The organism is Bradyrhizobium sp. USDA 4472 (assembly GCF_054058595.1).
Map to the genome: position 1 here is coordinate 7341986 of NZ_JBSSAM010000001.1, position 56431 is coordinate 7398416.

Annotated in this window: 53 protein-coding genes and 1 pseudogene (2 of these 54 cut by a window edge); 19 read left to right on the plus strand and 35 right to left on the minus strand. The window is 63.1% G+C overall.

Annotated elements, in window-relative coordinates:
• From ACVWZ4_RS34675 to ACVWZ4_RS34735, 13 genes are all read right to left on the minus strand, one after another.
• Window positions 1–733, minus strand: partial view of an SMP-30/gluconolactonase/LRE family protein gene (locus tag ACVWZ4_RS34675; protein WP_456705229.1) — the 5' portion only. 146 nt of this gene lie to the left of the window's left edge; only the first 733 of its 879 coding nucleotides appear in the window; its start codon is at window positions 731–733; the stop codon falls past the left edge of the window.
• Window positions 733–1809 (minus strand): aldose epimerase family protein, encoded by a 1077-nt coding sequence (locus tag ACVWZ4_RS34680; RefSeq protein WP_456742134.1) that lies wholly within the window; start codon window positions 1807–1809, stop codon window positions 733–735. Before ACVWZ4_RS34680 ends, ACVWZ4_RS34675 begins: the two co-directional genes overlap by 1 nt.
• A gap of 2 nt (window positions 1810–1811) precedes the next feature.
• Window positions 1812–2738 (minus strand): Gfo/Idh/MocA family protein, encoded by a 927-nt coding sequence (locus ACVWZ4_RS34685; RefSeq protein WP_456742135.1) that lies wholly within the window; start codon window positions 2736–2738, stop codon window positions 1812–1814.
• Complete coding sequence (locus ACVWZ4_RS34690; RefSeq protein ID WP_456702710.1) at window positions 2735–3502, minus strand: FadR/GntR family transcriptional regulator; 768 nt, start codon at window positions 3500–3502, stop codon at window positions 2735–2737. Before ACVWZ4_RS34690 ends, ACVWZ4_RS34685 begins: the two co-directional genes overlap by 4 nt.
• Window positions 3499–4479 (minus strand): galactofuranose ABC transporter, permease protein YjfF, encoded by a 981-nt coding sequence (yjfF, locus tag ACVWZ4_RS34695; protein ID WP_456702709.1) that lies wholly within the window; start codon window positions 4477–4479, stop codon window positions 3499–3501. Before yjfF ends, ACVWZ4_RS34690 begins: the two co-directional genes overlap by 4 nt.
• Window positions 4476–5468, minus strand: coding sequence for an ABC transporter permease (locus tag ACVWZ4_RS34700; RefSeq protein ID WP_456742136.1), 993 nt, complete (start codon window positions 5466–5468; stop codon window positions 4476–4478). The genes yjfF and ACVWZ4_RS34700 overlap by 4 nt, the downstream gene beginning before the upstream one ends.
• The gene (locus ACVWZ4_RS34705; RefSeq protein WP_456742137.1) at window positions 5465–7006 is read right to left on the minus strand and encodes a sugar ABC transporter ATP-binding protein; all 1542 of its coding nucleotides are present in this window, start codon (window positions 7004–7006) and stop codon (window positions 5465–5467) included. Before ACVWZ4_RS34705 ends, ACVWZ4_RS34700 begins: the two co-directional genes overlap by 4 nt.
• A gap of 116 nt (window positions 7007–7122) precedes the next feature.
• Window positions 7123–8088 carry a galactofuranose ABC transporter, galactofuranose-binding protein YtfQ gene (gene ytfQ / locus ACVWZ4_RS34710; protein ID WP_456742138.1) on the minus strand — a complete coding sequence of 322 codons (966 nt, stop codon included), beginning with the start codon at window positions 8086–8088 and terminating at the stop codon, window positions 7123–7125.
• A gap of 338 nt (window positions 8089–8426) precedes the next feature.
• Complete coding sequence (locus tag ACVWZ4_RS34715; protein ID WP_456702706.1) at window positions 8427–9599, minus strand: fumarylacetoacetate hydrolase family protein; 1173 nt, start codon at window positions 9597–9599, stop codon at window positions 8427–8429.
• 114 nt (window positions 9600–9713) lie between these two features.
• Complete coding sequence (locus ACVWZ4_RS34720; RefSeq protein WP_456702705.1) at window positions 9714–10691, minus strand: HEAT repeat domain-containing protein; 978 nt, start codon at window positions 10689–10691, stop codon at window positions 9714–9716.
• Between the two features lie 2 nt (window positions 10692–10693).
• Window positions 10694–10927 carry a 4Fe-4S dicluster domain-containing protein gene (locus tag ACVWZ4_RS34725; RefSeq protein ID WP_092226673.1) on the minus strand — a complete coding sequence of 78 codons (234 nt, stop codon included), beginning with the start codon at window positions 10925–10927 and terminating at the stop codon, window positions 10694–10696.
• Window positions 10928–10956: 29 nt separating this feature from the next.
• Window positions 10957–12699, minus strand: a complete 1743-nt coding sequence (locus ACVWZ4_RS34730; RefSeq protein WP_456742139.1) for a fumarate reductase/succinate dehydrogenase flavoprotein subunit — start codon at window positions 12697–12699, stop codon at window positions 10957–10959.
• Between the two features lie 101 nt (window positions 12700–12800).
• Window positions 12801–13574, minus strand: coding sequence for a ferredoxin--NADP reductase (locus ACVWZ4_RS34735; RefSeq protein WP_456702703.1), 774 nt, complete (start codon window positions 13572–13574; stop codon window positions 12801–12803).
• Window positions 13575–13785: 211 nt separating this feature from the next.
• On the opposite strand from ACVWZ4_RS34735, the gene ACVWZ4_RS34740 reads away from it, so the two are divergent.
• The 5 genes from ACVWZ4_RS34740 to ACVWZ4_RS34760 all read left to right on the plus strand — a co-directional run bounded on the left by ACVWZ4_RS34740 (window position 13786) and on the right by ACVWZ4_RS34760 (window position 18309).
• Window positions 13786–14082 (plus strand): DUF971 domain-containing protein, encoded by a 297-nt coding sequence (locus ACVWZ4_RS34740; RefSeq protein ID WP_456742314.1) that lies wholly within the window; start codon window positions 13786–13788, stop codon window positions 14080–14082.
• Window positions 14083–14155: 73 nt separating this feature from the next.
• Window positions 14156–14929, plus strand: coding sequence for a Crp/Fnr family transcriptional regulator (locus ACVWZ4_RS34745; RefSeq protein ID WP_456702702.1), 774 nt, complete (start codon window positions 14156–14158; stop codon window positions 14927–14929).
• 181 nt (window positions 14930–15110) lie between these two features.
• Window positions 15111–16532, plus strand: coding sequence for an ABC transporter substrate-binding protein (locus tag ACVWZ4_RS34750; RefSeq protein ID WP_456702701.1), 1422 nt, complete (start codon window positions 15111–15113; stop codon window positions 16530–16532).
• Entirely contained in the window at window positions 16529–17440 is a 912-nt protein-coding gene (locus ACVWZ4_RS34755) for an ABC transporter permease (protein WP_456742140.1), read from the plus strand. The genes ACVWZ4_RS34750 and ACVWZ4_RS34755 overlap by 4 nt, the downstream gene beginning before the upstream one ends.
• Window positions 17437–18309 (plus strand): ABC transporter ATP-binding protein, encoded by an 873-nt coding sequence (locus tag ACVWZ4_RS34760; RefSeq protein ID WP_456734603.1) that lies wholly within the window; start codon window positions 17437–17439, stop codon window positions 18307–18309. Before ACVWZ4_RS34755 ends, ACVWZ4_RS34760 begins: the two co-directional genes overlap by 4 nt.
• A gap of 50 nt (window positions 18310–18359) precedes the next feature.
• Here the strand turns inward: ACVWZ4_RS34760 and ACVWZ4_RS34765 are convergent, their stop codons facing one another.
• From ACVWZ4_RS34765 to ald, 3 genes are all read right to left on the minus strand, one after another.
• Window positions 18360–19418, minus strand: a complete 1059-nt coding sequence (locus ACVWZ4_RS34765) for a YeiH family protein (RefSeq protein WP_456702699.1) — start codon at window positions 19416–19418, stop codon at window positions 18360–18362.
• Window positions 19419–19529: 111 nt separating this feature from the next.
• Entirely contained in the window at window positions 19530–19748 is a 219-nt protein-coding gene (locus tag ACVWZ4_RS34770; protein ID WP_456702698.1) for a hypothetical protein, read from the minus strand.
• A 354-nt stretch (window positions 19749–20102) separates the two neighbouring features.
• The gene (gene ald / locus ACVWZ4_RS34775; RefSeq protein ID WP_456742141.1) at window positions 20103–21218 is read right to left on the minus strand and encodes an alanine dehydrogenase; all 1116 of its coding nucleotides are present in this window, start codon (window positions 21216–21218) and stop codon (window positions 20103–20105) included.
• Window positions 21219–21351: 133 nt separating this feature from the next.
• On the opposite strand from ald, the gene ACVWZ4_RS34780 reads away from it, so the two are divergent.
• The 3 genes from ACVWZ4_RS34780 (at window position 21352) to ACVWZ4_RS34790 (ending at window position 24863) form a co-directional block, all read left to right on the plus strand.
• Window positions 21352–21831 (plus strand): Lrp/AsnC family transcriptional regulator, encoded by a 480-nt coding sequence (locus ACVWZ4_RS34780; protein WP_456702696.1) that lies wholly within the window; start codon window positions 21352–21354, stop codon window positions 21829–21831.
• A gap of 89 nt (window positions 21832–21920) precedes the next feature.
• The gene (locus tag ACVWZ4_RS34785; RefSeq protein ID WP_456742142.1) at window positions 21921–24278 is read left to right on the plus strand and encodes an Orn/Lys/Arg family decarboxylase; all 2358 of its coding nucleotides are present in this window, start codon (window positions 21921–21923) and stop codon (window positions 24276–24278) included.
• Between the two features lie 6 nt (window positions 24279–24284).
• Window positions 24285–24863: an N-acetyltransferase family protein gene (locus ACVWZ4_RS34790; RefSeq protein WP_456742143.1), complete on the plus strand. Its 579-nt coding sequence runs from the start codon at window positions 24285–24287 to the stop codon at window positions 24861–24863.
• A 3-nt stretch (window positions 24864–24866) separates the two neighbouring features.
• On the opposite strand, the gene ACVWZ4_RS34795 is transcribed toward ACVWZ4_RS34790, so the two are convergent.
• Both ACVWZ4_RS34795 and ACVWZ4_RS34800 read right to left on the minus strand, forming a co-directional pair.
• Window positions 24867–25079, minus strand: coding sequence for a hypothetical protein (locus tag ACVWZ4_RS34795; RefSeq protein ID WP_177242959.1), 213 nt, complete (start codon window positions 25077–25079; stop codon window positions 24867–24869).
• A gap of 172 nt (window positions 25080–25251) precedes the next feature.
• Window positions 25252–26301, minus strand: coding sequence for a hydroxyacid dehydrogenase (locus tag ACVWZ4_RS34800; RefSeq protein ID WP_456702693.1), 1050 nt, complete (start codon window positions 26299–26301; stop codon window positions 25252–25254).
• Between the two features lie 241 nt (window positions 26302–26542).
• Here ACVWZ4_RS34800 and ACVWZ4_RS34805 point away from each other — a divergent pair, with 241 nt between their 5' ends.
• Window positions 26543–27109, plus strand: coding sequence for a thiamine pyrophosphate-binding protein (locus tag ACVWZ4_RS34805; RefSeq protein ID WP_456702692.1), 567 nt, complete (start codon window positions 26543–26545; stop codon window positions 27107–27109).
• Window positions 27110–27117: 8 nt separating this feature from the next.
• A complete protein-coding gene (locus tag ACVWZ4_RS34810; RefSeq protein ID WP_456702691.1) occupies window positions 27118–27714 on the plus strand; it encodes a thiamine pyrophosphate-dependent enzyme in 597 nt (198 codons plus the stop codon).
• Window positions 27715–27784: 70 nt separating this feature from the next.
• Here the strand turns inward: ACVWZ4_RS34810 and ACVWZ4_RS34815 are convergent, their stop codons facing one another.
• The 7 genes from ACVWZ4_RS34815 to ACVWZ4_RS34845 all read right to left on the minus strand — a co-directional run bounded on the left by ACVWZ4_RS34815 (window position 27785) and on the right by ACVWZ4_RS34845 (window position 37003).
• A complete protein-coding gene (locus ACVWZ4_RS34815) occupies window positions 27785–28168 on the minus strand; it encodes a DUF1236 domain-containing protein (protein ID WP_092226691.1) in 384 nt (127 codons plus the stop codon).
• Window positions 28169–28274: 106 nt separating this feature from the next.
• Window positions 28275–29162 carry a 2-hydroxy-3-oxopropionate reductase gene (locus ACVWZ4_RS34820; protein WP_456734599.1) on the minus strand — a complete coding sequence of 296 codons (888 nt, stop codon included), beginning with the start codon at window positions 29160–29162 and terminating at the stop codon, window positions 28275–28277.
• Window positions 29163–29173: 11 nt separating this feature from the next.
• A complete protein-coding gene (gene hyi, locus ACVWZ4_RS34825) occupies window positions 29174–29959 on the minus strand; it encodes a hydroxypyruvate isomerase (RefSeq protein ID WP_456742144.1) in 786 nt (261 codons plus the stop codon).
• A gap of 11 nt (window positions 29960–29970) precedes the next feature.
• Window positions 29971–31755 (minus strand): glyoxylate carboligase, encoded by a 1785-nt coding sequence (gene gcl / locus ACVWZ4_RS34830; RefSeq protein WP_456734597.1) that lies wholly within the window; start codon window positions 31753–31755, stop codon window positions 29971–29973.
• Window positions 31756–31921: 166 nt separating this feature from the next.
• Window positions 31922–33724, minus strand: coding sequence for an adenine deaminase C-terminal domain-containing protein (locus tag ACVWZ4_RS34835; RefSeq protein WP_456742145.1), 1803 nt, complete (start codon window positions 33722–33724; stop codon window positions 31922–31924).
• A gap of 195 nt (window positions 33725–33919) precedes the next feature.
• Window positions 33920–34759 carry an IclR family transcriptional regulator gene (locus ACVWZ4_RS34840; protein WP_456742146.1) on the minus strand — a complete coding sequence of 280 codons (840 nt, stop codon included), beginning with the start codon at window positions 34757–34759 and terminating at the stop codon, window positions 33920–33922.
• A gap of 114 nt (window positions 34760–34873) precedes the next feature.
• The gene (locus ACVWZ4_RS34845; protein WP_456742147.1) at window positions 34874–37003 is read right to left on the minus strand and encodes an acetate--CoA ligase family protein; all 2130 of its coding nucleotides are present in this window, start codon (window positions 37001–37003) and stop codon (window positions 34874–34876) included.
• Between the two features lie 310 nt (window positions 37004–37313).
• Here ACVWZ4_RS34845 and ACVWZ4_RS34850 point away from each other — a divergent pair, with 310 nt between their 5' ends.
• The 3 genes from ACVWZ4_RS34850 (at window position 37314) to frc (ending at window position 41193) form a co-directional block, all read left to right on the plus strand.
• Complete coding sequence (locus ACVWZ4_RS34850; protein WP_456702684.1) at window positions 37314–38045, plus strand: GntR family transcriptional regulator; 732 nt, start codon at window positions 37314–37316, stop codon at window positions 38043–38045.
• A 73-nt stretch (window positions 38046–38118) separates the two neighbouring features.
• The gene (gene oxc, locus ACVWZ4_RS34855) at window positions 38119–39852 is read left to right on the plus strand and encodes an oxalyl-CoA decarboxylase (protein ID WP_092226699.1); all 1734 of its coding nucleotides are present in this window, start codon (window positions 38119–38121) and stop codon (window positions 39850–39852) included.
• A 63-nt stretch (window positions 39853–39915) separates the two neighbouring features.
• The gene (gene frc / locus ACVWZ4_RS34860) at window positions 39916–41193 is read left to right on the plus strand and encodes a formyl-CoA transferase (protein ID WP_456702683.1); all 1278 of its coding nucleotides are present in this window, start codon (window positions 39916–39918) and stop codon (window positions 41191–41193) included.
• Window positions 41194–41422: 229 nt separating this feature from the next.
• On the opposite strand, the pseudogene ACVWZ4_RS34865 reads toward frc, so the two are convergent.
• The 4 genes and pseudogenes from ACVWZ4_RS34865 to ACVWZ4_RS34880 form a co-directional block, all read right to left on the minus strand.
• Window positions 41423–41542, minus strand: a pseudogene (locus ACVWZ4_RS34865) (efflux RND transporter periplasmic adaptor subunit); the annotation flags it as partial.
• 29 nt (window positions 41543–41571) lie between these two features.
• The gene (locus tag ACVWZ4_RS34870) at window positions 41572–42444 is read right to left on the minus strand and encodes a class I SAM-dependent methyltransferase (protein ID WP_456734594.1); all 873 of its coding nucleotides are present in this window, start codon (window positions 42442–42444) and stop codon (window positions 41572–41574) included.
• 190 nt (window positions 42445–42634) lie between these two features.
• Window positions 42635–43420 (minus strand): SDR family NAD(P)-dependent oxidoreductase, encoded by a 786-nt coding sequence (locus ACVWZ4_RS34875; protein ID WP_456702681.1) that lies wholly within the window; start codon window positions 43418–43420, stop codon window positions 42635–42637.
• Between the two features lie 8 nt (window positions 43421–43428).
• Window positions 43429–44322 carry an NAD(P)/FAD-dependent oxidoreductase gene (locus ACVWZ4_RS34880; protein WP_456734593.1) on the minus strand — a complete coding sequence of 298 codons (894 nt, stop codon included), beginning with the start codon at window positions 44320–44322 and terminating at the stop codon, window positions 43429–43431.
• 208 nt (window positions 44323–44530) lie between these two features.
• Here ACVWZ4_RS34880 and ACVWZ4_RS34885 point away from each other — a divergent pair, with 208 nt between their 5' ends.
• A complete protein-coding gene (locus tag ACVWZ4_RS34885; protein WP_456742148.1) occupies window positions 44531–45214 on the plus strand; it encodes a TetR/AcrR family transcriptional regulator in 684 nt (227 codons plus the stop codon).
• A gap of 162 nt (window positions 45215–45376) precedes the next feature.
• Here ACVWZ4_RS34885 and rarD read toward each other — a convergent pair whose 3' ends face one another.
• The 5 genes from rarD to ACVWZ4_RS34910 form a co-directional block, all read right to left on the minus strand.
• A complete protein-coding gene (rarD, locus tag ACVWZ4_RS34890) occupies window positions 45377–46264 on the minus strand; it encodes an EamA family transporter RarD (protein ID WP_456742149.1) in 888 nt (295 codons plus the stop codon).
• Window positions 46265–46321: 57 nt separating this feature from the next.
• Window positions 46322–47155 (minus strand): aldo/keto reductase, encoded by an 834-nt coding sequence (locus ACVWZ4_RS34895; protein ID WP_456742150.1) that lies wholly within the window; start codon window positions 47153–47155, stop codon window positions 46322–46324.
• 28 nt (window positions 47156–47183) lie between these two features.
• A complete protein-coding gene (locus tag ACVWZ4_RS34900; protein ID WP_456742151.1) occupies window positions 47184–48938 on the minus strand; it encodes an FAD-dependent oxidoreductase in 1755 nt (584 codons plus the stop codon).
• A 160-nt stretch (window positions 48939–49098) separates the two neighbouring features.
• Window positions 49099–49938: a sugar phosphate isomerase/epimerase family protein gene (locus ACVWZ4_RS34905; RefSeq protein WP_456742152.1), complete on the minus strand. Its 840-nt coding sequence runs from the start codon at window positions 49936–49938 to the stop codon at window positions 49099–49101.
• Window positions 49935–50225 (minus strand): hypothetical protein, encoded by a 291-nt coding sequence (locus ACVWZ4_RS34910; protein WP_456702674.1) that lies wholly within the window; start codon window positions 50223–50225, stop codon window positions 49935–49937. Before ACVWZ4_RS34910 ends, ACVWZ4_RS34905 begins: the two co-directional genes overlap by 4 nt.
• A gap of 1019 nt (window positions 50226–51244) precedes the next feature.
• Between ACVWZ4_RS34910 and ACVWZ4_RS34915 the strand changes: the two genes are divergently transcribed.
• Window positions 51245–51688 (plus strand): SRPBCC family protein, encoded by a 444-nt coding sequence (locus ACVWZ4_RS34915; RefSeq protein ID WP_456702673.1) that lies wholly within the window; start codon window positions 51245–51247, stop codon window positions 51686–51688.
• 267 nt (window positions 51689–51955) lie between these two features.
• Here ACVWZ4_RS34915 and ACVWZ4_RS34920 read toward each other — a convergent pair whose 3' ends face one another.
• Window positions 51956–53287 carry an Hsp70 family protein gene (locus tag ACVWZ4_RS34920; RefSeq protein ID WP_456702672.1) on the minus strand — a complete coding sequence of 444 codons (1332 nt, stop codon included), beginning with the start codon at window positions 53285–53287 and terminating at the stop codon, window positions 51956–51958.
• Between the two features lie 298 nt (window positions 53288–53585).
• Between ACVWZ4_RS34920 and ACVWZ4_RS34925 the strand changes: the two genes are divergently transcribed.
• The 4 genes from ACVWZ4_RS34925 to ACVWZ4_RS34940 form a co-directional block, all read left to right on the plus strand.
• Window positions 53586–53723 (plus strand): hypothetical protein, encoded by a 138-nt coding sequence (locus tag ACVWZ4_RS34925; protein ID WP_237859263.1) that lies wholly within the window; start codon window positions 53586–53588, stop codon window positions 53721–53723.
• Window positions 53724–54140: 417 nt separating this feature from the next.
• The gene (oxlT, locus tag ACVWZ4_RS34930) at window positions 54141–55487 is read left to right on the plus strand and encodes an oxalate/formate MFS antiporter (RefSeq protein ID WP_456702671.1); all 1347 of its coding nucleotides are present in this window, start codon (window positions 54141–54143) and stop codon (window positions 55485–55487) included.
• Between the two features lie 183 nt (window positions 55488–55670).
• A complete protein-coding gene (locus ACVWZ4_RS34935; protein ID WP_092226710.1) occupies window positions 55671–56096 on the plus strand; it encodes a CBS domain-containing protein in 426 nt (141 codons plus the stop codon).
• A gap of 101 nt (window positions 56097–56197) precedes the next feature.
• On the plus strand, window positions 56198–56431 hold the 5' portion of the coding sequence (locus ACVWZ4_RS34940; RefSeq protein ID WP_456742154.1) for a 2-dehydropantoate 2-reductase. It continues 786 nt past the right edge of the window; only the first 234 of its 1020 coding nucleotides appear in the window; it begins with the start codon at window positions 56198–56200; its stop codon lies off the right edge, out of view.

The window sequence follows — 56431 nt, forward strand, 5'->3', positions numbered from 1 at the left end:
CGACGAAAGCGGGACAGCTCGCCTGCCTGGCCGGCACGCGCAGCGAGCGCAGGCGCTCGCCTTGCGGAGAATAGACATCGACCCGGCCTGCGCCCCAGCAGGCGTTCCAGATCTGCCCGTCGGCATCACACACCGACCCGTCGAGCCCTCCGACGCCGGTGTGGCGCAGCAATACCTCCGGCTCGCCGCGCGGCAGCCCCGTATCGGGATTGAGCGGCACGGCATAGAGCACGGCGCGGGCGGTGTCGGCGAAATAGCCGGTCGCGCCATCCGGCGAGAAGCAAATCGAGTTCGGAATGCTGATGCCCGGAAACAGCGTCGAGATCTTGCCGCGGTGGAGCGCGTAGATCGCCCCCGCCCCGCGCTCGGCCTTGCGCCCCATGGTGCCGATCCAGAACGTGCCGGATTGGTGCACGCGGCCATCATTGGAGCGCGTGGTGGGATCATCCGCTTCGAGCGGACAGAACAGTGTCATCGCGCCATCGGCCACGGTACGGACGTAACAACCATCCTCCGCGACGACCAACTGCCGTGCGGCGTCGATCCGCCCCAGCGCGCTCGCCATCCGGCCGAGCGCGTGGATTCGGATGTCACCGCGGCCAAGATGCGCCTCGAACAGCTTCCCCTCACGAATGTCGAACCACCAGGCGGTGTCGGTCGTCACGTCATAGGTTGGCCCCTCGCCAAGATGGCAGGGATGATCCGAAAGAACGGATGTCGGCACCTCCTCCATCATGGCGACCTCACCGCAAAGCGATAGACGGTGTGATGGTGATAGACCTCGCCGGGATCGAGGCGAGGGCTCGGAAAGTCCGGCCGGTTCGGCGAGTTGGGCCACATTTGCGGCTCCAGACACAACGCGTCCGATTGGCGGATCAGCTTGCCGCCCTTGCCCGAGATCGTGCCGTCGAGATAGTTGCCGGAATAGACTTGCAAGCCGGGCTGGTCGGTGAACAGCTCCATGACCCGCCCCGAGCGCGGGGCCTCCAGCCGGGCCGCGAGCGCGAGCTTGCCATCGCGCGCGAGGCAATAAGTGTGGTCGTAGCCCCTGCCGTTGTGCAATTGCTGATCGCTCTCGCGGATGCGCGCGCCGACGGCGTGAGCGTGTCGGAAGTCAAACGGTGTGTCAGCCACCGCACGGGGCGGTTCCGGCAAGGGAATGGCAGTGGGGTCAATGGCCAGGAAACGCTCGGCCGCGACCGTCAGTTTGTGGTCGAGTGCAGACGTGCCTGACGTGGCGCCTTCCAGATTGAAGAAGCTGTGGTTGGTCAGGTTCACGATGGTCGGCCGATCGGTCCTTGCCTCCATCGTCAGCGACAGCTCTGTCGGGCCGGTGACGCGATAGGTCAGGCGGACGTCGAGCTTGCCGGGGTAGTTCTCCTCGCCATGCGGGCTCGTGTAGGTTAGCGTGACCGCAGGGTTGGCCCCGTCGTCGATCTCGGCAACGTCCCAGAGCTTGCGGTCGAAGCCGTCGAGGCCGCCATGGAGCGCATTCGGACCATTATTGATTGCAAGCTGGAAGGTCTCGCCATCGAGCGAGAACTGCCCGTCGGCGATGCGGTTGGCATAGCGGCCGACGGTCGCGCCAAAGAACTTGCGTTCGGCGAGATAGCCGGCCAAGGCGTCATGACCGAGCACAACATCGTCGTAGCCGCCTTTGGCATCCGGCGCGACGAGCGCCTGGATCACCGCGCCATGGGTGATGATGCGGACCTCAAACCCGCCCTCCCCACGCAGCACGATACGCTCGACATGGCGCCCGTCCGGCAGCGTTCCGAACACGTCCTTTGCAATTTTCGCACCAAACATGCCTAGTCCACGAACGGTTCGACGATGTTGCGCTTGCCGAGCAGGAACGAGTCGGCGACGAGACGAAGCGGTGCCAGATCGACATCGCTCGCGCCTGATGCGGCGAGCTTGACGAAGTGCCGGTAGAGTTCTCGATATTCCTCATCGGGCGCGTCGGCAACAACATTGCCGTCGACCGCCATAATCCTGCCACCACGGGACAACGTCATCCGGCCCTGGTCGGTTTCCGCGACGATATCCCAGCTCTGCGGCCCGGTCTGGCGGAAATCGAATTCGGCCGTGATCGGCAGGCCGCTGATGTCGGTCAGCGTCAGATTGGCGGCAATCGGGGACTGGCAATTGGCCGGAAAGGCCAGCTCCGCCGCGGTGACGAACACCGGCTTTGGCAGGATGCGGGTCAGGATCGAGAGCGCGTTGATGCCGGGGTCGAACACGCCGAGGCCGCCGGGCTCCCAAATCCAGGTCTGGCCGGGATGCCAGACGCGGACGTCTTCCTTCCAATTGATGTGCACCGAGTTGATCCGGCGCGTAGCCAGCCATTCGCGGGCCGGCTCGACCGCCGGCGCATGGCGCGAATGCCAGGTCGCAAACAAAGTGCGCTTTGCATCCGCCGCCATTTCGGTCAGCGGATCGAGTTCGGCCACGCCGATGCCGGGCGGCTTCTCCAGCATGACATGTTTGCCGGCCGCGAGCGCTGCAGCAGCCTGGGCGCGGCGCACCTGAGGTGGTGTGCAGAGCGACACCGCATCGATCTCCGGACCCTTTTCCAGCAGTTCCTCGATGCTCGCAAAATGCGGCAGGCCCGGCAGCGAGGCGTTGCGGCTGGCAACGGCGGCAAGCGTCGCGCCAGCTGTCGCAGCAATAGCGCCGACATGCTGGTCGCGGGCGATTTTACCGAAACCGACGATGGCGATACGAAGGGCTGTCACGAATTGTCTCCAGGTTCTGCAGGTGCCGCCGGAGCTGTTTCGGCCGCCATCCCCTTATGCCGGCGCATGCCGTTGTGAATGACGAAGGCCATGGCCTCGGCCGCCGCGTCGGCATCCCCGGCTGCGATCGAATCGACGATCTTCTGGTGCCAGATCAAGGCGATCTCGCGGTCTTCCGAACCGGCCGGTGCACTGAGCATGAAAGCCGTACGTAACGCAGCCTCGATCACGTGACCGATGGAACGCATGAACGGATTGCCCGACGCTCGCGCGACCGCAAGATGCAGGGCGAGATCGGCTTCGGCAAAGCCCACTGATTCCGACGTCTCCTGCCGCATGCAATCCATGCTGCGCTGAAGCTCGGCAATGTCGTCTTCGGAACGACGCTTGGCCGCGAGCGCCGCCGCGCGCGGCTCGACCGCAAGACGTATTTCGGCGAGATCGTTGAGAAAGTGTCTGTCGATGCCGGCGTCGAGATGCCAGGCCAGCACGTCGGCGTCGAACATGTTCCAGGCCGCGCGCCCGCGCACGACTGTGCCGACCCGCGCCTTGGTCGTCAAAAGCCCCTTGGCGACCAGCGTCTTCACGCTCTCGCGCAACACCGGCCGCGATACGCCGAACATTGCCGTCAGCTCGGCATCGCCCGGAAGCCGCACCCCTTCCGCATAGCGTCCAGCGATGATGTCGACGCCGATCGAGCGGGCCACCTCCGCATGGTTCGAATGGGCCCGCCGTGTCGGGATGACGACGATACGCGAGGTCATGGGACGGCTCCCGCGCGGTTCGACACCGGCCGGCGCGCCAGCGCGACCAGCCCCTGCTGAAGTGCGATGAAGGCGAACAGCAGGATGCCGGTCGCGATCTTCGTCCACCAACTCGACAGCGTACCGTCAAAATTGATGTAGGTCTGGATCATGCCCTGGATCAGCACGCCGAGGAAGGTGCCGATCACCGAGCCCTGCCCGCCCGTGAGCAGCGTGCCGCCGATGACCACGGCCGCGATGCTATCGAGCTCGACACCGACGGCGGAGAGCGAATAGCCGGCGCTGGTATAGAAGGAAAACACGATGCCGGCGATGCCCGCGAGCAGGCTCGACAGCATGTAGATCTTCACCGTCATTTTGCCTACCGCAACACCCATCAGGCTTGCGGTGGCCCGGCCGCCGCCAAGCGCATAGACATTGGCGCCGAACCGGGTGAGACGCAGCAGCAGAATGCCGCCGATCACGATCACCAGCATGATGATCGCTATCGCCGTCAGCCGCCCGCCACCGGGCATGTGCAGCGCAAAATCCGACACGGTCGAATAGACCGGCGCGGTGATCGGCACCGATTCTGTCGAAAGCAGAAAACTCGCGCCGCGCGCCAGAAACATCCCGGCCAGCGTCACAATGAACGGCGGCAGATCAAATACGTGGATGATGGCGCCCATCGCAGCGCCAAAGGCCGCCGAGAGCACGAGGATGGCGACAAACGCGACCAGCGGCGGCATGCCCCAGCGCTCGATCGCAAGCGCGACGAACACGGTGGTGAAGCCAATCACCGAGCCGACCGACAGATCGATACCACCGGAGATGATGACGAAGGTCATACCGGTCGCGACGATGCCGAGAAAGGCGTTGTCGGTGAGAAGATTGCCGACGACGCGGGTCGAGGCGATGTTGGGAAACTGCAGTGCGCAGGCTGCGAAGCCGGCGACCAGCACGATGGCCGTGATCAGGACGGGCGGCAGGCCTTTCATGGTTTCGTCCCCCGCAGCCGCGCCATGATACCGGAAAAGCCCGACAGCTTCGGTGATTGCAGCAGCAGCACCGCGAGCACCACCACGGCCTTGACCAGCAGGTTGAACTCCGGCGGATAGCCCGATAGCAGAATACCGGTATTCATGGTTTGGATGATCAGCGCGCCTAACACTGCCAGGATCAGGCTGAAGCGCCCGCCGAACAGCGAGGTGCCGCCGATCACGACGGCCAGAATGGCGTCGAGCTCGAGCCAGAGGCCGGCATTGTTGGCATCCGCGCCCATGATGTCGGCCGCGGCGATCACGCCGGCGAGCGCCGCACAGACCCCGCACCAGACATAGACCGCCAGAATCATCGCGCGCGTGCCCACACCGGCAAGCTCGCTCGCGCGGGCGTTGCCACCAGTCGCCTCGATCAGGAGACCGAGCGCGGAGCCGCGTACCATGGCGCCGGTGAGGATCAACATGCCGACCGCAATCGTGATCGGTACCGGCACCCCGAGAATGGCACCGTTGCCGAGCCAGACCAGGTCCGGCGACGTGAAGGTCACAATCCGCCCTTCTGTGATGAGCTGGGCGATGCCACGCCCAGCCACCATCAGGATCAGCGTCGCCACGATCGGCTGCATGCCAAGGACCGCGACAAGAAAACCGTTCCAGAGGCCGCAGAGGATGCCGATACCGAGCGCCGCGGCCAGCACCACCGGCAAGCCGTGGCTGTCGGCAAGGCTCGCAGCGATTGCACCGGAGATCGCCATCACCGCGCCGACGGAAAGATCGATGCCGCGCGTCGCGATCACCAGCACCATACCGAGCGAGAGCAACGCCACCGGCGTGCCTCGGTTGAGCACGTCGATCAGGCTACCGAACAGACGGCCGTCCTGGAGGCGCAGGTCGAAGAATTGCGGCGAAACCACGCGGTCGACCGCGAGGATGACGATCAAGGCCAGGATCTGGGCAAGGCCGCGGCGCGGCAACAGCGCTGTCATGCCCGCACCTCTTGCATCGCGGCGCCATCGGCGGCGATCGCCGCAAGAATGTTGGTGACGTCGATTGCCTCGCCCGAGAGCTCCTCGACATGGGCGCGGTCGCGCAGCACGACCACGCGGTCGGAATAAGTCACGATTTCATCCAGTTCGGAGGAGATCACAAGCAGCGCCAGCCCGTCGTCGCAGAGTTCGCGGATGAGGCGGATGATTTCGGCATGCGCGCCGACATCGATGCCACGGGTGGGTTCGTCCAGCACGAGGAGCCGCGGCGACGTCGCGAGCCAACGCGCCAGCAGAACCTTCTGTTGATTGCCGCCGGAGAGCAGGCCCACCGGACGCTCGGGATCGGGCGGACGAATGTCGAGCATCTTCACGTAGCGACGTGCAATCTCGTCCTGCTCGCGACGGGACAGTGGCCGATGCAGGCCGCGTTTGGCCTGAAGCGCGAGCACGATATTCTCGCGCACGGTGAGCTCGGCGACAATGCCGTCGGTCTTGCGCTCCTCCGGGCAATAGCCAAAGCCGTGGCGCACGCCGTCGCGCGGCGACTGAAGGCGTACGGGGGCGCCCTCAACGCTCGCCTGCCCACCGTCAGCGCGCTCGGCACCGAACACCAACCGCGCCGTCTCGGTCCGACCCGATCCGAGGAGCCCGGCGAGGCCGACGACCTCGCCATGGCGCAGCTCGAGATTGAAGGGGGCGACATAGCCGGCCTTGCCGTAATTGTCGAAACGCGCGCAGACCTCGCGCACCATGTGCTCGCCGGCGGCAGCCCGCGCGTTGGTGGTCTCGGCGAGCTCCCGGCCGAGCATCATCCGGATCAACTCGAGCCGCGGCAGCGACGCGATCTCGCGCTCGCCGACCAGGCGGCCATTGCGCAAGACGGTAATGCGATCGGATATCTCGTAGACCTGATCGAGGAAATGGCTGACGAAGACGATACCGATGCCGCGCTTGGCCAACTGGCGCATGATGCGGAAGAGGATCTCGACCTCATGGCGGTCAAGGCTCGCCGTCGGCTCGTCCAAAATCAGCACGCGTGCGGAGAGATCGACCGCGCGCGCGATCGCAGTGACGTGCTGTATGGCCACCGAATAATCGCCGAGCGATGCCGCGACGTCGATATCGAGGCCGAACTCCGTGAGCAGCGCTTTGGCGCGACGGCGCATCTCGCCTTCGCGCACGACGCCGAAGCGCATCGGCTGGCGGTCGAGAAACAGGTTCTGTGCCACCGAAAGGTTTGGAAGCAGATTGACTTCCTGGTAGACGGTCGCAATGCCGGCCTGCACCGCCGCCTTGGCCGAACGCGGCGCGACCTCTTCACCGCCCAGCCTGACGACACCGGCATCGCGCGGAAACACGCCGGTAACCACCTTGATCAGTGTGGATTTGCCGGCACCGTTCTCGCCGAGCAGCGCATGGATCTCGCCGGCGCGAAGCGTGAAGTCGACCTCCTGCAACGCGCGCACCGCGCCAAAGCTCTTGCTGATCCCACGCACCTCCAGGAGGGGCGGAGCAGGATCGAGGCTGTTCTCCATAACGACGTCACTCCCACCGGCGCCCGCTTATGCTGCGGACGCCCAGCCTATTCGTTCGCGCAACGATTGCGAAGGGGGTGCCGGACCACAGGACGTGGTCCGGCGAGACGCCCGCCTCAGTAACCGAGGCCCTTCTTGCTGTCGTATTCCTTCTGCGGATTGTCTGTGGCGGTGAGCAGCCTGGATTCGGTCTGGATCCACTTCGGTGGAACGGTACCCTTCTCCTTGAACGCCGCAACAGCATCGAAGGCCGGGCCGGCCATGTTCGGCGTCAGCTCGACCGTCGCATTGGCCTCGCCGGCCACCATCGCCTTGAAGATATCTGGCACGGCATCGATCGACACCGTGAGGATGTCCTTGCCCGGCTTGAGACCGGCTTCCTTCATCGCCTGGATCGCGCCAACCATCATGTCGTCGTTGTGGGCGTAGACCGCGCAGATGTTCTTGCCGCCGCCTTCGGCCTTGATGAAGCTCTCCATGACTTCCTTGCCCTTGGCGCGGGTGAAGTCACCGGTCTGGCTGCGCACGATTTTCAGGTTGGCGTGCTTGGCGATGGCAGTGTCAAAGCCCTTCTTGCGGTTGGCCGCGACGCTTGCGCCGACCGTGCCCTGCAATTCGACGATGTTGCAGGCCTTGTCGCCGACGGTCTTGGCCAGCCAGTCGCCGGCGACCTCGCCTTCGTGCACGCTGTCCGAGGTGACGGCGGTGAGATAGAGGTCCTTGCCCGACGGGTCGATGTCGCGGTCGAGCAGCACGACCGGGATCTTGGCTTCTTTGGCTTCCTTCAGCACTGCATCCCAACCCGTCGCGACGACCGGCGCCAGGAAGATCGCATCGACGTTCTGCGCGATGAAGGAGCGGATCGCCTTGATCTGGTTCTCCTGCTTCTGCTGCGCGTCGGCGATCTTGAGGTTGATCTTGCGCTTGGTCGCCTCCTGCTTGGTGACCGACGTCTCGGCGGCGCGCCAGCCGGATTCCGATCCGATCTGAGAGAAGCCGACAGTCAGCTCGGCGGCATTGGCCGGCAGCGAAAGCAGCAACGCGGCCGTGGCGCTGGCCGCAAAAAGGGCTTTGAGGGTCATCAGGCGTATCTCCCAAGAATGTTATCCGAGGCACCATTTGGTAATATGGCACCTTCGGGCCGGCCCCTGCGGCGGCGGAGGGCACCATTTCACGGAAGTTCGCCGCTGTATAGTCATATTATTTGACTATTGAGCCGAATGATGTGGAGACAGGGAGGGTACGCGCAAACACACGCCAAGCAAGATGTTTCGACCAAAACTCAATTTGTAGTTGCGTGCGATTCCGTGGGCCGTCCAGCCGCTCGGCAGCGCGTTATGTCCGGACAAGCCCCGGGCATAACGGCCTCATAAAAGGAAGTGCGCGCAGTTCTGCAGCCGCAAGAGGCTGAGGCGAGGCGCTAGATCAGTTTCCGCTGCGCCAGATTCTTCATCAGCGCGCCGATGCCGAAGGTCCACGGCTCGCACTCGTCGCTGGTGCGCATGCGATTGACGAGCTTGCCGAGCTGAGGGGCGGCAATGGTGACGATGTCGTCGCGCTTATGGGTGAACCCCTGCCCCGGCGCATCGCGATCCTTTACAGGCGCGAACATGGTGCCGAGGAACAGCACGAACCCATCGGGATATTGGTGCACCTTACCGATGGTCTGCGCGACGAGGTCGGTCGGATCGCGGCTGATCTTGCTGATCGAGGAATGGCCGTCGAGAACGAAGCCGTCCGTGCCCTTCACGTTCAGGCTGATGTCGAGCTTGCGCGCATCATCCAGCGTGAAGCCGTCATCGAACAGCCGCAGCAGCGGACCGATCGAGCACGACGCATTGTTATCCTTGGCCTTCGACAACAGCAGCGCCGAGCGGCCTTCGAAGTCTCGCAGATTCACGTCGTTGCCAAGCGCCGCGCCGACGATGTTGCCGCGGCTCGATACGAACAGCACCAGCTCCGGCTCCGGATTGTTCCAGGTCGACTTCGGATGCAGGCCGGCATCCATGCCGGTGCCGACCGAGGATAAGGTCGGCGCCTTGGTGAAGACTTCGGCATCGGGGCCGATGCCGACTTCGAGATACTGGCTCCAGGCGTTCTGATCGATCAGCACCTGCTTCAGGTGCATCGCCTGGTCCGAGCCCGGCCTGAGTTTTGACAGATCGTCACCGATCAGCCGCGTGACCTCTTTGCGGATCGCTTCGGCCGAGGCCGGATTGCCCTTTGCCCGCTCCTCGATCACGCGCTCGAGCATTGAGATCGCGAAGGTGACGCCGGCAGCTTTCAACGTCTGGAGATCGACCGGCGCAAGCAGCCAGGGCTTGCTGGGATCACGGCCATCCGGCGCAGTGTTGGCGACGATCGCCTCGAGATCGCCGATACGCTCGCCCTTGGTCGTGGCGAGCGCCTTGGCCGGATTGTCCTCTTCACAGAGCGCGCTGATGGTCGGAAACGTCGCAGTGACGTCGAAGACACCATCGCCGCGCACGGCGACAACGGCCGGACCGTTCGCCTGCGGCAGCCAGACCCGGCCGACCAGCGTTCCCTTCGTTCCATCCTCGGGGAGAAGATCTTCAACCGTCAAAATGGTCATGGCCGGCGTCCTCGCTGTTTTTGGATCGGCCGCGTTCGAACGACGGCCGATCAGATTGGCGAAGACCAATAAACGTCTGGCATGGGAAGTCCAGAGCGGCAGGATGCCCCGCTGCTATGCGCCTGCGCGTGCCTTCCGGGCGGCAATCTGTTGCAGCGCCCAGCGCGCGTTCTTGCGGACATCGGGATCGGCATCGTCGGCGATGACGGCCAAGAATGCCTCACCATCGGGATGGGCGATCTCGCCGAGCGCGGCGGCCGCTTCCTTCCGCAAATTCGCCTGATCGTGGTTGATGCAGTTGCCGATCGGGCGCACCGCCCGCTCGATTTTCATCTTGCCGAGGCTGCGGATCGCCTTCAACCGCACCTGCCAGTATTCGTCGGAGAGTGAGCTAACGAGCGGGTCGGCGGCAAGCGAGCCGTTGACGTTGAGGCCGAGCGTCTCCGCGGCCATTTCGCGGACCATCCAGTCGCTGTCCTTCAGCGCACGCGTGATAGTCTCGGCTGCGGGCTTCATCTGCGAAAATGCCAACGCGCTAACCGCGGCGCGGCGGACATGTGCGTCGGGATCGTTGATCAGCGCGGTCAGCGCGGGGATGGATTCCTCCAGCTTGAGGAAGCCGATCACGCCGATCGCCTGCACACGCACCGCAGCATCGGAATCCTGCAGCGCCTCCAGCGCCGGCTTCAGGGTATCCTTGCAGCGCAGCTCCTTCAGCGCACGTAGCGCCCCCATGCGAACGAAGGCATGGGCATGCTTGACCAGCGGCAGGACGACGTTGGCGCAAGCGGGATCCTTGAACTCGGCCATGCTGTCGGCCGCCGCCGCCGCCACAATCCGTTCCGGATCGACCAGCAGCTTGACCAGCGCACTTGCGGCTTCCGGCCCGTCGAACTCACCGAGCGCCATCGCCACCTGCTGGCGCACGCCGGCGTCGGGATCGGCGACCATGTTGGTGAGATGGACCACGGCCGCGGGATCGCCGGAATGGCCGAGCGCGATGATGGCGACGCGGCGTTCGGCGGGATCTGCCGCCTGAAGCCGCTCGTCGGCGTCTTCGAGATCGTCGTAGGATTCGAACGGGCTCGACATGATCACCTCAACAGATAGGGAATATTGACGGTGACGGCACCGGTCGGGCAATCGGCCTCGCAGGGCATGCAGTACCAGCACTCGTCATAGGCCATGTAGGCCTTGCCGGTCATATCGCTGATGCGCAGCACGTCGAGCGGACAGACGTCGACACACACGGTGCAGCCCTTGTCGGCAATGCATTTGGCGTCGTCGACGACGACCGGAACCGATGTCTGATGGGACGCGAGAGGCATTTCATGTCTCCTGTTGATCGTGCGGTGGATCAGGCGGTGGCGCGAATGCGCTGCTTGTCGTAGAGGTCCTTCTCGTCGTCGGCGATCGGCACGACATAGGGCTCTACGGCACGCTTCTGGCTGGTCATTTTGCCGTTCTGCTTGCTGAGCAGCGTGTGGCAGAACCAGTTCTCGTTGTCCTTCTCCGGAAAATCCGTGCGCCAGTGGTAGAGGCCCCAGCGGCTCTCTTCACGGTACAACGAGGCATGCACCGCCATGTCGGCGCAGTCCATGATCGACTGTACTTCGAGGGCGCGGAGCAACTCGTGCGCGTTGCGCGCGATCATATGCTCCTGCATGTCCTGCCGGGTTTCGGCGAGGCGACGCATGCCGAGCTCGTACTTGCGCGTGACCTTCGGCGGCTGCAGATAGTCGTTGACCAAACGGCGGGTCTTGTACTCGAGCTGGTTGGGTGGAATGCCGTCCTCGCGCCTGGTCGGTGCCATCACGCGCTCTTGTTCCCTCGCCACGTCCTGCGCATCGAACTCCGCGAAATCATGGTTCTCGGCAAATTCCATCGCGTCGATGCCGGCGACCGAGCCGTTGGTAAAGGCGCCCAGCATGTAATTGTGAGGCACGCTCGCCATGTCGCCGGCGGCGTAAAGGCCCGGCACGGTGGTGCGGGCATTGTCGTCGACGAACACGCCAGAGGCGCTGTGGCCGGAGCAGAAGCCGATTTCGGAGATGTGCATCTCGATCGAGTCGTTGCGGTAGTCGACGCCGCGCCCCTGCTGGAACAGGCCGCGCGTGGGACGCTCGACCTTGTGCAGCGTGGATTCAATCTCCGAGATGGTGTCGGGGTGGAGGTGCTTGAGCTGGAGAAACACAGGGCCCTTGCCTGACAGCAGTTCGTTGTAGAACTCCAGCATCATCTGGCCCGACCAATAGTCGCATTCGATGAAGCGCGAGCCCTCGTTGTTGGCCGTGAAGGCGCCGAAGGGACCGGCGACATAAGCGCACGCCGGGCCATTGTAGTCCTTGATCAGCGGATTGATCTGGTAGCATTCGAGGTTCGCGAGCGCGGCCCCGGCGTGATAGGCCATGGAATAGCCGTCGCCGGAATTGGCGGCATTCTCGTAGGTGCCGAACATGTAGCCGGAGGTCGGCAGGCCCAGGCGGCCGGCGGCGCCCATGCAGAGGATCACGGCCTTGGCCTTGATCACCAGGATCTCGGCGGTGCGGGTGTTGACGGAGATTGCGCCGGCGATGCGGCCGTCGGACGATTTCAGCAGCCGCGTCGCCATGTAGCGATTGGAGATCAGAATGCGGGCGCGGCGGAGCTGGCGGTACAACGCCTTCTTCACGGTCTCGCCGTTCGGCATCGGCAGAACATAGGTGCCGATGTGGTGCACCTTCTTGACGGCGTAGTCGCCATTCTCGTTCTTCAGGAAGCGAATGCCAAAACTATCGAGCTCTTCGATGATGCTGTAGCAGTTTTGCGCGTATTTGTAGACCGCCTTCTGGTCGACGATGCCGTCGTTGGCTATGGTGATTTCCTTGGTGTACTGCTCCGGCGTCGCGTAGCCGGGGATGACGGCGTTGTTCAGTCCGTCCATGCCCATCGAAATCGCACCGGAGCGCTTGACGTTGGCCTTTTCGAGCAGGACGACGTTGGCCTTCGGGTTCTTCAGCTTCGCCTTCAGCGCCGCCATCGGGCCGGCCGTGCCGCCGCCGATCACGAGCACATCGCAAGATACTTCCGAAAGCCCATCGACGATCTGATCTAGTGCCATCACTTGCTCCTGGTTCGCCGATAGCCGGCGCCTTTGCATCAGATTTGTTCAGGTGGCGTCCCGCCGATAGCAATTAGTTGTCGCCGGGACGCGATTTGCGCTCACCGCTCGACGAAGGCCTTCTCGATGACGAAATGGCCGGGCTGGCTGTGGCTGCCCTCGACAAAGCCGCGCGCTGAAAACATCGCGGGCAGTTCCTCCAGCATCGCCGGGCTGCCGCACAGCATGATGCGGTCGGTCTCGATATCCAGGCCCGATAGGCCGATGTCGTCGAACAGCTGGCTGGAGGCGATCAAATCGGTGATGCGACCGCGATTCCTGAACGGTTCGCGGGTGACGGTCGGGTAGTAGACGAGTTTGTCGCGGATCAGCGGCCCGAAGTACTCGTGGTTGCGCAGTCCATCGACCAGGTGCTCGCCATAAGCAAGCTCGGAGACCTGGCGGCAGCCGTGAGCGAGCACGATTGTCTCGTAATTCTCGTAGACGTCGGGGTCCTTGATCAAGCTCGCGAAGGGCGCGAGTCCCGTGCCGGTCGAAAGCAGCAACAGGCGTTTGCCAGGAATGAGGTTACCGGTGATCAGCGTGCCTGTCGCCTTGCGACCGACCAGAATGATATCGCCTTCCCTGATCTTTTGCAGGCGGGAGGTCAACGGACCGTCCTGCACCTTGATCGAGAAGAATTCGAGCGCTTCCTCGTGATTGGCGCTCGCCATGCTGTAGGCGCGCATCACGGGCTTGCCCTCCACCTCCAGCCCGATCATCGCAAACTGGCCGTTCTGGAAGCGGAAGCCGGGATCGCGCGTCGCGGTGAAGCTGAAAAGGGAATCGGTCCAGTGCCTGACCGACAAAACCGTTTCCTTCTGAAATGCGCTCATGGTCTCTCCTCTCGACGACGCAGAAAGTTTCGGAGAGAGCGGAGTCCCGCAATTCGGAAGTGAAATTCCCGGTGGATTAGTTTCACATTTCGTCGGCGATGATCGAAGCGGAGGCACACTGCCGGGTCGACTGCGCACTTGGGCCGGCAATTAGTTGCTATCCCCGCGTGACGACCTGCGCCTAGAGAGGAGTCGGAGGTTCGTCATGAACATGACCCTGGTGGCACCGACGGTGACCGGCTACGAAGCAAGCGCCGATCTGGCGACACTTCTCGTGCGGACCACCGACGGCGAAACGCTCAGCGTTCCCGCCGAGCGGCTCCGTTTGTCCTGCAAGTGCGCTCACTGCACCCGCGCCCGCTTCGACGAGCGCTTTCCCGAACGGTTTCCGGGGATCGCCATCACCGGGATCGGCGATCTCGGCTATGGGCTCAACATCTCGTTCTCGGACGGGCATAATCGCGGAATCTACCCAAAGTCCTATTTGCCAAGCCTTGCAGGGCCCTAGCGACCCGCTTGCCACCCATCTGGCACGGACATTGCTCCTCTTTGGAACGACTTGAACGGTCCGGAGGCAGACGATGTTGCAGGCGGCGAGTGCGGTTCGCGGGACTGTTCCCCCGGCAGTCCGGCCTGCGGGCAGCTCCTCGCTGCTGCTGACCGAGAACCAGCAATCCATCGGTGGGCCGCCGCCTCTGATGGACAAGCTCTCACCGCGCGAGCGGGAACTGGTGCTGAAGCAGGGCCGGCGAAAGGTGCTTAACCGCGGTCAGACGCTGTTCAGCCAGGGCGGGAAGCATGACGGTATCTGGCTGATCGAAAGTGGCCGCATCCGCGTGTTCTACAGCTCCCCGCTCGGGCGCGAGATCACGCTGGCCTACTGGCACGTCGGCAATTTCGTCGGCGGTCCCGAGGTGTTCGAGGGCACCGTCCATCAATGGTCCGGCGTCGCGTCCAGCAATTGCAGCGTGGTGCACCTGCCCGGAAAGGAACTGCGGTCCCTTGCTGCAGAGATCCCAAACCTTGCGATCGGTCTGATCGAAGGCCTCACCTTCAAGGGCAAGTGCTATTCGGCACTGGCGCAGATGTTGGGAACGCGCTCGATTACGCAGCGCCTTGCACATCTGTTGCTGCACCTCGTCGAGCTCTACGGCGTAGAGGATGGGGAGGGCCGGGTGATCGCGGCAGCATTCACCCATGCCGACATCGCCCATATGGTCGGCGCGACAAGGCAATGGGTCACGATCAGCCTGAAGCGGATGCAGGAGAAGGGAATCGTCGTGACCAGGCGGTCCCAGATCGTGGTCTGTCGGACCGACGTACTGGAAGAGATGCGCGGCCACGCATCTGACTGAACGAGTTTGCGGGCAAGATCACTGCCCAGGCAAGCGGCTTTATAGTGCAGGATTGCTCAAGGAGTATGCAATCAGCTTTTCCCGGCAACTAATCGACTGCCGTCAACATTCCGGATTTGCCCTGTCCACGCCCTCCCCCAATCATGGCAACCACAGCACATCCAACCTGATGAGGATGAGAATGGTCCGCCATCTTCCCACACCCTCGATCGCGATGTCGGTGACGTCGCTGGCGCTTCTGATTGCGCAGCCGGCCGCGGCGGAAACCGTCACGCTCGGTATCGGAACGCAGGACACCACCACCAACACGGTGACCGCAGGCGTCGTCATCCGGCAGCTTCATCTTTTGGAAAAATACCTGCCCAAGGACGGCAAATACGCGAACATCAAGTTCGAGCTGGAATGGCAGAATTTCACGTCAGGTCCGCCCGTCACCAACGCGATGATGGCGAACAAGTTGCAGATCGGCATGATGGGCGACTACCCGCTGATCGTGAACGGCTTCACTTTCGACAGCAATCCCGAGAGCAAGAGTCGGCTGATCGGCATCGCGGCCTACAGCCTCTCCGGCTCCGGCAATGGCATCGTCGTCCACAAGGATTCGCCGTACTACGATCTGGCCGATCTCAAGGGCAAGCTGGTCAGCGTGCCCTTCGGCTCCGCCGCGCACGGCATGGTGCTGAAGGCGATGCAGGACCGCGGCTATTCATCGGATTTCTTCCAGCTCGTGAGCCAGAGCCCTGAAGTCGGCTCAACCAATCTCCAGGAAAAAAAGATCGACGCGCATGCCGACTTCGTTCCCTTCGCCGAATTGCTGCCTTTCCGCGGCTTTGCGCGCAAGATTTTTGACGGCGTCGAGACCAATCTGCCGACCTTCCACGGCATCGTCGTCCGTACCGACTTCGCCGAAAAGTACCCCGAAGTCGTCGTGGCCTACATGAAGGCGCTGATCGCCGCCAATCAATGGCTACGCGACGATCCCAAGCTTGCATCTGAAAAAATCCAGGAATGGACCGGCATCAACAAGGAGGTCGTCTACATCTTCTTGGGCCCGGGTGGAAACATGATCACCGATCCCACCGTCAAGCCGGCGCTGGTCGATGCGGCCGCCACCGACGTCAAGGTGCTGCAAAACCTCGGACGCATGAAGGAGTTCGATCCGAAGAAATGGGTCGACGACAGCTACGTCCGCAAGGCCTATGCCGAGATGAAGCTCGACTATGACGCGCAGCTTGGCAGCACCAAGAACTACGAAATCACCGGCGAAGACGCTTTCTGCAAGAAGCCGATCACCGATCCGCGCAAGGCCGGTGAAGTCTGGGTGGATGAGGCCGGCATCATGCCGTTCTCATCCGCCGCCTGCACCTTGGGGGCCTATGCCGACTTCAAGGCCAAGGGCAAGAAGATCAACGTCGCCTACGTCTTCGACACCACCCGCGGCATCAAGCTGTTCGCCGACCAGGCCTTCTTCGCGGTCGGCAATGGCGAGGTCGCGCCGTTCCTGCTGAAGAAGGACGCGGAGGCCTACGCCGCCAAGATCAGCGGCAAGGTGCTCGGTTTCGACGATGCGGTGAAAGCGGCAGTCGGCGGAGGCAAGACGTGAGCAGTCCCGCCCTCGTCAGACACCCTGAGGACAGCAACATGCCGGCAGCGATTGCCGAGGCCGCGCGCGTGCCCGCCGTCACGCCCCCGGTGACTCCGCCCTCGTTCGGCACGCTCGCGCTGCGCTGGTACCGGCTGAACCAGGGCCGGCTCCGCGCGACCGCGATCGGCATCATTTCGCTGCTTGCGTTCCTGCTGGTCTGGCACCTGCTCACGACCTACCGCGTCGTGTTCTTCGTGCGCTTCACCAACGTGCCCTCGCCGGTCGCAGTCTATGGGAGTTTCACCAAGGCGATCCACGATCCCAAGTTCCTGATGCACATCGTGCTGAGCTGCCGGCGCATTCTCGTCGGCTTCTCCCTCGCGGCCATCGTCGGCGTGCCGCTCGGCCTGATCATGGGTCGATTCAAGCTGGTCCACGAGGTCATCTTCCCGGTCGCGGAAGTGCTGCGGCCGATTCCGGCAATTGCCTGGGTCCCGATGGCGATCATGCTGTGGCCGACCAACGAGCAGAGCATCGTCTTCATCACCTTCCTCGGCTCGTTCTTCCCGATCCTGGTCAATACCCTTCACGGCATGACGCTGGTCGATCCCGTGCTGGTGCGCGCGGCTCAATGTCTTGGCGCACGCGAACGCTCGATTTTCCGCGAGGTGTATTTTCCGGCGTCGTTGCCGCACATCTTCACTGGTCTCACCGTGGGTATGGGCGTCGCCTGGGTGTCGCTGATCGCCGCCGAGATGATCTCCGGCCAGTACGGCATCGGCTACTTCACCTGGGAGGCCTATTCGCTGGTCCAGTATGCCGACATCGCACTCGGCATGATCGCGATCGGCGTGCTCGGTCTCGGGTCGAGCCTGCTGATCAGGGGCGCGGGACATCTGGTGATGCCGTGGAGGTCGACAAGATGAGCGAGATGCTTGCGAGCGAACCGAAAGGCCATATCGAGGTCAGGAATTTTTCTCTCAGCTACGACAGCATCGAGGGGCCCGTCCAGGCCGTCACAGACACGCAGATCCATGTGAAGCCCGGCGAGTTCGTGTCGATCGTCGGGCCCTCCGGTTGCGGAAAGTCGACCCTGCTCAACGCGGTCGCGGGCTTCCTCAAGCCCACCACGGGTATTGTCACCGTCGATGGCGAGCGCGTGAACGGCCCGAGCGCCGAGCGCGGCATGGTGTTCCAGCAATATTCGCTGTTTCCCTGGAAGACGGTCCGGGAAAATGTCGAATTCGGCCTGAAGATGCGCGGCATGCCTCGCTCGCAGCGCGAGCGAGCCGCGCGCACCCTGCTCGGGCTTGCCGGGCTCGAAGCGTTCGAAAAGCACTATCCGGAAAAGCTCTCCGGCGGCATGAAGCAGCGCGTCGGCATCGTCCGCGCGCTCGCGACCGGCCCGAAAGTGCTGCTGCTGGACGAGCCCTTCGGCGCGCTGGACGCGCAGACGCGCGTCATCATGCAGCAGATCCTCACCAACATGTGGCAGCGACTGAAGATTTCGGTGCTGTTCGTCACCCACGACATCGATGAAGCGATCTTCCTGTCCGACCGCGTCTACTGCATGACCGCCCGCCCCGGCTCGATCAAGGCGGAGATCCCGATTCCCCTGGAACGGCCGCGGCAGCAGTCGATGATGATGTCGTCTGAATTTCTGGCGCTGCGTCGCGGGCTGATGTCATTGATTCGCGAGGAGAGCCTGAAAGCGATGGGTGGCGAAATCAACGACTTGGGTATGCAGGGGCTGAACATAGAGCTGCACGGCCATTCGCTGGCGGATGTGATTTAGCTTACTCGGCCCGGCTTGCACGGAGAGCCAGTGCACGCGCTTCGCGTGCCTTACTTGAACCAGTGCACCAGGGCGATGCTGATGCCGAGCAGCAGCATCAGCGACAGCGTCACCGCCGCCGTCACTCTGCCTCCGACATTGGCGAGCACGCGAACATCAACCCCAAGGCCCAGCGCGGCCATCGATACCACCGTGAGGAAGCTCGTGATCTTCGTCACGGGACCAACCACCGTACCCGGGACAATCTCGAGCGACCGCAACGTCGCCAGCGCGAGGAAGCCGAGAATGAACCAGGGCACCAGGCGGAAGAAGCCGACATTGGTCTTCTTGGCGCCGGCCTGCCAGCGCGAGGCGATCAGCGAGAGACCGACGACCACGGGTCCCAGCATCAGCACACGCATCAGCTTGACCAGCGTGCCGATCTGCGTGGATACCAGCCCCGCCGGTACCGTCGCCGCGAGCACCTGCGGCACGGCATAGACAGTCAGCCCTGCGAGGATGCCATATTGCGTCGCGGTGAGCTGCAACAGCGGAATCAACAGCGGCAGGCCCAGCACCATCATCACGCCGAGAATGGCGGTGAAGGAGATCGAGGATGCGATCTCGTCGCTGTTGGCGCCGATAATCGGCGCGACTGCCGCAATCGCGGAATTGCCACAGATGGAGTTGCCGCAAGCGATCAAGATCGACAGTCGCGTGGAGAGGCCCAGCAGCCGGCTGAGGCCGAAGGAGACGGAGAGCGCGATCACGACAACAGCGGCGATCGACGCCAGAAGCGCAATGCCGGAGGCCGCAATCGCGGCAAAGCTGATGGAGGCGCCCAGCAGCATGACGGCGACTTCGAGCAGCTGCTTGGCGCTGAAGGCGATGCCGGCCTGCCAGCGCGGCGCCGGCTTCCAGAAACTGCGCAAGGCCATTCCCAGCAGGATCGCCATGACCAGGGCCTCGACGTAAGGATGTTCGAACACGCCGAGTTCTGCCCGTTCCAGAAGAGCCGAGACGCCGGCCACCGCGATGCACAGGAGAATGCCGGGAATCAGCGCGACGACGCGGCCAAAGGCTGTGGTCGGCTTGGCGCCGGCCGGGCTGGATGCTTGATTCTGCGACACAAATCTCTCCCAGAGGAGAAAGATTTATACGCACGGCGCTCGGGTTGGGGAATAAGTTTTCGGCATATCAGGGCCGAGGGAAGTCGTATCCTCAGCCCGGAATAATCGGGCTCAGAACAACAGGTTCTTGGCCAGGGAAGCCACGTGGCTGAAGCTGTCGTAGACGCCCGGCTGGAAGAACGCCGCGCGCGCGAGCACGATGCCCGCCACCAGCGTCCAGAACACGCCCGTGCCGGCCCGCAGCAGCAGCTTTGATGCGCGCGACTGCGGCTGGGTGTCCGCTGAGGACACCAGCGGCTCGCCGAAGGGCTCAAATCCAGTGCGTTCCATGGCCGTCAATCCATCAAATCCTGGTTGAATGTCGTCGTTTCGGGCCTAAACGGCAATGGAAGCGATTGGCGTTTTTGTCCTTCCGAGGGGAAAGTCCTTCCGTGGGACGGTGTCGCGACAATAGTTTTCTTCTTCTGGCCGATCTGGGCACCGAAGCGAGGGCAACGATCTCGCCGGCACGGTCGCCGCCCCTGTGCGAATCTCGCCCATAGAGGGGTCAGCTTCCGAGCCGGGCTTCGCGAAGCGAAGCCGGGTGAGGCTATCTATCCTGACGAGCAGTGTTGCAACTGGCAGAGATACCCGTCATCCCGCGCTTCGCGCCGCCTTCTCCCGCAACCGGAAAAGGAAAGTAAGTTACGCCGCCAGCCCACCACCGACTGGCGCGAATTCCAGGCCGAGGCTTTCCGCCACCGCCTTGTTGGTGATGCGCCCGCGATGCACATTCAGCCCGTTGCGTAAGTGCGGGTTCTCCAACACGGCGGCAAAGCCCTTGTTGGCCAGCATCAGCCCGAACGGCAGCGTCGCATTGTTCAACGCCTGGCTCGACGTCACCGGCACCGCGCCGGGCATGTTGGCGACGCAATAATGCACGACGCCGTCGACCGCGTAAGTCGGCTCCGCGTGCGTCGTCGCATGCGAGGTCTCGAAACAACCGCCCTGGTCGATCGCGACATCGACCAGCACGGCGCCCGGCCGCATCGATTTCAGCATCGCACGCGTGACGAGCTTCGGCGCGCTGGCGCCCGGCACCAGCACCGCGCCGATCACGACGTCGGCCGCGAACACCTCCTCCTCGACGGACTCGATGGTCGAGAAGCGCGTGCGCACGCGTCCGGCAAAGAGATCGTCGAGCTCGCGCAAACGCGGAATCGAGCGATCAATCACAGAGACCTCCGCGCCAAGGCCTGCGGCCATGCGCGCGGCCTGCGTTCCCACCACGCCACCACCCAGCACGACGACACGCGCGGGCTGGACGCCGGGGACGCCGCCAAGCAGCAGGCCGCGACCGCCGGCCGGTCGCCTGAGCGCGGCGCCGGCGGCCTCGATGGCGAGACGGCCGGCGACTTCGCTCATCGGCGCAAGCAGGGGAAGGTGACCTGCCGCGTCAGTGACGGTTTCATAAGCGATCGCAGTGCAGCCGGAGGCAAGCAAGCCCTTGGCCTGATCAGGGTCCGGCGCGAGATGGAGATAAGTAAAGAGGATCTGGTTTTCGCGGAGCTGACCCCATTCGCTCTTCTGCGGCTCCTTCACCTTCACGATCATGTCTGACCTGGCAAAGATGTCGCTCGCACTCGCAGCAATGGATGCCCCTGCCCGCTGGTAGACCTCGTCGGAGGCGCCAATACCGCTGCCGGCGGCAGTCTCGACCATCACCTGATGCCCGGCCGCGACATACTCGCGGACAGCGCCCGGGGTGAGCCCGACGCGATATTCCTGAACCTTGATCTCCTTGGGCACACCGACGCGCATCCTGGGCTCCTTTCGATTCACCCCATGATCGTAACGACGTCGCGGGTTTGGTTTCGTGCAAATATCCGCTAGCTTCAACCTCTCCGCGCCGGTTGTGAGCGCGCAAACGCCCTTTCACGCTGGAAACGAAACCTTGGCCCTGGACCGCAAAGACCTCGCAATCCTCGCGGAACTCACTGCCAATGCGCGAGCCAGCCATACAGAGCTCGCCAACAAGATCGGCCTGTCGAGCACGGCACTCGCGCGGCGGCAGAAAGCGCTGGAGGACGATGGCTACATCCAGGCCTATCAGGCGGCGCTCGATCTGGCGCAGTTCGGGCTCACCACGACGGTGCTGGTGCGCATCGCACTGGAGAGCCAGAGCGACGAGGCGCTGCGCGCGTTCGAGGCGGAGGTGGTAAAGTGCCCCTCGGTCGTGCGCTGCTTCCTGATGTCGGGCACCGACGACTACATTCTGATCGTACTCGCCCGCGACATCCAGGATTTCGAGCGCATTCACCGCACCGAGTTGTCGCGCCTGCCGCGGGTGGCGCGCGTGCAATCGAGCTTCGCGTTGCGCGAGGTCGTAAATCGCGCGGTACCGACCGTGGTGTTCGGCGAAGCGAAGCGGTAGAGCGCTTCCTGCGCTCAATCGCCACCCCTGTCATATAACTGTCACCGAATGTGCAGAGACCTGTCCGTCTCGCTCATTCGGGACACGCCATGGACTATTTCAAGCGCTTCAACTTCCTGTTCGCCGCACCCGTGTTCGACGCCGACGATCTCGAGGGCATCCGCTTCAACCAGATCATCGAGGAAATCCAGCGCTCCGGCTTCGAAGTGGTTCGGGCCCGCAAGCTGGAGGACGCCGAAATTGCGGTGCAAACCGATGCCGCGATCGGCTGCATGGTGGTGGACTGGGGCAAGAAGGGGCTTGAGGGCAGGACCTCGGCACTGATCAATTTGATGCGTCGCCGGGGCCTCGACTTCCCGATCATCCTGCTGATCCGGCGCAAGCGGTTCGAGGATTTGCCGGTCGAGGTGCTCGACTTCATCGACGGCTACGTCTTCCTGTCCGAGGAGACGCCGACCTTCATCGCCAAGAACCTGATCAGCCGGCTCAAGCAATATGCCGAGACGCTGAAGACGCCGTTCTTCGGCGCGCTGGTCGACTATGCCGAGGAAGGCAACCAACTCTGGACCTGTCCGGGCCACAATGGCGGGGTGTTCTACAACCGCAGCCCGATCGGCCGGGTCTTCGTCGAGCATCTCGGCGAGTCCGTGTTCCGCGACGATCTCGACAATTCCGTGCTCGATCTCGGCGACCTCCTCACCCATGAGGGCCCGGCACTCAAGGCGCAGAAGGAAGCGGCCCAGATCTTCGGCGCGGAGAAGACCTATTTCGTGCTCAACGGCACCTCGACCTCGAACAAGGTCGCACTCGGCGCGCTCGTCACCGATGGCGACCTCGTGCTGTTCGACCGCAACAACCATAAGGCGGCGCATCACGGCGCGCTGATGATCCATGGCGGCATCCCGGTCTATGTCCCGACCATCCGCAACGCCTGGGGCTTGATCGGCCCGATGCGCTGGGATGCACTCGACGAAAAAGCCTTGCGGGAAGCGATTCGCAATCATCCGCTGGTCGCGGACAAGGAGGCGTGGCGCAAGGAACGGCCATTCCGCGTCGCCGTGGTCGAGCAATGCACCTATGACGGTACGATCCACAATGCCGAGATGATCCTGAAGCGCATCGGCCATCTCTGCGAATACATCCTGTTCGACGAAGCGTGGGCCGGCTTCATGAAATTCCACCCTCTCTATGCCGGCCGCTTCGCCATGGGCCTCACCAACCTTCCCCCCGAGGCGCCGGGTATCATCGCGACCCAATCGACCCACAAGCAGCTCGCGAGCTTCTCACAGGCCTCGCAGATCCACATCAAGGACCGCCACATCCGCGGCCAGAAGCGGCGCGTCGAGCACCGCCGTTTCAACGAAAGCTTCATGCAGCACGCATCGACCTCGCCGTTCTATCCACTCTTCGCGTCGCTCGATGTCGGTGCGCAGATGATGAAGGGCCGCTCCGGCGAGGTGCTGTGGGACGACACGATTCGTCTCGGCATCGAGCTCCGCAAAAAAATCCGAGCCATGCGCCGGGAATTCGAGGAGAAGGAGCAGAACGCGGACCGGCGCTGGTTCTTCGAACCCTTCGTTCCGGATCGCATCGCCATCCCCGACGTCAGCCGCCCCGGCGCCGCGCACGACGTCGCCTGGGAAACCCTGTCGACCGACGAGCTCGCCACCAATCCCGTGCTTTGGCAGCTTTCGCCCGACGGCAATTGGCACGGCTTTCCCGATCTGGTGGAAGGCTTTGCCATGACCGATCCGAACAAGCTGACGCTGCTCACGCCCGGCTTCGACCGCGCCACCGGCGCCTATGCCGAGCACGGCATTCCAGCCCCGGTCGTCGCGCAATATCTGCGCGAAAACCGCATCGTGCCCGAAAAGAACGACCTCAACTCGCTGCTCTTCCTGCTCACGCCCGGCGTGGAGGCGAGCAAGGCCGGCACGCTGATCTCCGGGCTCGTCGCGTTCAAGAGGCTGCACGATGACAATGCCCTGTTGGCCGATGCCATCCCGGAATTTTATCAGCGGCGGCAGGCGCGCTATGCCGGAGTGCGACTGCGCGATCTCTGCGGCGAGATGCACCGCTTCTTCCGCTCAGCCGATGTCAGCGCACTCCAGGCACGGCAGTTCAAGCCCGAGCAGATGCCCGAGATCGCCATGTCGCCACGCGATGCGGCGCGTTATCTGTTCAAGAACGACGTCGACTATCTGCCGATCGAGGCGATTGAGGGCCGCATCGCCACCACGCCCTTCGTGGTCTATCCGCCGGGGATCGCCACCATCGTACCCGGCGAGCGGCTGACGGAGCGGGCCAAGCCCATGGTGGACTATCTCAAGATGTTCGAGACCTGCTTCAACAGGTTTCCCGGCTTCGATGTGGAAATCCAGGGCGTCTACAAGGAGGTGGATGCACGCGGTCGCATCGGGCTCTATACTTATGTCGTTGCCGAGTAGGTGCCGATGAACCAGACAGCGATTCCACGCTCCGAGGACGAACCGGTCCTGGTCCGGCCCTCACGCGAGAGCGATGTCGAGGCGATGCTGGCAATCTATCGTCATCACGTCCGCAATGGCGTGCCGCGCGAGGTCGAAGGAACCGTCGCGCCGGAGCCGGACGATCTGCGCGACCGGCGCAAGAATCTGAAACAGACCCGCCTGCCCCATCTGGTCGCGACCTGGCACGGCGATGTTGTCGGCTATGCCTATGCGGTGCTGTTTCGGAAGCGCCCGGCCTACCGCTACACGGCCAAGCACTCGATCTACGTCCACCACGCGCATCTCGGCCGCGGCGTCGGACGGCTGCTGCTGCGGGAGTTGATCGACGCCTGTGCGGCCGCCGGCTTCCGCCAGATGATCGGTTATATCGATGCCGACAATGCGCCGTCGCTGGCGCTACACGAAAAGTTCGGTTTTGCGCGAGTCGGCCTGCTCTGCGGCGTGGCCTACCGGCACGGCCACTGGTCGGATACGGCCATGGTGCAGCGCTCGCTAGGCGCCGGCGTCACCGCGCCGCCATCGCTCACCGCTCCCGGCCGCTAAACCTTACGAAGGAAAGTCAGCCGGTCTGACCTGGATGCGGTCGGCGTGCAGGGACCAGTGATGCAACGCCTGGTCCTTGCAAAACCTCGCCTTCGCCCGCTCCCTGGCTTCGTCCTCGTCGGCGGCGTCGATCTCGAGTGCCCCCTGGCAAACTTCGATCTGCCGGCCGTACTGACCAAGCACGTCCTTCATGAACTTGACGACGTAAGTGGACATGGGACCTCCCTGCTGCCCCGGCGGCACTCTAATCCCATTTAGGCCGAATGGGGGAAGGAGATTTTGAGGTGGATCAAAAAGCCCTGGCGAGGTTCCCGTAACCCACGCTCACGCCGTCGGCAAAATCCGCCGACTGCTGTTTTTATCCTTGTAGCCGAGGATCGAAGCGCCGCTACCCGGGCGAGACACCAAACGCCTGCCTGAAGCGCTCGGCATAAACAGGCCAGACCTCGGGATTGATGATGCGCGGCGGGCGCTTGCCGTCGAGCGTCTCCAGCACCTGCTCGGCGGCGATGCGGCCCATGTTCTGGCGCGCCTCGACGGTGACGCCCGCGGTGTGCGGGCTCGCCAGCACGTTGTCGAACTGCAGCAGCGGATGCTCCGGCGGCGGTGGCTCCTTGGACCAGACGTCGAGGCCGGCACCCGCGATCCGCTTGTCGCGCAGCGCCCCAAGCAGCGCATCCTCGTCGTGAATGAAACCGCGCGCGGTCGTGATGAAATAGGCGTGCGGCTGCATCAGGCCGAATTCGCGCACGCTGATCATGTTGCGGCTACCCCTGTTCAGCGGGCAGGAGATCGAGACGAAGTCGGCGCGGCGCAGCAGCTCGTCGAGCTCGACCTTCTCACCGCCACGCTCGGCCATCACCTCTTTCGAGAGATAGGGATCGTAAGCCAGCACCGTCATGCCCAGCAGACCCTTGCACAACGCCGCGATGCGGCGGCCCACATTGCCGAGGCCAATGATGCCGACCGTTTTGTGCTCGACCTCGTTACCGATGAGCTCATTGCGGTTGACGTTGGATTCTCTGCGCAGCTTGCGATCCGACTGGATGATGCGCTTGGACAGCGTCAGCATCATCGCCAGCGCGTGCTCGGCCACCGAATGCGCGTTGCCACCGGACTGGTTGACGACCAGCACGCCCGCATCCGTGCAGGCCTCGACGTCGACGGGATCAAAGCCGGCGCCATTGCTGGAGACCAGCAGCAGGTTCGGCGTGCGCTTCAGGAACGCGGCGTCGACGTGGAAATGTGGCGCCAGCTCGTCGCGGGCAGCGCCAATCTGGTAGACATGCGCCGCACTCAGGGTCGGGGCGTAGAACTCTTCAGGACTGTCGTTCTCGATGCGATCGAGCCGGACGTCGGGCCGCGCCTTCAGGATGTCGATATAGACGGGACTGGCAAGGTATTTGACATAGAAGACGCGCTTGCTGTTGGCTGACATCAGGACCCTTCCGGCTCTCTCATGGAGACCCGCAAGCTCAGCGCAATGCGCGCCCCCTTCCCGCGTTCTCCCCGCTTTCTCATTGCGCCGCTTATGACATGGCGGTGCTGGCTATGGCAGGCCGTCTGGCGCAGATCACGGTGTCGGCCCGGACATGTTGACAATCCCGCCCGCTCCGTCAAGTTCGGCCGATCGCTGCGGCTGACAAGGAAGAAGCATGCGTGGCTGAAGGGAGAGCGCGATGGCGATTGCGGAACAGCAGACCTCGTCCCAGGTGACGCAGGCGTCCGGCGACAGAAGTTGGCATGGCATCGTCCTGGATACCCTGAAGCGGAACGAGATCAGCCTCATCCCCTATGTGCCCGACCGCGTGCTGACGCCGCTGATCAAGAGTTTGCACGCCGATCCCTTCTTCACGACCTTTGCCACCGCCCGCGAGGAAGAGGCGGTGGGCATCGTCTCCGGCGCCTGGATGGGCGGACGCCGCGGCGCGGTGCTGATGCAGACCTCGGGCTTTGCGACGCTCGCCAATACGCTCGCCTCGCTCGCGGTGCCCTACCAGATCCCGCTGATCATGTTCGTCTCCGAGCGCGGCACGCTCGGCGAATTCAACTACGGCCAGTCGCTGGTCTGCCGTACCATGCGTCCGGTGCTGGATTCGCTGGCGCTGGAGCATCACACGATCACCCGGCTCGACGAGCTCGAATTCATCGCGGACCGCTCGATCAAGCAGGCCGTCACCACGCAGGCGCCGGTGGCGCTGATCCTCAATCCGCTGCTCACCGGCGGCAAGGTTTTCGACAAGTGAGCCCGGTCATGACCACGCGCAACACCAAGGTGATGAACCGCTTCGATGTGACCTCGCGCCTGATTGCGAAACTCAAGCACGAGGAAGCGGTGATCGGCGGCATCGGCAACACCAATTTCGATCTCTGGGCTGCCGGCCACCGCCCGCAGAATTTTTACATGCTGGGCAGCATGGGCCTCGCCTTCCCGATCGCGCTTGGCGTCGCACTGGCGCAGCCCGAGCGCCGCGTGTTCGCGCTCGAAGGCGACGGCTCGCTGCTGATGCAACTCGGCGCACTCTCGACCATCGCAGCCTTGAAGCCGAAGAACCTCATCATGATCGTCATGGACAACGGCATCTACCAGATCACCGGTGCGCAGCCGACGCCGGCCGCGGGCGTTGCCGATCTCGTCGCAATCGCCTCGGGCTCGGGCCTCAGCAACAGCGCCTGGGCTGCGGACGAGGAGGATTTCGAGCGGCTTGTCGACGAGGCCATGGCGGTCGACGAGCCAAGCCTGATCGCGCTGCGCATCGACGACAAGCCTGGCGTCGGCACCACCCGCCGGGATCCCGTGCAGATTCGGGAGCGCTTCATGCACGGTCTTGGCGTGCGCCAGCCGCTTTAGGCCTTCGTCATCAACGAGAAGCCCCGCGGAACGTCCGCGGGGCTCCATTTCTAGTCGCCTGCTTTGCCGATCAGTCGATGATCTTGACGACGCGGCGCGTGCGCGGCTCGACGATCACGCGGCGATCGTTCACGACCGCATACCGATACTGCGTGTAATTCGGCACCGGGCGCAACACCACGGTATCAGGCAGCGGTTCGCCGACCACGACGCGCTCGTGCACCACGACGGAGTCGTCGCGCGGGATGCCGCCAAGAATCGCATTCGGAATTTCAAGGCCGGCGCCGACGGCCGCACCGACAGTGCCGCCGACCATCGCACCGACCGGGCCGCCGATGTCGCCGCCCGCACGCGCACCGTTCGCTGCGCCTTCGGCGGTCGTCGACTGAGCAAAGGCTGCACTCGACGCCAGCAGCGACGCGGCAGCCAACGAAATCGCAAAACGGGTTTTCATGTCCTGATGTCTCCAGTGATTGTTATGCGCCATCAACCGCGGGACCGGATCATTGTTCCGGTTCCCGCATGATGAAACACACGGGCGACTGTTACGGCGTAACAGTTCAGGACGCAGCGATCTCGTGGCCTGCCATGAGTTCCAGGGCGCGTATCATCGCAGAATGATCCCAGCCCTTGCCGCCATGCGCGGTGCAGGACGAGAACAATTGCTGCGCCACTGCTGTGCTGGGCAGCGACAGGCCAAGCGCACGCGCGCCTTCGAGCGCGAGATTGAGGTCCTTTTGGTGCAGTTCGATGCGGAAACCTGGATCGAAATTGCGCTTCACCATGCGCTCGCCATGCACTTCGAGGATCCGCGACGAGGCGAAGCCGCCCATCAGCGCCTTGCGCACGAGCGCGGGATTGGCGCCTGCCTTGGACGCAAACAGCAGCGCCTCGCTGACCGCCCCGATCGTCAGCGCGACGATGATCTGGTTGGCGACCTTCGTAGTCTGACCGTCGCCATTGGCGCCGACGTGGGTGACGTTCTTGCCCATCTTGTCGAAAACAGGCCTCATGGTGCCAAAGGCCCGCTCGGGACCGCCGACCATGATGGTGAGGCTCGCGGCCTTGGCGCCGACCTCGCCGCCCGACACCGGCGCATCGAGATAGTCCGCGCCGAGCGCCGCGATCTTCTTCGCAAACTCCTTGGTCGCCAGCGGCGAGATCGAGCTCATGTCGACCACGATCTTGCCTTTGGAGATGCCGCCCGCAACGCCGTCCTGGCCGAACAGCACGGCTTCGACGTGCGGCGTATCCGGCACCATGATGATGACGGCATCCGCCTCCTCCGCGACCTCCTTGGCCGATTTACACGCGATGCCGCCGGCGGCGATCAGATCCGGCGCGACAGGCGCGACGTCATGCAGGAGAACGCGATGGCCCGCGGCCAGAAGATGGCCGGCCATCGGCCGTCCCATGGTGCCAAGTCCGATGAAACCGATGTCGATCATGTCAGATGTCCTCAGGTCTCGAAAGTCTGCGCCGCGTGCCAGGACAAGCCTTCCAGCGTCGTGGTGCGCGGCTTGTATTCACAGCCGATCCAGCCGCGATAGCCAATCGCGTCGAGATGGCGGAACAGGAAAGGATAATTGATCTCGCCGCTGCCGGGCTCATTTCGGCCCGGATTGTCGGCGAGCTGGATGTGCGCGATCTCCGGCAGATATTTCTGCATGGTGCGAGCGAGATCGCCCTCCATGATCTGCATGTGATAGATGTCGTACTGGACGAACAGATTGTTCGACCGCACCTCGGAGATCAGCTGCACTGCCTGCTCGGTGCCGTTGAGAAAGAAGCCGGGAATGTCGAGCGTATTGATCGGCTCGACCAGCAGCTTGATGTTTTCGCGCGCCAGCGTCGAGGCCGCGAATCGCAGGTTTCCAACCAGCGTTTCCCGCAGCTCGCGCGGATCGGCATCCGCAGGCGCGATGCCGACGAGGCAGTTGAGCCGGTCGCAATCGAGCGCCTTGGCATAGTCGATGGCGCGGAACACGCCGTCGCGGAATTCAGCAGCGCGATCGGGCATGATCGCGATGCCGCGCTCGCCGGCGCCCCAGTTGCCGGCGGGCAGATTGTGTAGAACTTGCGTCAACCCGTGGGCTTCGAGCTGCTCGCGCAACAGCTCCTTGTCGAAATCATAGGGGAAGAGGTATTCGACCCCGGCAAAACCGGCCGCCTTGGCAGCAGCGAAGCGGTCGATGAACGGCATCTCGTTGAAGAGCATGGTCAGGTTGGCGGCGAATTTCGGCATGATGCGCTCCCCTATTCTGCCGGCTGCAACACGCGCGCGACCCCGACCTCGTCGAGCGGGAGGTCCAGCACCTCCTCGAACTCGACGATGTTGTCGATCTCCGTCCCCATTGCGATGTTGGTGACGCGCTCGAGGATGAACTCGACCACCACGGGCACGCGGTGCTGCTTGATCAACTCGCGTGCGGTGGCGAATGCCGCCTGCGTGTCCCCAGGGCGGGTGACGCGGATCGCCTTGCAGCCGAGCCCCTCGGCGACGGCGACATGGTCGACGCCGTAGCCGCCGATCTCCGGCGCGTTGATGTTCTCGAACGAAAGCTGGACGTGATAGTCCATGTCGAAGCCGCGCTGCGCCTGGCGGATCAGGCCGAGGTATGAATTGTTCACGACGACGTGGATGTAAGGCAGATTGAACTGCGCCCCGACCGCGAGCTCCTCGATCAGGAACTGAAAGTCGTAATCACCTGACAACGCGACGATCTCGCGATCCGGGCACGCCGCGCGCACGCCAAGCGCCGCCGGCAGCGTCCAGCCCAATGGCCCCGCCTGCCCCGCATTGATCCAGTTGCGCGGCTTGTAGACGCCGAGGAACTGCGCACCAGCGATCTGCGACAGGCCGATCACGGAGACGTAGCAGGTATCGCGGCCGAACGCCTCGTTCATCTCCTCATAGACGCGCTGCGGCTTGATCGGAACGTTATCGAAATGGCTCTTGCGCAGCATGGTCTTCTTGCGGTCACGGCAGGCCGCGGGCCACGCCTGGCGCTCGCGGAGCCTGCCGGAACGTCGCCACTCCCTGGCGACGGCAACGAAGAGCTCGAGCGCGGCCTTCGCGTCCGAGACGATGCCGAGATCAGGATTGAACACGCGCCCGATCTGGGTCGGCTCGATATCGACATGCACGAAGGTGCGGCCCTTGGTGTAGGTCTCGACCGATCCGGTGTGACGGTTGGCCCAGCGATTACCGATGCCGAGCACGAAGTCCGACTCCAGCATCGTGGCGTTACCATAACGGTGGCTGGTCTGAAGGCCGACCATGCCGGCCATCAGGACGTGATCGTCGGGAATCGCACCCCATCCCATCAGCGTCGGCACGACAGGCACGTTCGCGATCTCGGCGAACTCGACCAGCAGCTCCGAGGCATCAGCATTGATGATGCCGCCGCCCGCCACGATCAGCGGCCGTTCGGCGGCGTTGAGCATCTCCAGCGCCTTCTCGATCTGCTTGCGCGTTGCAGTCGGCTTATAGACCGGCAAGGGCTCGTAGGTCTCGTCGTCGAACTCGATCTCGGCAAGCTGCACGTCGAGCGGCATGTCGATCAGCACCGGCCCTGGACGGCCCGAGCGCATCACATGGAAGGCCTGGCTGAACACACGCGGCACCAGCGCCGGCTCGCGCACCGTCACGGCCCATTTGGTCACGGGCTTCGCGATCGACTCGATGTCGACCGCCTGGAAATCCTCCTTGTAGAGCCGCGCACGGGGCGCCTGTCCGGTGATGCAGAGGATCGGAATGGAATCGGCGATCGCCGAATAGAGTCCGGTGATCATGTCGGTGCCCGCCGGCCCCGATGTGCCGATGCAGACGCCGATATTGCCGGCCTTGGCCCGGGTATAGCCCTCGGCCATGTGGGAGGCGCCCTCGACATGGCGCGCCAGGATATGACGGATCGAGCCGCGCTTCTTCAGCGCCGAGTAAAGCGGATTGATCGCAGCCCCGGGGACGCCGAAGGCCGTCGAGATGCCTTCCTTCTCCAGAATGCGCACGGCCGCATCGATAGCTCGCATCTTCGCCATATCGGACCTCGCTCGGTTTAAGTCAGCGAGCGAGATCATCGGGTGCGCGGAAGCCGATCTCAACGAGATGGAAATTATTTTCCACGATGCGGCAGCTGCGAGAAAACCACATCCGGCTCAAGCAGTTAGACCGAAAAATACGTGAAAGAAAATACGTCAAGGAAGATCATTCGAAGAGCGGCGCCAGCTCCATCTGCGGCACCAGCACGAGGCCCTTGTCGGTGATGCGAATTTCCGGAATGACCGATAGCGGAATCAGGTTGAAGCCCATGTAGGGGATGGTGCAACCCGCCTCCGCCCATTCCTTCTTCAACACCTTGACCTCCTCGGCCACCTCGGTGACGCGCTTGTCGGACAAGAGGCCGGCGATGGGGAGGGGGACCAGCGCCCTCACCTTGCCATCAGCGACGACGCAGACGCCACCCTGCTGGGCTTTAATCGCTGAGATCGCGACCTGCATATCGCCCTCGTTGGTTCCGGCGACGATGATATTGTGGCTATCGTGGCCGACGCTGGACGCGACCGCGCCGCGCTTCAGGCCAAAATCCTTCAGCAAGCCATGAGCAACGTTGCCGGCCGACTTGCCGTGCCGTTCGACCACCGTGACGAAGCACAGGCCGTAACGCGCAAACAGCGACGGCCAATCCTTCGCGGGCTCGATCGCGACTTTCTCATGAATCAGCGTAATGCCCGGCAGCGCGGTCTTGATCGCATTGACGGTGCAGGCCTTCGCCGGCAGCTCCGGCGTCAGCTTCAGCTTGTCCGACAGCTTGACGGTCGCATAGGCCGCCTTGGGATATTGATAGCGCTGCGACAGCGCTCGGTCGAGAAGCGGCGTAATCTTGCCGTGCTCGACCACGAACTCACCGCCATACCAGGTGCATTGCGGCTTGAGCTGATCGTCCATCAGCACGAGATCGGCACGGCGGCCGCCGCCGAGCCCGCCGATGTCGCCGTCCATGTTGAAACGCGTGGCGCCGTGCAGCGAGCCCATCGACCAGGCCTGCTCCGGCGACATCCCCGCCTTCACGGCCTCGCGCACCACCCAGTCGAGGCCGAAGAGCAGCAGATCGTCGGCATCGCGGTCGTCGGTGCAAACAGCAGTCCGCTTGTGCGAGGCTGCAAGCTCGGTGATCGTCCGGATCGCCTGCGGCAACGAATGCCACGGCGTGCTCGGTGGTCCGCCGCGCAAAAACACCCAGACGCCGGCGTCGAGCAGATCGTCGGCAATGTCGCGATCGATCGCTTCATGGGTGTCGGTGACACCGGAGGCTGCGTAGGCCGCGACGAATTCGCGGCCGTAGACATGGCCGGACACTGGCCGCCCGCGCTTCAAGGCCGCCGCGAGGATAGCGTGGCTGCGCTCGTCGCCCATAGTCACGGGGACGAAATCCATCTTCTCGCCGAGTGCGACAGCTTCAGGCCAGCGATCGAACAGGCCGGCGATCTTCTCGGGCGTGAGGTCCCCGCCGGCGGTCTCGAGCTCCGCCGAGGTCGCCGGCACCGTGCTCGGCACCGTCAAGAAGATCGAAAGCGGCGCCTCGCGAGCGTCCTCCAGCATCGCCTCGACGCCGGCAACGTCCATGACGTTGCCGATCTCGTGGCTATCGCAGAAAATCGTGGTGGTACCGTTCAGCAGCGCGGCCTCCGCGTAGGCGCAGGCCGTCACCATCGAGGATTCGATGTGGATGTGCGGATCGACCAGCCCCGGCGCGAGGATGCCCCCAGCGGCGTCATACTGCGGCACATCGTTCCAAGCCTTCTTCGCCGTGCCTGACGGCTTCACCGCGGCGATGCGGCCGGCGGTGATCCAGACCTCCCGGCCCGGGTGGATCCGCTCCGAGTAGGTCGAGAGCACCCGCGCGCCCGTGATGACAAGGTCGGGCGCGATACGCGCGGAGGCGACATCGGCGAGACGCCGTGTCATCGTATGCAGTGGCGCGACGGCAAACCGGGTGAGTTTGGTCATTAGAACCCTTGCGTGGCTTTACACCCCCACAATGGTTACGCTCTGCGCCATGGCGGGCAAGCTCAAATATAGCAGCACGCCTGCTTAAGCTGTAGGCGGCGAACCGCCGGCTGTCCCCCACCTCGCAGATCTGCGCGAGTTCCATCTCTCGGCCGTGGTGCAGTGGCGGGTTTGACCCAAATCCGCTCCCTTAACTCACCCCTGTTTCATCGCCGGCACGACGCCGCCGAGCACCGCCGTGAGCTCCGCCGCGACCTCCCGCACCACGCGGCCGATCTCCGGCAGCCGCGCATCGGTGATGCGGCTGGTCATGCCGGACACCGAGATCGCGGCAAGCGGCTCAGCGAGCGCACTATAGACGACGGCGGCGACGCAACGCAGACCGATTTCCGCCTCCTCGTCGTCAACGGCAAATCCCTGTTTGCGAACCGATGCGAGCTCCTTGAACAGATCGCCCGGCCGCACGATGGATTTCTCCGTCAACCTCGGCATGCCGTGATGGCGAATGACGGCGCTGACGTCCTCGTCGGAATAGGTCGCGAGCACCGCCTTGCCGACGCCCGATGTCACCATCGCGACGCGGCCGCCGACCTTGGTCAGCGAGCGCATGATCTCGCGGCTCTCCATGCGGGTCAGCACGATGATGAACTCGTCGTCGACCACAGCAAGATTGGCGGTCTCGCGGGTGAGGTCGCGCAGCCTGCGCAAATAGGGAATCGCCTGCGCGGTAAAATTGCGCCGGCGCGCAAAGCTTGCGCCCACGGTAAAGCTGCGCACGCCGACATGCCATTTGGATTCGACACGGTCGAACTGCACGAAGCGGCGGCTTTCCAGCGTCGCCAGCAGGCGATGCACCGTCGAGGCCGACAGGCCGGTGCGGACGGCGAGATCGCTGAGGCGATAGCCTTCGTCGTCCTCAGCCAGAGTTTCCAAGATCGACAGCGCACGGTCGACGGATTGCACGCCGCCGTCCCGGTCGGCCTCGGATGCCGATCGTGGCTCGATGGATTTACGCCGGATCACGTTCTTGCCCATCGCGACCTGCCGCTTCGGCTGGCGTCATTCCGGGGCGCGCATGAGCGCGACCCCGGAATCTCGAGATCCCGGGTTCGACGCTTCGCGACGCCCCGGGACGACAGGAGAGTTAGCTTAGAGCAGGCCCGCGCCGCGGGCCCACTTGTACTTGGCACCGAGCACTTCGACTGGAAGCTCGGTCGAGTAAGCATAGGCCGGAATGCCGTTCTGGTAGAGATATTCGGCGGCCTCCTCAACCTCGACGTCGCCGGCGAGCGAGGCGACGATCGGCTTCACAAACCCCTTGGCCTCCATCTCCTTCTTCACCTCGACCATATTGCGGGCGAACACCATCGGCGGCGTGACGATGGTGTGCCAGTAGCCAAGGATCAGCGAGTGGATGCGCTCGTCCGACAGACCGAGCTTCACCGTGTTGACATAGGTGATCGGCGGCTCGCCGCCGGTGATATCCACGGGATTTCCAGCGGCGCCAAACGGCGGGATGAACTTGCGGAAGGCCGCATCGAGATCCGGCGGCATCGACATCAGCGACAGGCCGTTGTCGACGCAGGAATCCGACAGCAGCACGCCCGAGCCACCGGCACCGGTGATGATCAGCACGTTCTCGCCCTTCGGCGTCGGCAGCACCGGCACGCCGCGGGCGAATTCGAGCAGCTGACGCAAGCTGCGCGCACGGATCACGCCCGATTGCGCCAGGACGTCCTCATAGATCTTGTCGTTACCCGCCAGCGCGCCGGTGTGCGACGAGGCCGCCTTCGCGCCCGCCGAGGTGCGGCCGGCCTTGAGCACGACGACTGGCTTCTTCTTGGAGACACGCTTGGCGGCTTCCGCAAAGGCGCGGCCGTCCTTGAGGTCTTCGCAGTGCTGCGCGATCAGGTTCGTGTTCGGATCCTGCTCGAAGAAGGCGAGCAGATCGTCCTCGTCGATGTCGGATTTGTTGCCGAGGCCGACGATCGCCGACACACCCATTTTCGCCGAGCGCGAAAAACCGATGATGGCCATGCCGATGCCGCCCGACTGCGACGACAGCGCTGCGTGCCCCTTGACATCGTAGGCTGTGCAGAAGGTCGCGCACAGATTCGCCGGCGTATAATAGAAGCCGTAAATGTTCGGCCCCATCAGGCGGATATCGTACTTCTTGCCGACCTCGACGATCTCGGCCTGGAGTTCCGGCGCGCCGGCCTCCGCGAAGCCCGACGGGATCAGCACCGCGCCCGGGATTTTCTTCTCACCGCATTCGGTAAGCGCCGCCGCCACGAACTTCGCGGGGATTGCGAACACCGCAGTGTCGATCACGCCGGGCACGTCCTTGACGCTCTTGTACGCCTTGTAGCCGAGGATCTCGGATGCCTTGGGGTGGATGGGATAGATCTCGCCCTTGTAGCCGCCGTTGATGAGGTTCTTCATCACGGAGTTGCCGATCTTGCCGTCCTCAGCGGAGGCGCCGACAACGGCGACCGCCTTCGGCTGCATGATGCGGCTCATGGCTGCGACAATCTCTGCGGTCGGACGCGGCTTCGGCTTCGGCACATAGGCGAAGTCGACGACGATGCGCACGTCGGCCGCGATCGCGTCCTTCGCGGTGGCGAAGACGGGGTTGAGGTCGAGCTCGACGATCTCAGGGAAATCGGTCACGAGTTGCGAGACCTTGACGATGACGTCAGCAAGCGCCGTGCGGTTCACCGGCTCGCCGCCGCGTACGCCCTTCAAAATTTCGTGTGCCTGGATGCCATCGAGCATCGACAGCGCGTCTTCCTTGGTCGCGGGCGCGAGGCGGAAGGTGACGTCCTTCAACACTTCGACCAGCACACCGCCGAGGCCGAAGGCGACCAACTTGCCGAACGAGCCGTCGGTGATCGAACCGACGATGACTTCGGTGCCGCCGGCCAGCATCTGCTGAACCTGGATGCCCTCGATCTTGGCGTCCGCCTTGTACTTCTTGGCGTTGCCGAGGATGGTCTCGTAGGCCTTCTCGGCATCCTCGGCCGTCTTGACGCCGACGATGACGCCGCCGGCCTCGGTCTTGTGGAGAATGTCCGGTGAGACGATCTTCATCACGACCGGGAAGCCCATCGAGGACGCCATCCTGCCGGCCTCGCCCGCCGACTTCGCCACGCCCTCCTTCGGCACCGGAATGCCATAGGCGTCGCAGACCATTTTGCCTTCCGGCGCGGTCAGGCTGGTGCGGTTATCGGCCTTGACCTGGTCAAGGACCTTGCGGACGACGTCTTTGGAATTGGACATGAGCTTCTCCCTTGACCTTCAGTTCTTGCTTTGCAAAGCGCGCGTGATGCGGCTGCCGTGATACCTGCCGTCGACGCGCTCTGTTCCATCCAGCGGAACGGAGCGGCGAAATGCCTTGATGAGTCCGCCAGCTCTGGATCATAAATCACTGACGATGGCATTTGGTATGCCAGAAGCCAACTTGTCAAGTCACAGCATCACCCAGAACGCCGCAAAAAATAGCCGGCTTGACATTCTGGCATGTGGTATGCCAAAAACTTTCCGGTAAATATTCCTGTAAAAGACGACTCCCCACTGGAGGAGAATCGTCGTGTCACTGCGGAAAACAACCAAGGCGTTGCCGAACATGGCCGAGGCAGACATCGCAATCGTTCGTATCGCCCCGGAGAGCAGCTTCAAGAACAAGGCGTATGACGCCTTGAAGGAAGCCATCCTCAGGATGGACATCTACTCGACGCCCGAACCGGTGATGCTGGACGAGCGCGCACTGTCCGAACGCCTGGGCGTCAGCCGTACGCCGATCCGCGAAGCCATCGCGATGCTGGAGCAGGACGGTTTCGTGAAGACCGTGCCGCGCCGCGGCATCATGGTGGTACGAAGGACCAAGAGCGAGATCGTCGACATGATCCGCGCCTGGGCGGCGTTGGAGAGCATGGCGGCGCGCCTCATCACCACCACCGCACGCAAGAAGGATATCTCGGCGCTGCGCGACTTCTTCAAGGACTTCGGCAAGGACCGCCTGCCCGAGGACCACGTCGAGGAATATTCGCGCGCCAACATCGCCTTCCACCAGTCGCTGATCTCGTTGTCGGAATCCCCTGTTCTTGTCGATCTCACCAACGACCTCTTGCTGCACGTGCGCGGCTATCGGCAGCTGACCATCGGCCGCAAGGACCGCATCGCGGTGTCGCTGCCCGAGCATCTTGCCATGATCGAGGCGCTGGAAGCGCGCGACACCGAACTCGCCGAGAAGCGGGCCCGCGACCACACCCTTGGGCTTGCCGCTTACGTCGAAGAGCACGGTCAGGAACTGTTCACGTAACTCTTCACCTAGCAACATTCACCAGAAGGGCGAAGCACTCGCCCCGTATCCTGAGACCAGGGAGACAAGGCCCATGCTGAACACCGCGACCAAGTCCGAAGCACCGGGCACCGAGCAGGAACTGACGGATGGCTTTCATCTCGTCATCGACGCGCTCAAGCTGAACGGCATCAACACCATCTATAATGTGCCGGGCATCCCGATCACGGATTTGGGCCGCATGGCGCAGGCTGCCGGCATTCGCGTGATTTCCTTCCGTCACGAGCAGAACGCCGGCTACGCCGCAGGCATCGCCGGCTATCTCACCAAGAAGCCCGGCGTCTGCCTCACGGTGTCCGCCCCCGGCTTCCTCAATGGTCTCACCGCGCTCGCCCACGCCACCACCAACTGCTACCCGATGATCCTGGTCTCGGGCTCTTCCGAGCGCGAGATCGTCGACCTCCAGCAGGGCGACTACGAAGAGATGGACCAGCTCGCGATTGCAAAGCCGCTGTGCAAGGCGGCCTATCGCGTGCTGCACGCCCAAGACATCGGCATCGCGTTTGCCCGTGCGATCCGCGCCGCGGTTTCGGGCCGTCCGGGCGGCGTCTATCTCGATCTGCCGGCAAAATTGTTCGGCCAGGTGATGAGCGCCGATGCCGGCCAGAAGTCGCTGGTCAAGGTGATCGACGCGGCGCCCGCGCAAATCCCCTCGCCCGCTTCGGTCAAGCGCGCCCTTGATGTCCTGAAGAACGCGAAGCGTCCGCTCATCATCCTCGGCAAGGGCGCGGCCTATGCGCAGGCCGATGAAGAGATCAGGAGCTTCGTCGAGAAGAGCGGCGTGCCGTTCCTCCCGATGAGCATGGCCAAAGGCCTCCTGCCCGACACGCATCCGCAATGCGCCGGCGCTGCGCGCTCGACGGTGCTGAAGGATTCCGACGTCGTCATGCTGATCGGCGCGCGGTTGAACTGGCTGCTCTCGCACGGCAAGGGCAAGAGCTGGGGCGAAGCTCCGAAGAAGTTCATCCAGGTCGACATCGAGCCGAAGGAAATGGACTCCAACGTCGAGATCGTCGCGCCCGTCGTCGGCGACATCGGCTCGGTGGTCTCAGCCTTCAATCAGGCGATCGCCTCGGGCTGGACCGCGCCGCCCGCCGAATGGACGAAGGCGATCGCGACCAAGCGCGACGAGAACGTCGCCAAGATGGCGCCGAAGCTCATGAACAACAAATCGCCGATGGACTATCACGGCGCGCTCGGCGTTTTGAAGAACGTGATCAAGGATCATCCCGAAGCGATCCTCGTCAACGAAGGCGCCAACACGCTCGACCTCGCCCGCGGCGTCATCGACATGTACCGCCCGCGCAAGCGTCTCGACGTCGGCACTTGGGGCGTGATGGGCATCGGCATGGGCCAGGCGATTGCGGCTGCGCTCGAGACCGGCCATCCCGTGCTGGCGGTTGAAGGCGACTCGGCCTTCGGCTTCTCCGGCATGGAGGTCGAGACGATCTGCCGCTACAATCTGCCGATCTGCGTGGTCATCTTCAACAATGACGGCATCTATCGCGGCACCGACGTCAACGGTGCCAACGCCGATCCCGCAACCACGGTGTTCGTCAAGGGCGCGCGATACGACAAGATGATGGAAGCCTTCGGCGGCGTCGGCGTGAACGCGACCTCGCCGGACGAGCTGAAGCGCGCCGTCGTTGAGGCGATGGCGTCACGCAAGCCCACCCTGATCAACGCGGTGATCGATCCGGCCGCAGGTTCCGAGAGCGGCCGCATCGGCAACCTCAATCCGCAGAGCGTTCTGCAGAAGAAGAAGTAAGTCCTCCCCTTCAACCCTTATTCCCTGTGGTTTGCAGGGGCAGACAGAGTACGGAGCAACATCATGACCAAGGCGCTCGAGGGCGTTCGCATTCTCGACTTCACGCACGTCCAGTCAGGACCGACCTGCACGCAGCTGCTGGCATGGTTCGGCGCCGACGTGATCAAGGTGGAACGCCCAGGCGTGGGTGACATCACCCGCGGCCAGCTGCAGGACATCCCGAACGTGGACAGCCTGTATTTCACCATGCTCAACCACAACAAGCGCTCGATCACGCTCGACACCAAGAACCCCAAGGGCAAGGAAGTCCTGACCGAGCTGATCAAGAAGTGCGACGTGCTGGTCGAGAACTTCGGCCCGGGCGTGCTCGACCGCATGGGCTTCCCCTGGGAGAAGATCCAGGCGATCAACCCGAAGATGATCGTGGCGTCGATCAAGGGCTTCGGCCCGGGACCGTACGAAGACTGCAAGGTCTATGAGAACGTCGCGCAATGCACCGGCGGCGCCGCCTCCACCACCGGCTTCCGCGACGGGCTTCCGCTCGTCACCGGCGCGCAGATCGGCGACAGCGGCACCGGCCTGCATCTGGCGCTCGGCATCGTCACCGCGCTCTATCAGCGCACGCATTCGGGCAAGGGCCAGCGCGTCACGGCTGCGATGCAGGACGGCGTGCTCAACCTCGCCCGCGTCAAGCTGCGCGACCAGCAGCGCCTCGCCCACGGCCCGCTTAAGGAGTACAGCCAGTTCGGCGAAGGCATTCCGTTCGGCGATGCCGTGCCGCGCGCCGGCAATGATTCCGGCGGCGGCCAGCCCGGCCGCATCCTGAAGTGCAAAGGCTGGGAGACCGATCCCAACGCCTACATTTACTTCATCACCCAGGCGCCGGTCTGGGAGAAGATCTGCGACGTGATCGGCGAGCCGACCTGGAAGACCGATCCGAATTATGCCAAGCCGGCGGCGCGCCTGCCGCGCCTGAACGAGATCTTCGCCCGCATCGAACAGTGGACGATGACGAAGACGAAGTTCGAGGCGATGGAGATCCTCAACAAGGACGACATCCCGTGCGGCCCGATTCTGTCGATGAAGGAGATCGCCGAGGACCAGTCGCTGCGCGCGACCGGCACGGTGGTCGAGGTCGATCACCCCACCCGCGGCAAGTACATCTCGGTCGGCAACCCGATCAAGCTGTCGGATAGCCCGGCCGAGGTCACCCGCTCTCCGCTGCTCGGCGAGCACACCGACGAGATCCTGCGCAGCGTGCTCGGCTTCAGCGACCACCAGGTCGCCGATATCCACAAGTCAGGCGCACTCGACCCGCCGCAGAAGCAGGCCGCCGAGTAACGCGGAGCCGCTTCGAGCGAGACGAAAGGGCCGCCTTCCGGGCGGCCCTTTTTTGCGTGCGATGAGACCGTCCGGCCACGGGCTCACACCAAAACCCGAAAACAACCCCATGCACCGTAGCCCCCCGCGCCAAATGCAACTTCGTATTTTTCGAATTATCGGTTGACGCGTCGGGCAAAACAGGGGCATGATGCCATCACTCGAAAAAGGCCAGGCTGTGTACTCATTAACCAGCTGTGATGCGCTCTGGGGTCTGGGCGTCAAAATGCGCGGTCGCAACCACAACCGACCGGGGCGGTTCGGCTTTTTGCGCCACGGTATCCTTGCACCCGGCCAGCGCAGCGGCCATCAACGCCAGCGAGGCGGCGTCTCCCCCTGCTAATCGCTATCAGCTTGCGCGGGATTGCGCGCCGTGACGATCCACGTCGCGCCGTCGATCATCACCGACCGCTCGCCGGGGCAGTCCGCGAAGGCGGCACGAACCGCGGCCGAGGCGCGGGCGCGGATGTCGTCGGGCTGATCAACAAGCGCGCGCGACAGCGGGCCGACCTCGAACGTCATCTTCACCGCGTCGTCGATCGCCGCGTCCCGCATCGCGCCCTCGCCAAACGGAACGGAAGCATCGAAGGGCGCGATAGCGATATCGTTGAAGCCGGCCCCCGTCAGGATGCGCGCCACCCGCCCCCGGTCTCCGAACGAGAACGGGCCGGGCGTTTCGGGATCGGGCGGCGCGGTCGCCGGGACGATGCCCTTAATCGCGCCCATCGGCAGGCGCATCCAATCGTTCTCGGCCGCGCCGCGCCAGCAGACGAAAGCGACCCGCCCGCCCGGCTTGAGCGCGCGGCGCATATGGACAAACGCCCCCGTCGGATCGCCGAAGAACATCACCCCGAAACGCGAGAACAAAATGTCGAACGCCCCCTCTGGCAGCTCGGCGCTGCTGGCGTCGGCCACGCGGAACACGACCGGCATATCCGGTGGCGCAATCGCGCGCGCTCGGGCGATCAGTGGCTCGGATATGTCCACGCCCAGCACTTGGCCCCCCGCGCCGACGCGGACGGCCAGAGCCAGGCTTGACGTGCCCGCGCCGCAGCCGACGTCCAGCACGCGCTCGCCCGCCGCGGGCGCGGCGGCTTCGATCGCGGCCTCGCCGAACACCGCCAGCCTGGCGTCGAGCTGGGCCTGGTGGACGATCCAGCGCTCCCCGCTTTGGCCATTCCAATCGGGACGATCGGCATTTTGCTGCGCCATGACATATCCTTGTTCTCTAAGCTGTCCGATGCCAAAGCGCGCATCGTCTTTAGCGAGTAGCGAGGGCGAACGGGATGAATCGATCCATTCTCCGCTGGAGGAACGATCAGGTCCGGACCGACGCCCGTCTGCATCTTTTGGCCTTCAGAACCCGCGCTTTTTTCGATGAGCCGCGCCAGCGCTCCAGGAGCTAAGCGTTCACTATTCTTTTCAACGTGGCCCTTTGCATTGATCGCGGCGTCAGGCGATTAGAAAAGGCTGCCATCTTGTTCGCCAGGCCCGGGATCACTATCGCCCTTCCTTCTGAGAGCGCCGCGATACCACTCGCGGCGACCGGACGAGGCTTCATGGTGAGGAGGCGCAGCAAGGCGGTTGTGGCTGCACCGGCAACCGCATCGAAGCCCGTCGCGGTGTGCCCCGGGCAGAGAGTGGTAACAACCACACCATGCGAGCGGAGTTCGTCGTGCAGGGCCTCGCCAAGGGCTAGGACATACGCCTTGGTCGCCGCATAGGCCGCGTAGCTTGGAACGGCTTGGAAGGCCATGAGGCTGGCGACGAGAAGGATATGTCCAGATCGCCGCGCGGCCATGTCACGGCCGAACAGGTAGGTCAGCTCTGTAAGCGTCGTGATGTTGAGCTGGATCATGTCCGTCGTGCGCTCGATTGGCATGTCCAACAAAGCGCCGTGCAAGCCGTATCCGGCACTGTTCAGCAAGATGTCGATCGTCACCGACCTCGCATCGAGACTGCTTTTCAAGTGGCTGGCCGCGCCCGGCGCGGCAAGATCGATCGCCTCGACCAGCACATCCACCCCGTATTTGCGGCGAAGATCGGCGGCAAGCTTTTCCATCGACTCCCGCCTTCGGGCCGCCAATACGAGATTGACTTTCTGCGCAGCCAGGAGATCTGCGAAGTCGAGGCCGAGGCCACTCGACGCCCCAGTGATCAGGGCCCATTTTCCTGCGAAGCTGTTCATTGGTCCTCTCAAACCACCATCGACTGCTGGGCAAAGATACCCGCCATCGCGCCCTGCGATGACGCCTGGGTGACCGAGGGCAAGAAGGGCGTGGTGAGGTCGCCGGCGGCGTAGATGCCGGGCGTGCTGGTTTGACGGCGCTCGTCGACCTTGAGGACGATGCCAGCGGCCGTAGCCACGGTGGCAAGGCCCAGTGATTCATGCAGGCTTGCGGACGGCTTGTTGCGCGGATTGGCGAACAGGATGTCGACCGCGACTTTGCGGCCGGTATCGAGATTGACGGTCGCTATATGGCCCGCGTGATGGGCGATCTCGATGATCCGGCCATCGACGAGCGGTGTGTTGCGGCGCGCCAGATCGGCCTGGATATCAGCCGGAATGTCATGACCATCGGCGAAGAGCGTCAACTTGTCGGTCCAATCGTGGAACAGCCTGACCTGATTGTGCGACTGCGGGCCGGACCAGACGAGGCCCCAATGCTGGCCGGCGACTTCAAAGCCGTCGCAATAGGGGCATGGCACGATGGACGTGCCCCAGCTTTCGGCGTAGCCCGGAACATCAGGCATCTGGTCGGCTACTCCATAGCTCAGGATCAGACGACGCGCCGGAAGGCTTTCACCATCGCCAGTAAGGACAGAGAAATTGTCGATGGCGCCGGAGACGCTGTCGGCCCGGGCACTGAAAAGCTTGATCGCGGGATAACGCGCCAACTGCCGCCGCGCCTCCGCCAGGATGTCCAGCGGCGGCTTGTGATCGTGGCCGAGCAGTCCATGCGAGTGGCCGGCGAAGCGGTTGCGTGGCAGACCGGTATCGAGAACGGTGACCTTGCGGCGGGCGCGGCCGAGCTGAAGGGCGCCGGCGAGACCGGCAAAGCTGCCGCCGATGATGATGACGTCATCCATGGTGATGGGCTCCGTGTTGTGGATGGAGGGAGACGAGTTGGGCTTGGCGGTGGCCTGAGCGCGGGCGAGGTCGATGGGAAAGCGCAGCCAACTTCAGCAGGGCTCGTCTTTGCATCGAAGGAGTCACCCTCCCCCTGGCTTGCACATTTCAGATACTTCATGGTATCGTAATTCAAGAATTAGGATACTGTCAAGTACTGGAATTTCCGTGACCGAAAACAGCCAGGGCCGGCGCGGCCGGCCCGCCAACGAGGCGCTTGGCCAAACCATCATCGACGCCGCGCGCGAGCTCTTTGTGGAGTTGGGTTTTCAAGCGACGACATTGGACAAGGTCGCCCAGCGAGCGAAGATATCCAAGCTCAGCATCTACAGGCACTTCGAGAACAAGGAGGCGCTGTTCAGCGCGGCCATGGCGGCCGGCTGCCATCAGTTGTTTGCACCACAGCCCCTTCTTGAAGGCGTAGACGGTTCGGTCGAAGATCAGTTCGTGGCGGTGGGATCATCACTGCTTCGCACGCTGTTGAGATCAGACGTCCGCAGCCTCGAAGCCATGGTCATGGCTGACAAGACGAGTCAAAACGCGTTAAGCAAGCTCCATTTCGAAGCCGGCCCCGCCCATGTCATCGCCGAAATCGAGGCCCTGTTGCGTCAGTTGCACGCGAAGGCGGTTCTGAACGTGCCCGATCCTCTCCGGTCCGCCCGATTGTTCGCCGCGCTTTTCAAAGGATCCGATCTCCTGATGATCGCACGCTTCGATCAGGCGAAAGCAGAGGACGACAACGAAATCGAATCCTATTGCCGGTCGGCCGTCGCCATGTTCATCGCCGCGCACCGTGACAACGACCAAGTGGGCGGAGATTTGCCTGCCTCAAGGTCAAAAAACAAAATTTGAATCGTGCGTCACCTAGTCGGCCAGCAGGTCAAGGCAGACAGCCGTAATGAGTCCACGTCCTGATGTCCGCCTTCGTCCTGCTTACAAACTGGACATGCCCGGCGTGAACAACCTGTGCCTTGCAGAACGTGCTTCCGAGGCTGCTCGCCCCACCCTTCAGGATCAGTGCGCCCTCGCCTCCACCTTCGCTTCCCGAGGCCACAGACTTTCGACCGAGTACAACATGAGCGCGATCCAGATCGCACCATAGCCGATCAGCTGCACACGACCGAACGGCTCACCATAAGCAAATACGCCGAGGAGCAGCTGCAGCGTAGGCGTTATGTATTGCATGATCCCCAGTGTTGACAGCGGGATGCGACGCGCTCCCGCCGCGAACAGCAACAGTGGTACCGCCGTCACGGGACCGGCTCCGGCCAGCAGCAGCTGCAGGCCGGGATGCACGCTGCCGAAATGGCTGTCGCCGTGCGCTGCGAGCCATAACAAATAGAAAAACGCGGCAGGAAAGAGCAGCGTGATTTCCAATGCCAGCCCATCGAGGGGACCGAGTTTCGCGGTCTTGCGCAACAGGCCATATGCACCGAACGTGACCCCGAGCACCAGGCTGATCCATGGCAGCGCACTATTTTCCCACGTAAGCCACAGAACGCCCCCTACTGCGAATGCGATTGCCCCCCATTGCAGAGGCCGCAGACGCTCGTGCAAGAACGCAAACCCGAATAGCACGCTGACGAGTGGATTGATGAAGTATCCAAGGCTCGCCTCGACGATGCGGCCGCTGTTGACCGCCCAGATATATAAGCCCCAATTCGCAGACAGCAGCCCAGCGCACGCTCCGAAACGCACCAAATTGCCTGGCTCGCGAAGCGCAGTGACGAGCCAACGCGTGTCGCGACGTATCGCAAGCGCAACGGCTACGAAGACAAGCGACCATACCATCCGGTGCGCAAGCACTTCGAGAGGTGGGACGACCTTCAGCAACCTGAAATAGAACGGAAAAAGCCCCCAAATCGTGAAGGCGATCAGCGCGTAAAGAAATCCCAAATTCATCGTACCCGACTGCGAGATTGACGGCGGCCTGCTGCCGAGGCGTCCTCGGAACCGCGATCAGACCGGCGGGTCCCACTGCGGTGCGTACTCCGGACTAACCACCCGTTGATCCTTCGGCAAGGTCGCAATCAATGCGCGATCCTCATCGTCGAGTTGCACGTCGAAGGACGCCAGATTGCTCGACTGGTTTTTCCTGCTGCTGGCTTTGGGAATCGCGGCAACATTCGGTTGATCGAGCAGCCATTTGAGGGCCACCTGGGTCGGAAGCACCCCGTGCTTCTCAGCGATGCGAACAAGCTCAGGTATTTCGTGCGCTTTGTTGCGCATGAGTGGACTATAGGCGGTCAATGCCATTTCATGGTCACAAGCGAATTGAAGCAAGTTTCTCTGGCCCAATGTGACGTGATACTCGACCTGGATGGCGGCCAAGGGAGCCCCCATCCCCTCAACCACCTGGCGCAGCAATGGCAGGGGAAAGTTTGCCACGCCGATGTTGCGCGCGCGCCCCTGCTCTTTGAGCGAGACCAGCGTCTCGATCGAGCGCGCCAGGTCGCCACCTTTTCCCGGCCAGTGAATCAGAAACAGATCTACGTACTCGCTCCGCAACGCCCGGAGCGTGTTGTCAAACGACTGACGCATGTCGTCCGGGGCCAACTTGTCCCACCAGACCTTGCTTGTCACATGGATGTTTTCGCGCGGCACGTCGGTTTCGACGAGCGCTCGGCCCACCGCATCTTCGTTTTGGTAGGCCGCCGCAGTGTCCACGTGACGGTATCCGAGCTCGAGCGCCTGAAGCACGGCCCGGGTGCATTCTTCCCCGACCATTGGCCACGTCCCCAAGCCGAGTTTCGGCATGTTCAGCTGGCGGGATTTGATGACAGTATTGTTCATGGTTCGTCTTTCCACTTAGCTCTCGAAATCAAACTGGGCTGTCGGCAGCCGCTTTGTCTTTAGCTGCGAAGAAATCGCGCTGCGGCGCCCCATTTCTACGGGCAAGCGCGAGCCCCGCGAGGTATCCGAACGTCATTGCGGGACCCAGAGTTATGCCGCCGCTCGGATAAAAGCCGCCCATCATGCTGGCGCTGTCGTTGCCTACCGCGTACAGGCCGGGAATAGCGCAATTGTTCTCATCGAGCACCCGCGCGTCGATGTCGGTCGCCAATCCCGCGAACGTGCCGAGACTCCCGGGCAACAGTTTAACCGCGTAAAACGGACTCTCTTCGATCGGGGCGAGGCAGGGATTCGGCTGATGTTCGGCATCTCCCTGCGCGCGGTTATAGACTGTAGAGCCTTTGTGGAATTGGGGATCAGTGCCTTCCTTGGCATGCGTGTTGTAGCTTTCTACGGTGTTCTTCAACGCTTGCGGGTCGATGTGGCATTTCATCGCGAGTTCGCTCAAGCTCGCGGCCTGCACGAGATATCCCGAGCGTCGATATGGGCCTACGGGAAAGGGAAATGGCTTGGAGAAGCCGAGACCGTAGCGTCGCTGGAAACGATGATCGCAGATCAGCCAGGCGCACACCTCTTCGCCGGATGGCGTGCTTGCCAGCAGCGCGGAGACAAAGTCTCGATATGACGCGGCTTCGTTGACAAAACGTCTGCCGGCGCGCGTTACCGCAATCACGCCAGGCTTTGCACGGTCGAGCAAGTGGGGAAAGACGATATCCGCGCCCCCGCGCTGAGGAACCAGCGAAACGGGCGCCCACGCGGCAGGCGCGTCAAGTGTATTGTTGAAGCGCCCCCCGACGGCTTCCCCAAGACGGATGCCGTCTCCGGTATTTGTGCGCGGAGCCGCAGACCAATGGTCGAGACCAGAGGGTGTATAGGCAAACGTCTGAGCCCTTCTTTCTACGTCGTGTGGATAGCCACCACAGGCAAGCACGACGCCGCGCGTCGGGCGCACCTCATGCCTGGTACCGGCGACTTCGACAATGGCTCCCGTCACGCGGCGATCATTCCTCAGCAAGGCAACGGCGCGCGCACGAGTGCGCAAGTCGACTTCGCGATCGACCGCCGATTTCAGCAGGCGGGCGACCAGCGCGTTGCCATTGACGAGGTGCATCGAACGTCCGTACCGGAGCTTATGCCAAGCAAATGCGAGCAGCCGGCGAGCTACGTAGAGCGCGGACTCTATCGAGCGCGTCGCTCGATAGAAATGTGTGATGTCTTGGCCGGCCGCAATCCCCATGCCCTTGATCGTAATGACCGATAAGGGTTCGCGTAGCTTGTCGAGCAATGGGCCAAGTTCGCGCGCGTCGAATGGCATGGCACAAACCGACCGCCCCCCTGCCGCGGCACCAGGTGTCGGATGGAAATCCGGAATATTGCCTTCGACGAAGCGCACTGAGGTGTGACGCTCGAAGAAATCAACCATTTCAGGGCCACGTTCAAGCAGCGTGGTCGCCTTAGCGGCATCGAATTGTGTCCCTAATTCACTTTTCAGGTACGTCAGTGGCGCATCAATCTCTTCCCGGATGCCTGCACGCCTCGCCAGCGGATTGCGAGGAATCCACATCCAGCCTCCCGACCACGCGCTCGTTCCACCGAAAACCTCTTCCTTCTCCATCACTATCACACGCAGGCCATGCGTTGCGGCAGTGACCGCCGCCGACAAGCCGCTCGCGCCGGAGCCGAGCACAAGCACGTCGCATTCGAGTATTCGTTCATGGTTCATGTGTTGCACCCTTTACCGCCATAGCCGTCACTCCGCATGGCAGAGGTCCGCAGATGCCTGTCAATGTCAGGGTGTACGCTTGATCTGCATCGGCTCGACGTCGGTTCGATTGCGATTGCAGATGCAGCGACATGACTGAGCTCAGCACCGAGTGTTTGCACTACCGTCTTGCATCGAACTTTTTGGAGACTCGATCGTCTTCCAAATGAAATCTGGTTTCACCTATTGCCCGGCGAGCATGTTCGCGAAATCCGGTTTTCGACACGGAGGCGTCGTTGGGTATCTCGAGAGCGTATACGATGTCGTCCGGCAAGCAGGCGAGGATACGCTTTATGTCTATTCCTCCTTCACCGGGAACAAGTCTTTCACACCGCGCCGCATAGATCACCCCTTCGGGATCAGGCGGATGATGCGCTGGAGCGTCGCAAACGTGAGCCCACTTGAACCATTCGGGCGGGAGCGCCCTTAGAAGCTCCAGGCTCGAGCAAGAACGGTCGAAGTGCAGCGTGTCGAGCAAGATACTGGCGTTAGGACGATTGGCCTCGCGCACGATATAAGCGGCATCGACGAGACCCGGCGTCTCCGTCCACGACACGAACTCGAGACTAACATTCAGATTGAGCGGCTTGGCCATCTCACATAAGGACCCAAACCGGTCAATCGCGCGATTCTTTTCGGGATCTGGCAACTGGGCGAGGATGTACCGAGCTCCGAGTTCGGCACCGGCTTCGAGAAACTCCCGATAGTGCAGATGATCACGTGGTGGATCCATGCGGGCCGCCTCGATGTCCCAGACCTCCAACCCGGAATTGGCGAGGCTCGCCTTTGTTTCCCTCATGAGCTTCGGATCATGAAGCAGATCGTACAATGGCTCGTTGGGTGTCGTCCGGTTGAGCCGCAGGCCCACATATTGGTAACCGGCATCGCTTGCGGCCTCGATCAACTGGGGTGGAGGAAGTCCCAAAGCCGTCAGGTGCGCCAATGAATAGGGATTGCTCATGGTGACCTTCCCCCGCGCGTCGCTTGACCACGCAGGCCACGCTCGCTCATCTGCAAATCAGGCAGGTCGATCGCGGGATCGTCCATCGAGACGCGCGTCGCTTTCGGCTCCAGCGGGGTTCGAAATTGCTGTCGCGGCAGGCCATGCGACCGGAGATCGTCCGCGATCGTGCCCCGGGCGACTGAGGGCTGCTCGCGTCTGGAGAGTGCCGGGAAGGTCCGCGCCAAACTCTTCGGCCAGTCCTGCGAAACGATGAACTCACGAGACGCCAGCAGATCGCGGATCATCCGATGCCCCAGAGGAACTCAGGAACACAACCAAAAGATGCGACGATCCTCTCAGCCGAAAACCAGCGGCAACGATAGTTAGGATCACGGGTCAGCATGGTCATGCCGCGGCATCCCACATGTTGATGGCCCATCGGCTCACTTGAACGGCGAACTCATCAGTCCGTGCGCCCTGCACCGGCTTTCACCGCTCTCTTCACAGGCGAGCGACACGGGACATCGGCCGAGATTTCCTGAAGATCTCCGACGTTCCGCATCAAGCGCACCCCGCAAAAGCCACGCGCATTTTTCCCGGTTGCTTCTTTGGTTCTGTCTCCAATGCTGCTTCACGCTTGCTTCCCTCTGCCACTACCGCCCTATAGCGGGCACGGCGAACAGATGCAACTCTTAATTGCTTATGTGTGATATGCAATTTTTAAGTGCGCCAATGTCAATAACCGGTTGTGTCGGCGTGGTGTAGCGGGTGTATCCTGATCGAGCAGCATCGCGCCGATGAACCGGACGATGGCATCCCCATTGGGAAGATCCCGAAGGCTCGCCGCGTGGCTTGATCTCGCCGTTGAGGCGCTCGATTGACGGCGTCTTGCGGGCGCTACGGGCTGCTTTGCTTCTACCGGACTAACAGAGCTGGAAGGGATTTTGATTGCGGCGAGATTTCCGATCCGGCGCTGCGCGGCCGGAAGACGGTCGGCATCTCCCTCTTCATCGACATGCATGCGCCGGCGCCAGGAAGTCGTCGGGCAGGAACTACAATGCGGACAATGGCAAGACTTCCGCGAGCACGGTGACCCCTGCTGCCGCCAGGCAATCTCAACGGCCGGGGCCGCATGGGAACGTTGTGTGCAGGTGAAGACTGCACGCGATGAGCCGCAGATCAGCCAGGCGACATAGCCGCCGGTTCCGGCGGCTCTCTTTTTCTGCAATGCTTTGTCGGATCGAGAGCCTCTCCTTCGTCCTCGGTGCATGAAGGGCCAACAGACGATAATGTCGAGCCCATCAGCTTATAAGGAATGACAAACATGCCCGGCACCGTACGCCTGCACCGCGTTCTCACGACCAGCCCGGAAAAAGTCTATCGCGCCTTCGTGGAGGCGGATGCATTGGCGAAATGGCTTCCGCCCAACGGCTTCACCTGCACCGTGCATCATCTCGAGCCGAAGGTCGGGGGCACGTTCAAGATGTCCTTCCGGAACTTCACCACGGGCAACGGCCATTCGTTTGGCGGCGAATATCTCGAGCTCGTCCCCGGCCAGCGCCTGCGCTACACGGATCGATTCGACGACCCCAACCTGCCGGGCGTGATCGAGGTGACCGTAACCCTGAAGAAGGTCTTGGTCGGCACCGAAGTCGATATCACGCAGGCCGGCCTACCCGACGCCATTCCAGTCGAGGCCTGCTATCTCGGTTGGCAGGAATCGCTGCGCAATCTTGCCAAGCTCGTCGAGCCCGAGATCAATCAGTAGCTTGTAGCGCGCCGTCGGGTGCGATCCGAATGAAAGCCGCGGGTCAATCTGTTCGATCGGATGCGCGCATCTCCGCACGTCGTCATAACGAGCCAGCGGGTCCGCGCGAAGCGCGGCCCGATGAGGGCGCCGGCAAGCAATCCAGAATCCCTCCGCGATGGCAGCCTGGATTGCTTCGCCGCAAGAGCTCGTCGCAATCACGGAGAATGAGGAACCCTCCGCGAGAATAACCCGCACCGGGTGTGCGGCCGCTGATCGCAACGAGGGTTATGCGCCGGCCTTCGACTTCAACCCACCATCCGCGGTCCAGCGATCCGGTTCGGCACTGTGTCCGATCAGCGCCAGGCCGTAGGCGATCGATTCGAACTGGTCGCCCGACATCAGCCGCTCGTTGCCGAACCGGTCGGCGAACAGTTTTCGAACCGCCGGAACGAAGGAGGTGCCGCCGGTCAAGAACACCTTCTCCACCTCGCGCGCGGTGATGCGGGCTTCGCCCAGCACCTTGTCGACGGTAGCGCCCAGCCGCGCGATGTCGTCGGCAATCCAGCTATCAAATTTCTTCCGCGTGATGGCGGAGCCGATATCGACGCCGCCGCCCTTGAAGCGGAAATCCACCTCGTCTTTGGCCGACAGCGCGACCTTGGCGTCAGACACCGCGCGGTACAGCGAGAAGCCGAGATCGAGGTCGACGATGGTGATGAAATCCTCGAGCTGTTCAGGCTCCACCGCCGTGCGCGCAAGCTCCCTGAGCTCGCGCAAATCGCCGTTGCTCTTCATCAGCGCGAGCTGATGCCAGCGTGCGAGGTTGGTGTAGTGGCTGTTCGGGATCGGCAGCACCTTGTCGAACGAGCGGAAGCTCGAACCCTTGCCGAGCCGCGGCGAGACCACGTGGTCGACGATGCGATAATCGAACGTGTCGCCCGCAATCCCGATGCCGGCGTGTCCGAGCGGTTCGGCCCGCAAATGGCCGCCGGCGCGGGAGAACCGCATCACCGAGAAATCGCTGGTGCCGCCGCCGAAATCCGCAACCAGCACGGTGGCGTCGCGCTCGAGGCGCCGGGCGAAGGAGAACGCCGCGCCGACGGGCTCGTAGACATAACGCGCGTGACCGGCGCCCAGGCGCTCGAACGCGGCGCGGTAGCGCTGCATGGCGAGATCGTCGTCGGGATTGCCGCCGGCAAAGCGCACGGGACGGCCGACCGTGATGTTGGCGGCCTCGAAGCCGAACCTGTCACCGCCATGACGCGCCAGCGTGCGCAGGAATGCCGCCAGAATGTCCTCGAACTTGAAGCGCTGCCGAAACACCTGCGTGGTGTTGAAGCTCGAGCTTGCCGCAAAGGTCTTGAACGACTGCAGGAAACGATAGACGTGCCGCCCCTCGAGAAACTGCTCGATCGCCCACGGTCCGCCTTCGGCCTGGGCGCCGGCGCCCGGCCGGTCCTCCCAGAAGCACAGTGCCGAGACGTAAGTACTGTGGCGCTGTCCGCCGTGGTCGAACCTGATGGCCTCGACCCGGCGATCGTCCGCGGCAAGTGCGACGACGGTGTTGCTGGTCCCAAAATCGATGCCGATCGAGACGGCGGGCGAGGCGCTCGACATGAACCACTCTGACTGATGATAGGAAAAGGGGGCGAACCACTAACGGTTTTGCACTGCGGTGCCAAGAGCCCGGCACGGCCCGGTCCGGAGTAGCCCGGACCTACCTCTCGCTGTTCTGAGGCCGAAAAAGCCCCGTTTCCAGGCCTAAACGGCCTGCTTTAACGAAGGTAGTATGCTGCAATGCGGCATTCACATGCTGTTATGCAGTGGCGTGTGTGGACATTGGCATCTGGTATACATAGAACAACCTTCGAAATGAGACAGTATTGCTGACTGTCTTTAAGAAAGGGAAATTCCGATGTCCAAGACCGCTTCCGTCGCGCTTGCGCCCTCCGCCTCGCTGTTCGCCCGCTTCATGGCGGCCGTCGACCGCTTCCTGATGGCGAGCGCCGAGATTTCCAACCAGAACGGCGATCTCCCCCGCTTCGGCCTGTAAGCGCACCCGGGGCCATGATCCGATCTGGTTCGTGGTCCTGTCGGGCCTCGTGTTCTTCGCCCGCCGCGAGATCCACGTGCTCGTCCTCGCGGCCGGATCCTGACCTTGCTGCTGGCGCTCGTGGCGTTCAAGCGCTGGCGCAAGGTGGTGGCGGCGCAATCAACATCCGACCTCGCTTCCATCTCGCGCATCGCGCCCGCCTCTTGGCCGGGCGTTTCGGCTTCCCGAAAATACCCCGATACCGGAAACCCCGGGGAATCCTGCACTTTTCTTGAGCTTACCCCCGACATAGGGCTTGCATTCTGGAATATGGTATACCAAGCTGCCTGCCGCGCTTGCACCATAAGCCACAATATTTGCGACACTCCGCCATGTAGGCGGCGCTGTCGTGACAGACAGGCGCTTGGGAGGTTGTTGATGATTTCCAGCACGGATGGCGCCGTCACCGCTGCGCCTCTTCGCACAGGTTTCCGCTGGCTCCAGCTCGCCATGGGCATCGCCTGCATGGCGATGATTGCCAACCTGCAATATGGCTGGACCCTGTTCGTCGATCCGATCGATCACGCACACCATTGGGGTCGCGCCTCGATCCAGCTCGCTTTCACCATCTTCGTCATCACGGAGACGTGGCTGGTGCCGGTCGAGGCGTGGTTCGTCGACAAATACGGCCCGCGCATCGTCATCATGTTCGGTGCCGTGATGATCACGCTGTCCTGGGTGCTCAACTCCTATGCTGACTCGCTTCCCCTGCTCTACGCGGCGGCCGTGTTCGGCGGCATGGGCGCGGGCGCGGTGTACGGCACCTGCGTCGGCAATGCGCTGAAATGGTTTCCCGATCGCCGCGGCCTCGCCGCCGGTGCCACGGCCGCGGGCTTCGGCGCAGGCGCAGCCCTCACCGTGGTGCCGATTGCGCACATGATCGCAGCGAGCGGCTATCAGAGCGCGTTCTTCACGTTCGGCATCGGCCAGGGCGTGATCGTGTTCCTGCTCGCCTTCTTCATCCAGCCGCCGCGGCTTTCGATCCCGCCGAAGAAGAAGCGGCTCAATTTGCCGCAGACCCAGGTCGACTTCACCCCGCCGCAGGTGCTGCGCGCCCCTATTTTCTGGGTAATGTACCTCGTCTTCGTGATGGTCGCCTCGGGCGGTCTGATGACCGCGGCGCAGATCGCGCCGATCGCGCACGACTTCAAGATCGCCGATACGCCTGTTTCGCTCGCCGGCTTCGAGATGGCGGCCCTGACCTTCGCGATCTCGCTCGACCGCATCTTCGACGGCTTCGGACGTCCGTTCTTCGGCTTCGTGTCGGATACGATCGGCCGCGAGCACACCATGTTCATCGCGTTCGGCACTGCTGCGCTGATGCTCCTGACGCTGTCGACCTATGGCCACATCCCGCTCGTCTTCGTGCTGGCGACCGCGGTCTATTTCGGCGTGTTCGGCGAGATCTATTCGCTGTTCCCCGCCACCAGCGGTGATACCTTCGGTTCGAAATATGCGACCACCAACAACGGCATGCTCTACACCGCGAAGGGTACCGCCGCGTTGCTGGTTCCGCTCGCAAGCGTGATCTCGGCCGCCTATGGCTGGAAGGCCGTGTTCGTGGTGGCCGTGGCGCTGAACGCGACGGCGGCGCTGATGGCCATCTTCGTGATCAAGCCCATGCGCCGCTCCTTCATCCTGGGCAACGAAGCCGAGAGCGCCAATGCGGCTGCCGGCAGCGCCGAGACACCTGCCAAGACCCGCGCCAAGACCGGGACGGCCTGAGCCGCCAGACCCCCATATACGACTGATGAAAGGGGGCGCAGCGATGCGCCCCTTTTTCTTTGCTTTGCGAGAACAAACGTCAGCATCGCTGCCGCAAGATTTTTCGGATCAGCCAAATCCAGCGCTTGACGATTGGCATTATGTATACCACACTCCCTCCACGTTCACCCCAGGGAGGTTGCCATGCTGGTCGGAGACATTCTGCGCAAGAAGACGCCGCGCGTTGTCACGGTGCGAATGAACGAAACGGTGGGTATTGCCGCCAAGCTGATGCGGGCCAACAACATCAGCGCGCTGGTGGTGAAGGACGTGGTCCGCTCGGAAGGCAACACTGCGGTCGGCATGTTCACCGAGCGCGACGTGGTGCGCGCGGTTGCCGAGCACGGCGCCAATGCAGTCAACGTGAAAGTCTCGCAGCTCGTGTCGGTGCAGCAGCTCGTCTCCTGCACCTCCTCCGACACGATCGAGCATGTCCGGCATCTGATGAATCGGAATCACATCCGGCACCTGCCGGTGATCGACGACTACAGCCTCGTCTCCGTCATCAGCATGCGCGACATCGCGGCCGCCGTCGACGAGGCGACCAACAGCACGCCGCAAGCCGCCTAGAGCGGCCACGCCTCTTCCCTGCAACTGCCTGGCCGGCTCGGACACATCCGGGCCGGACCGGATCTCTCGTCGTCAAATTCCGCTACCCCCGCGAGGATTTCATGAAGATCTGCATCTACGGCGCCGGCGCGATCGGCGGATATCTCGGCGTGCAGCTGGCGCGCGCAGGCGCCGATGTCAGCCTGGTCGCGCGCGGCGCGCACCTCGCCGCCATGCGCGAGCGCGGCCTGACGCTGCTCGCCGGCGAGGAGACGCACACCGTCCATCCCCGCTGCACCGACAACGCGGCCGAGCTCGGCGTGCAGGACTACGTCATCGTCACGCTGAAGGCGCAT

Excerpts from the sequence above, each read along its gene's own strand:
- ACVWZ4_RS34870 (WP_456734594.1), bottom strand. The coding sequence starts at position 42,444 with ATGGCGCAGCAAAATGCCGATCGTCCCGATTGGAATGGCCAAAGCGGG.
- ACVWZ4_RS34935 (WP_092226710.1), top strand. The coding sequence starts at position 55,671 with ATGCTGGTCGGAGACATTCTGCGCAAGAAGACGCCGCGCGTTGTCACG.
- ACVWZ4_RS34835 (WP_456742145.1), bottom strand. The coding sequence starts at position 33,724 with ATGACCAAACTCACCCGGTTTGCCGTCGCGCCACTGCATACGATGACA.
- ACVWZ4_RS34895 (WP_456742150.1), bottom strand. The coding sequence starts at position 47,155 with ATGAACAATACTGTCATCAAATCCCGCCAGCTGAACATGCCGAAACTC.
- ACVWZ4_RS34920 (WP_456702672.1), bottom strand. The coding sequence starts at position 53,287 with ATGTCGAGCGCCTCGCCCGCCGTCTCGATCGGCATCGATTTTGGGACC.
- ACVWZ4_RS34770 (WP_456702698.1), bottom strand. The coding sequence starts at position 19,748 with ATGGAACGCACTGGATTTGAGCCCTTCGGCGAGCCGCTGGTGTCCTCA.
- yjfF (WP_456702709.1), bottom strand. The coding sequence starts at position 4,479 with ATGAAAGGCCTGCCGCCCGTCCTGATCACGGCCATCGTGCTGGTCGCC.
- ACVWZ4_RS34740 (WP_456742314.1), top strand. The coding sequence starts at position 13,786 with ATGACCCTGGTGGCACCGACGGTGACCGGCTACGAAGCAAGCGCCGAT.
- ACVWZ4_RS34745 (WP_456702702.1), top strand. The coding sequence starts at position 14,156 with ATGTTGCAGGCGGCGAGTGCGGTTCGCGGGACTGTTCCCCCGGCAGTC.
- ACVWZ4_RS34905 (WP_456742152.1), bottom strand. The coding sequence starts at position 49,938 with ATGAGCAATCCCTATTCATTGGCGCACCTGACGGCTTTGGGACTTCCT.
- ACVWZ4_RS34760 (WP_456734603.1), top strand. The coding sequence starts at position 17,437 with ATGAGCGAGATGCTTGCGAGCGAACCGAAAGGCCATATCGAGGTCAGG.
- ACVWZ4_RS34790 (WP_456742143.1), top strand. The coding sequence starts at position 24,285 with ATGAACCAGACAGCGATTCCACGCTCCGAGGACGAACCGGTCCTGGTC.
- ACVWZ4_RS34800 (WP_456702693.1), bottom strand. The coding sequence starts at position 26,301 with ATGTCAGCCAACAGCAAGCGCGTCTTCTATGTCAAATACCTTGCCAGT.
- ald (WP_456742141.1), bottom strand. The coding sequence starts at position 21,218 with ATGCGCGTCGGTGTGCCCAAGGAGATCAAGGTTCAGGAATATCGCGTC.
- ACVWZ4_RS34820 (WP_456734599.1), bottom strand. The coding sequence starts at position 29,162 with ATGATCGACATCGGTTTCATCGGACTTGGCACCATGGGACGGCCGATG.
- ACVWZ4_RS34715 (WP_456702706.1), bottom strand. The coding sequence starts at position 9,599 with ATGACCATTTTGACGGTTGAAGATCTTCTCCCCGAGGATGGAACGAAG.
- ACVWZ4_RS34810 (WP_456702691.1), top strand. The coding sequence starts at position 27,118 with ATGACCACGCGCAACACCAAGGTGATGAACCGCTTCGATGTGACCTCG.
- ACVWZ4_RS34725 (WP_092226673.1), bottom strand. The coding sequence starts at position 10,927 with ATGCCTCTCGCGTCCCATCAGACATCGGTTCCGGTCGTCGTCGACGAC.
- ACVWZ4_RS34910 (WP_456702674.1), bottom strand. The coding sequence starts at position 50,225 with ATGATCCGCGATCTGCTGGCGTCTCGTGAGTTCATCGTTTCGCAGGAC.
- ACVWZ4_RS34795 (WP_177242959.1), bottom strand. The coding sequence starts at position 25,079 with ATGTCCACTTACGTCGTCAAGTTCATGAAGGACGTGCTTGGTCAGTAC.
- ACVWZ4_RS34840 (WP_456742146.1), bottom strand. The coding sequence starts at position 34,759 with ATGGGCAAGAACGTGATCCGGCGTAAATCCATCGAGCCACGATCGGCA.
- oxlT (WP_456702671.1), top strand. The coding sequence starts at position 54,141 with ATGATTTCCAGCACGGATGGCGCCGTCACCGCTGCGCCTCTTCGCACA.
- ACVWZ4_RS34785 (WP_456742142.1), top strand. The coding sequence starts at position 21,921 with ATGGACTATTTCAAGCGCTTCAACTTCCTGTTCGCCGCACCCGTGTTC.
- ytfQ (WP_456742138.1), bottom strand. The coding sequence starts at position 8,088 with ATGACCCTCAAAGCCCTTTTTGCGGCCAGCGCCACGGCCGCGTTGCTG.
- oxc (WP_092226699.1), top strand. The coding sequence starts at position 38,119 with ATGCTGAACACCGCGACCAAGTCCGAAGCACCGGGCACCGAGCAGGAA.
- ACVWZ4_RS34815 (WP_092226691.1), bottom strand. The coding sequence starts at position 28,168 with ATGAAAACCCGTTTTGCGATTTCGTTGGCTGCCGCGTCGCTGCTGGCG.
- ACVWZ4_RS34805 (WP_456702692.1), top strand. The coding sequence starts at position 26,543 with ATGGCGATTGCGGAACAGCAGACCTCGTCCCAGGTGACGCAGGCGTCC.
- ACVWZ4_RS34730 (WP_456742139.1), bottom strand. The coding sequence starts at position 12,699 with ATGGCACTAGATCAGATCGTCGATGGGCTTTCGGAAGTATCTTGCGAT.
- ACVWZ4_RS34700 (WP_456742136.1), bottom strand. The coding sequence starts at position 5,468 with ATGACAGCGCTGTTGCCGCGCCGCGGCCTTGCCCAGATCCTGGCCTTG.
- ACVWZ4_RS34750 (WP_456702701.1), top strand. The coding sequence starts at position 15,111 with ATGGTCCGCCATCTTCCCACACCCTCGATCGCGATGTCGGTGACGTCG.
- gcl (WP_456734597.1), bottom strand. The coding sequence starts at position 31,755 with ATGGCGAAGATGCGAGCTATCGATGCGGCCGTGCGCATTCTGGAGAAG.
- ACVWZ4_RS34875 (WP_456702681.1), bottom strand. The coding sequence starts at position 43,420 with ATGAACAGCTTCGCAGGAAAATGGGCCCTGATCACTGGGGCGTCGAGT.
- ACVWZ4_RS34735 (WP_456702703.1), bottom strand. The coding sequence starts at position 13,574 with ATGAGCGCATTTCAGAAGGAAACGGTTTTGTCGGTCAGGCACTGGACC.
- ACVWZ4_RS34925 (WP_237859263.1), top strand. The coding sequence starts at position 53,586 with ATGTCCAAGACCGCTTCCGTCGCGCTTGCGCCCTCCGCCTCGCTGTTC.
- frc (WP_456702683.1), top strand. The coding sequence starts at position 39,916 with ATGACCAAGGCGCTCGAGGGCGTTCGCATTCTCGACTTCACGCACGTC.
- ACVWZ4_RS34845 (WP_456742147.1), bottom strand. The coding sequence starts at position 37,003 with ATGTCCAATTCCAAAGACGTCGTCCGCAAGGTCCTTGACCAGGTCAAG.
- ACVWZ4_RS34720 (WP_456702705.1), bottom strand. The coding sequence starts at position 10,691 with ATGTCGAGCCCGTTCGAATCCTACGACGATCTCGAAGACGCCGACGAG.
- ACVWZ4_RS34690 (WP_456702710.1), bottom strand. The coding sequence starts at position 3,502 with ATGACCTCGCGTATCGTCGTCATCCCGACACGGCGGGCCCATTCGAAC.
- ACVWZ4_RS34880 (WP_456734593.1), bottom strand. The coding sequence starts at position 44,322 with ATGGATGACGTCATCATCATCGGCGGCAGCTTTGCCGGTCTCGCCGGC.
- ACVWZ4_RS34900 (WP_456742151.1), bottom strand. The coding sequence starts at position 48,938 with ATGAACCATGAACGAATACTCGAATGCGACGTGCTTGTGCTCGGCTCC.
- ACVWZ4_RS34680 (WP_456742134.1), bottom strand. The coding sequence starts at position 1,809 with ATGTTTGGTGCGAAAATTGCAAAGGACGTGTTCGGAACGCTGCCGGAC.
- rarD (WP_456742149.1), bottom strand. The coding sequence starts at position 46,264 with ATGAATTTGGGATTTCTTTACGCGCTGATCGCCTTCACGATTTGGGGG.
- ACVWZ4_RS34915 (WP_456702673.1), top strand. The coding sequence starts at position 51,245 with ATGCCCGGCACCGTACGCCTGCACCGCGTTCTCACGACCAGCCCGGAA.
- hyi (WP_456742144.1), bottom strand. The coding sequence starts at position 29,959 with ATGCCGAAATTCGCCGCCAACCTGACCATGCTCTTCAACGAGATGCCG.
- ACVWZ4_RS34705 (WP_456742137.1), bottom strand. The coding sequence starts at position 7,006 with ATGGAGAACAGCCTCGATCCTGCTCCGCCCCTCCTGGAGGTGCGTGGG.